Genomic DNA, 57,671 nt, shown 5'->3' with positions numbered 1-57,671 from the left:
CGGTCTGTTTTCGCCCTTTGTAAAGTTTGGCGTGTCACAGTTTACGGGATACTTAAAGGGAAAAATTGCATTTATGATTTTCGATAAGCACGCAAACCTAAAGCATAAATTTGGAAACAGACATTTTTTGTCAGAAGGATATTATGTAAGTACAGTAGGACTCAATGAGACAACCGTAAAAAGTATATCCAAGACCAAGAGAAGTACGATATCATGCAGGATAAATTGAGTGTGAAGGAATACGAGGCCCCCTTTAATGGGTAGCCGGTAGTACAAACTCCCTTTGAAGGACGACGAGTCAAGCGCGTAGTAGCTTGAACGTAAAGTGAAAGCCAGCGTCTTTAGGCGCTGGCCGGTAACAAAGGCTTATAGCCGTAGAGCAAACCACCCGTTAGGCGGGTGGTGCTGATTTTTTATATTTTTTAATTCACTGCACATTATCTATAATACACAAATTTTTATTTGAATTACAAAGAAAAGATAGATTTTATTTTTATATTTGTATGATACAATTTATCCAAATACTTATTATTTATCGAAAATTTAATCTGCTTATTTTACACTGCTTTGAAAAACAATAAAAATATATCGGCACGACTATGCGAAATATTTAAATACACTTAATTTGAAATATACGTTTCAAATTTTGTATACATTATGTTTACAAGGTTATATGGTTCCATATGGTAAATTTTTCGTTTTTCGCCGTTGCAGATACTTAACCGGATCCTTGAATTCTCATTTGCAAAACGCTCTGCGCCGTTATTTCCACACCGTTCGTATACTTACCTGCTGGCAAATCTTAATATTTTTGTCTTGAATCGCAAAAAAATTCTCCATGATAAATCAAAAAGTTTATGACGATATTATCAGTTTAAGAGCAGGAAAAATCAGGCAAGCACATTCGATACGGTGTCAAATATTTTTGATGCCGCTATTATACCGCTAATGCCATCCCCAACCGTGTATATCCTTATAAGCCGGTAATACTATACCCAACTGCAATTTATCCGGCGCCCTTTCGTACATATCACAATTCAAAAATTATAATACAAAAACCTGTGCTGCGTTGAAAAATACAATAAGCGATATGGCGTCAACGACAGTTGTAATAAGCGGACCAGCCATTATAGCCGGATCGAATTTTAATTTTTTTGCTATTATCGGCAAAATACATCCAACGCATTTAGCTATTATAACAGTTGCCATTAAACTCAAAGAAACCGCCATATTAACTTCCAAAGGCGTTTTCAACAACACAAGCCTTACAAAATTAACGCCTGCAAGTATAAAACCGCTTATTGCCCCTACCCTAAGTTCTTTCCATAAAACTTTGAATACATCGGCCATTTGTATTTCACCGATAGCCATTCCCCTTATTATGAGTGTCGACGACTGAGAACCGGCATTTCCGCCGGTATCCATCAGTATCGGAAAAAATGATGAAAGTATTATTGAGGATGCTAAAACGCTTTCATACCCGCTTATAATCGCACTTGATACTGTTCCCGAAATCATCAGTACAAGCAGCCATACAATCCTGTTTTTTGCCAATGTAAACACACTGGTTTTTAGGTATTCGTTTTCAGAAGGTATAAGAGCCGACATCTTTTCAATATCTTCTGTATTTTCCTGCTCAATTACATCAACTATATCGTCTACGGTAATTATTCCGACAAGCCTATCCTCATTATCTACAACAGGCAATGCAATAAGGTTGTATTTTTTAAATATATTTGCAGTATCTTCCTGATCGTCGAGAGTCCTAACGCTGATAACATCATCTTCCATAATATCTTTGATAAAAGTATCGTCACTCGATAAAATAATTGTGCGGAGTGAAACCATACCTACAAGAACTCTCTTTTCATTAACCACATAGCATGAATATATCGTTTCCTTGTCGACACCCGTACGTCTAAGCTGTTCCATTGCTTTTTTAACTGTAGTATCAAGATGGAACTGTACGAATTCTATTGTCATTATACTTCCGGCGCTGTCTTCCGGATAATTAAGGAAACTGTTTATAATAGCCCTTTTCTCTTCGTCAGTGTTTTTCAAAATTCTTGTAACGACATTTGCGGGAATTTCGCCAAGTAAATCTACAGTGTCATCCATACTCATATCATCTACTATACTTTTGACTTCCCTGTCTGTAATACTGTTTATTATATGAGCCTGCATATCAGAATCCATAAATGAGAAAACATCCGCCGCATTATCCTTTGTTAAAAGCCTGAAAACAAAGAGTCGTTTTTCAACTTCAACTTCTTCAAAAAACTCTGCAATATCAGCCGGATTGCTTTCATTCAGTTCGGTTTTAAGCTCTTTATATTTCTTTTTTTCAAGCAAATCAAGCCATTTTTCTAACATCAATTCCATTTCGTTCATATTTATCACCCCTTCTACTCCAGGCATAAAAAAGCCCGCGAAAAACCTCCGCAGGCATTTATGTGACATAAATATAAACATAAATTAAATCAGATATAAAACCCTTTATAAAAATATATTCCAAATTTTGTGGGCTCTGCTCCAAATTCTAATGCGGAAGTTTTCATCATTATACAGTTAAAACATAAAGGAACATTATCGCAACTACTTCCCGCTTCCATAAAGCCCACCTCCATAAGTTAAAATTATTAATATATTAAGTATAAAACTTATATTTTTAAACGTCAACCAAAAATTCAAATAAATATATATTTTTTGATATAACAAACTATTTTCAGCTTATAAAATAATTATTAGTCAATTTTTCTCTGTTTTTCTCAAAATATTACTGTTTTTCTAACGTTTATAAAATTGACGTATATTCTTAAATATAAACAGTTGTTATCAGCCGGAAATCCTGTTAGAATATTGAATTATAGATTATTGAAATAAGGATGGATTTTAACCATGGAAAAAAATTTGAAGCCTCATTACACACTCATCTTAATTTCGACCCTTAAAATGACTTTTATCCTTGCTTTATTTTATATTGCGGCCGTTGCAGTTTCTCCAAACAAATATTATTCAGCGCTTAATCTGCTGAAAATGTTTATCCCAGCCGCCGTGCTTATATACGCATATATGTTTTATTTTTGGAACAGCGTTTCAATATGCTTTAATAATGATAAGCTTATTTTCAATATGACGGCGGGCAGAAAAAATCATATAGAAGTTTTGTACAGCGAAATTACCCACATTAAAACAACACAAGGCATACTTGAAAAATTATTCGGGGTGTCCCGTATTTCCATTACAATAGGCGGCGATGAGAAAACATATGGGAGCAGCGCGATGGTGCTTGAAAACTATCTTGTATTTAAAAACGAAACAACAAAAGAAGTAATAAATATGATTAAGGCTAATGCCTGATCTAAAAAACGCCCATGTTATAAATCTCATTTAAAATATTCAAAATTATTACATTATGAATATTTTAAATTTAGATGAATAAAATATTACCAGTATTTTAAAATAAAATTACAAGGTGATAACATGGGCTTGAACAGAAAAACTCGCGCAAAATACATCCGTACAAAAAAAAATATATATAACAACTTTAAGCTTTTGGGGTTTTATACAATAGTCTTTTCAACAATGGGTTTGGCATTCAGCGTTACTGGAAAGAGTATAAACGCATATACAAAGCCTATGGCGGCTGTTGCATACGCACAAAAGGAAACTTCATTTATAAGAAATACTGACGAAATACTCAGCAAACAAAGTGAAAAAATAGCGGAAGTTTCAAACCGTTTTCAAAATCAGAAGCTAAAAATCGAAAAAACGCAGCAGCCGCAAATTACAGAAGCGGCCGCAAATTCAAATATACCGGAAGGCCTTCCGTTAAGCGGAACCGTTACGTCTGAATTCGGCGAAAGAAACGATCCGATTAACGGAGAAAAAAATATGCACAAAGGAATAGACCTTGCAGCCGATACCGGAACAAAAGTAACGGCAACTGCCGGAGGCATTGTAAAAAGCGCAAGATACAGCAATTCATACGGTTATATAGTAGAAATAGACCATGGCAACGGGTACTTAACTAAATATGCACATAACAGCAGTCTAACGGTTAAAACAGGCGATACTGTTGTAAAAGGCCAAACTGTGGCTTATTCCGGAAGTACAGGAAATTCCACAGGGCCTCATCTGCACTATGAAGTCTGTTATGAAGGCGTGCCTGTAAATCCCGTTTCTCCCTTGACAGCCATAAATAAATAATATAAAAAAGGCCTCTTAAAAATCAATAAGAAATTTAAGCGTGCCTTTTTTATTTCAAATTTATAATGCCAAACTGATAAATAACGCTTCGTTTACTTTTTTCATTATGGCCGTATCAAGATGGGAAACCTTCTCTCTAAGCCTTTTTTTATCTATAGTTCTTATCTGCTCCAACAATATAACGGAATCTTTTACCAATGTGTACTTAACTGCATCAATTTCTATGTGTGTCGGCAATTTTGCCTTATTAATCTGGCTGGTAATGGCCGCGCATATAACAGTTGGGCTGTATTTGTTGCCTATATCATTTTGTATAATCAAAACCGGCCTTACTCCGCCCTGCTCCGAACCGACAACAGGGCTTAAATCGGCATAAAATATATCTCCTCTTTTTACTATCACAATTTTCACACTCCACTAAACAAAATGTTAGTTAATTTTAAGTGTGATATACTGAACTACAGATTACAATATGTACTAAAAATTATCACACCTAAGGTTAGTAGTATTTTCCCCACAAACCTAAGGCATTATACAATAAAGTTTCCGATTATATTTTAGCTGTTAATGGCGTTAACTTCCTTAACAATTTTGCCGCCCTTAAAATATACCCTCGGCACCCTTTTATCAATCATACATACAACCTCATAATTAATTGTACCGATTATTTCAGCCACTTCGTCGGCTGTTATTTCTGCATTTCCCATTCTGCCTATCAAAACAATCTCGTCTTGAACTTCAACACCGTCAACATCCGTTATATCAACCATACACTGATCCATACATATCCTTCCTGTAATAGGAACTTTAACGCCGCCAACAACTGCAAACCCTTTATTGGATAACAGCCTGCTAAAGCCGTCAGCATATCCCACAGGCAGCGTTGCAATTTTCCGCCTTCCGTTTGCCGCATATGTTCTTCCGTAGCTGATTGTCGTTTTATCTTCAACCTCTTTTATAAATGATACCTGAGTTTTCAGGCTCATAGCCGGCATCAAAGGAAGATTTTCTTTTCTAACTTCATCCGACGGATAAAGCCCGTATAAAATAATACCCGGGCGCACCATATTAAAAAATAAATCGTCAAAGTCAATTATAGCCGCACTATTTGCACAATGCTTAACGGGTATATTAACCCCGCTTTCTTCCAGTGAGTTTATTATACAAACAAACTTATCCCTTTGGATTTTTGTAAATGATTTATCTTTTATATCGCTTACCGCAAAATGTGTAAAAATACCGTCAATTACCAGATTATCCATTTCAGCTATATCAATTATCTTTTTTACGGACTCAGGACAGGCCGGAAAACCCAACCGACCCATTCCCGTATCAATTTTAATATGTACTTTTGCCGTTTTGTTTTGTTTTTTTGCTTCGGCAGAAATAATTTGGGCTTCATGTATGCTTGAAACAGTTTGTATTATATCGTATTTAATAACTTCCGAAATATAATTTGCAGGTGTAAAACCAAGTATCAATATTTCGTCGTCTATGCCGTTTTTTCTTAAATGTACGGCTTCATCCAACATTGCAACTGCAAATATATCGACGCCGTTTTCTTTCAATACTTCGCTCACTTCAACAGCCCCATGACCGTAACCGTCGGCTTTAACCGTTCCGAGTATCCGCACTCCCGAAGGAACTTTTTCCCTTATTCTTTTAATATTAAAATCAACCGCATCTAAATTTATTTCTGCCACAGTTCGTTTGTAATACATTTTAACATCTCCATTTATTGCGGAACTTTAAACGTGCCGTCTTCAAATTCCACATTATATTCAAATTCGTTGTAAGTAACTATATATCTTTCTTTCCCTTCAATATCGTATATTATAAACTGCACAGGCTTCAAAGTTTCATTGTCAACCCAAAGCTTCTCAGTAGAAGTATACTTATAATTTCCAGGAATAACGGCTTCCAAAACAGTACATCTTCCTTCATCCATTTTAGCCGTTTCAACCGCAACGCCTTCGCTCTGCATGTAATTTTTAACAAACTGGCCCAAAAACAGTTCGTTGCGCGCCTGGTTCTCATCAACTTCAACAGCCATATTGCTGTTAAGCTTGCTGTTGTATTGATATACCTTTTTTCCGTCGTAAACAGTATAATTACCCGCCGCACTTTCCGGGGCGGTTATCTCCATGCGATACTCGCCGGTTGAATTATAGTACTGCACTGTACTGAACGTATTCTCGCCTTTGTTTGAAATCCTTGTCACATCCGCCGTACACTTATAGCTTTGCATTTGTGTAAGCTGGTCTTGTATTTTTTCCATTGCGCTTCTGCTGTCGCCGGCTTCTGAGCATCCGCACATAGCCACAGCGGCAAACAGACTGAATAAAAGCCCAAAACCTCTGATAAATTTCATTGTATAATCCCCTTTCGTTTTTATAATGTTATTATACGAAAAGGTCCATGCAGTCTATTACTTAAACTTTTCTGCCTTGTCTTTAATGAAATTCATAGCAAGCGGTATATATCTGGCAATATCTCCGGCGTCTACCCCGTACATACCAAGTTTTTCCGAGGCCAGATCTCCGCATGTACCGTGGATATAAGCCCCGGCGACAGCCGCCTTATACGGCTCTATCCCCTGAGCCATAAAGCCTCCTATAATTCCGGAAAGTACGTCGCCGCTTCCACCTTTAGCCAGCGAATTGTTGCCTGTCATGTTTATATAATAATCTCCCCATGGCGAAGCAATTACCGTCCTTGCGTCCTTCAACAAAACTACCGTATTATACTTTTCTGCGAATTTAAGCGCCTCGCCGACTGTATTATCAAGTATTTCGTTTATTCCAAGCCCCGTAAGGCGGCTGAACTCCATTGGATGAGGCGTAATAATCGGAATTTTTTTCATCTTTTTCAAAATACTTTTTGAATCTGCAATTCCGTTAAGCCCGTCGGCATCAATCAAAACATTGCATTCCGCCTCCAACAAAATTTTTTCTGTAAATTCAGAAACATCTTTTCCTTTGCCGATACCCGGACCAATAACAACGGAATCCGCCCTTCTTAAATCTTCGCTCACAACGTCAAAACTGTCTTTAAAAAATTTTCCGTCATATCCTGGAAGTATCCTTACAACAGCCTCCGGAACTAATATATGCATAACGTCCGCACATTTTTTAAGCGTACATGCATTGACAACGCCGCATCCGCTTTTGTAGGCAGCTTTGCAGCACAAAGCCCCCGCCCCTGTCATTTCTTCACTTCCGGCAATTACAAATAATTTGCCGTATGTCCCTTTATTGCTTCTTGCTTTCCTTTTTGGAATTAAACTCCATATATCTTTTGGCGCGGCAATATTTCCTTTTATTTCAATCATATTTTCAACATCATTTGGTATGGATATATTAGCCACTGTAATATTTCCGCAATACTCCGCTCCCGGATACAATATACAGCCAATCTTATGGTAGGCAAACGTTACCGTTTCATCTGCCTTTACGGCAACCGTATCAACATGTCCGTTATCCGCATCCACACCGCTCGGTATGTCAATACTGATAACCTTTTTGCCGCTGGAATTAATCATTTCAATAACTTTGCTTGCCGGAAAACGCGGTTTTCCCTTAAATCCCGTGCCAAATATGGCGTCTATAATTATATCGGTTTCATTAAAACATTTTTCAATACAATTAATATCCGTACAAATATCAATGCCGATTTTTTTAAGCGATTCAAAATTTACTTTTGCATCGTTTGTCAGTTTTTTCTCTTCTCCTATAAATATAACCGATATTTTTATGCCATAACAGTAAAGCATTCGGGCAACGGCAAAACCGTCTCCCCCGTTATTTCCGCTTCCGCATACGGCAACGGCTGTCCTTCCTTTTATCTCATTAAGAATTTCAATACATTTCAGGCTTACTGCTTTTGATGCGTTTTCCATCAAAACTATTCCCGGAATACCATACTTTTCAATAGCCATTTTATCTATGGCATGCATTTGCGTTCCGTCTGCAACTTTCATAATTCGCCGCCTTCCGCAACGGCATAAGCCATTGCATAATCTCGGCAGTGGCTTATACTGACCTTAATATTCATTATCTTCTTATCAAGAGCAATTTTAAGCGCCCCGCCGCTTAATATCACAAAAGGCGCTTCAAATTCATCTCTCAATACCTCAATTTCCTTTATGCCAAACCCTCGAAAACCTGTCCCCAATGCTTTTGATACGGCTTCCTTCGCAGCAAAATTACCCGCCACTGTTTCAAACCGCATTTTCCTTTTTCTAAACAGCGCCATTTCATCATCAGAAAAGCATTTATTAAGAAATGTTAAGTTTTCCGACGCTTCCCTGATACGCTTAATTTCAATAATATCGCATCCTGTACCTACAACCATTTAAGCACCCCTGAATACAGTTTTAACTTATTATACAACAAAACAAATATCTTTAAACAAAAATCGGCACTATTACAGGCACAAGCATAGTTATAACCATTCCTGATATAAAAGAAACTACCGCCGTTTTCCCGTTTGTATTCCTTGAAATAACGCCAAGCGTCGTATCCATGGACGTAGCCCCGGCTGTCGCAACGGCACAATAATAATTCAAATGTTTTGCGGCAAAAGGAATTGTTATGAAAGCCAGTACCTCCCTAAAAACATTTGACAGGAATGCAAGCGCTCCAAGAGCAGGATTTCCCGCCTCGCTTATAAGTATCCCCGAAAAGCTGTACCAACCCATACCCATAGTTACGGACAGGCTTTCTTTCATAGTTTCCGAAACAAAAAAGCTTAATAAAGCTCCGCCTATAAAACTCCCTATAATTTCACCGAGCGGAACAAGAAGGACTTTTACTCCCATACTTTTAATTTTAGGAAATATATCTTTATTCAACCCTAAATCTATACCGACATAAAATATGAGTATGTACAATATAACCGATGACAAACTGTTTATAACTTCTTTATGCTCTGAAGGTACAAACATACCGGCAAAAACCCCTATTACAAGCGCAATCACAATGCATATGCTCATTTTTTACTCCCCTTTTTTACGTTCTATTATAAAAGAAAACAGATAAACTGCCAAAACGCTGAAAAAAACAGCAAATGCAGAATAAACCAATGCTTTAGCCCCTATCGCCGGTATACTTTTGAGCACTTCTTTGTCCGAGCCTATCCCCATACCCATAACAAATATAAGCGCAAAAAGCGATATTGTTTGAATCCTTCCGTTTATCTTAATAATTTTGTCTGAGAGGTTCAACTTGTAACCGACCAAAAAACCCGCCGTTAAAAAAAGAACAATATAAAACATGTTTCCAACCCTTCCTATAAAATATTATAATAATCTTTTGAATTATACTACCATGGACGTTTATTTGCAATATATACCAAAAATAAAGCCCTTGCCGATAAACAGCAAGGGTTTTCAATAATCAATTATTTGGCTTCAGCAGGAATTTCAAAATCTGTAGCTTCATTAAAGTTTGAGCATGTCATAGACATTTTGAATTTTGTAAATGATATAGACGCTTCGGCATTGGCTGCTTCAGGAGCGGCCGCCATAATATTATCCATTAATTTCTGCATTACAGCCGTCATATCCATTTCATATTTAACAGGATAGTTTGTTTCAGCGTCAAGCCATACATATATAGGAACTTCGCCGAGATCTTCATATAAGCCTGATATTGTAGCTGAATCAAGCCCTAAGGAAGAAAGTGAGTCAAGAGAGCCTGAACTTTCAACAGCTTCTTTTAATTCATCTCCTGAGAGTTTTCCTTCAAGCTTAACAGCGGATACCCCGTCAATATCCTCTGTTCCGACTTCCGTATAAGCTGAAGGATCCCCAAGGTAGGACATCATAGCTTCTTTTGTATCATATGCGCCAAGCGCTTCCGCCGGGATTTCCTGTGACAGCCACTGTGTTCCGTCATTTACATACATTGTATAAACGTCGTCAACTACGTCTGCGTACATTTCCATTGATTGGCTTCCAAGCTCTCCCATATCCATCGTCATATTAATTTTCATTTTCAAAGGATCCATAAAATATGTAATATCCATATCTGTTACTGTTGAAACTGCCTGTTCTCCGGCAGACATATCCATTTCCATTTTCATATTTGAATCCATGCTTGTAACTTCCGCCATTTTTTCATTGGCCGCCTTAACCCTGTCTTCAGCAGTCATTCCTTCAGCATTTCCGCCCGCAGCGGAAGTATCGGAGCCAGTGCAGCCAAAAGCCGAAAATGCCATGATCGCCGAAACTGCAAGTATGCCGAGTGTTTTTTTAAATTTCATAATACAACCTCCGTTTTCATAAATTGATTATGTGGTACATTATAACATGATATTTGAAAATAGTATATTATATTTTTCTTAAATTTCTCAAAAATTTTATATAAATTCTTACTAAATTCCGTTTCTTTCAAAATAATCTATAAAATAAAGTTTTTCATCTGTTGTGACATTCCATCCAAACAACTTTAAATTAACTTTTCCGCTGTTGTCCGTATCAATCCCTTCGCTGTAAAGCATATTCTTTTGTGTATATTCGTTTTCAAATGATTTTGCACCGCTTAAAAACCCATTTGAATTGACAATCCTATGCGCAGGCACATCGCCGAGCAATCCCATTTTAAGCGCATATCCAACCTGCCTTGCATTTTGTGGCCTGCCGCAAAGCCGCGCTATCTGGCCGTATGAAGCGACGCGTCCATACGGAATATTAATGCATATAAATGAAGCCCTTTTATAAAAATCCATATGCCCTCCAAAATAATTCATTAAAGATTAACAGGCACTCGCCTTATCTCTCCATAACTCTCCATAAGTGCTACCCGTATTACCTTTTTGGGATTTCTACTTTCCCTAACTTAGCCTATCACTCCATAGCACTCCGTAAGTTTAGTATTACGATAGTATAAAGAAAAGCCTTAACCATTTGTTTGTGGTCAAGGCTTTCGTTTTTACTGTATTTCTTCTATTTCGCCAGTATCTTTGTTTACATGGTATTCTTTAAGAAGCATACCACTGAAAAGCAATTTAGCGTCATGTTCTTCTTTGTCAACATATTCATACACAGACACATCAAGCAAATTTCCCATGACAGAGATTTTAGTTGTTGTCTTGTAATTGAAGTTGACTATTGCATGGATTTCATCATCACTCTTGAAATACTCTTTGTAGTAGTCCAAAGCATAGTCCTGCATTTCAATGTTTTCTGCGATTGAGGCAATTCTCCAATTACCTGTCACATCATTAGGAACATTGGTAACCACAAAGGAAATATCATCTATTGCTGTGCTTTCGTTTTGCTTTTCCTCTGTCTGCTGTTCTGCTGAACTGATAGTGTCCTTTGCTCCGTCCTCAACGCTGTCTTTTGTTCCAGTATTCCCGAAGATAGCGGCCAGAATAACGACAACGATTACCCAAAACCACCACTTCTTGAAAATCGGCTTTTTGACTCCGTTTTTGGTTGCTTTATCTTTCATAATGCCATACCTCCAAGTTTTGGTTGATATTAGCATTATAGCAGAGTGTAACACAAAAGTACAGTATAATTTTAACTCACTATTGTGTCATAGTTTTATGTGCCTTGTCAATACTATAATGTAATTAAAATCAATGGAGGAATTGCATTATGGAGAAATTTATCGTAACACCTAAAGAAGATAAATCTGTCACCATGACGATACGCATAGATAGAGCCTTGCAAGAGGAATATAACGATTTAGCAGCAAAAACGAATCGTTCTCGTAATGAACTAATCAGCATGGCTTTGCAATATGCCCTTGACCACATGGAATTGAAAGATGAATGATGACTAAATGAGAGCCTTTGGATTTTGTCCTCTGGCTCTCAATTCTTTATGCGTTCAATCGTAAGAACTCATTTACCTTTGTTGCTACTTCCTCTTGCTGTTCCTCAAAGCTATGAGCATAGATGTTCATTGTAGTGGAACAGGTTGAATGTCCTAATGTCTTTGATATTTCAATGATGTTGACTTCCAGATAATTGAGCAGGGTAGCACATGAATGTCTCAACCCATGAAGCGGAATAATCGGTAATTCCTCTAATCCCTCGGCCTTTGCTTTATCTGGATTATTCTGCACCCATTCATTATAGCGGTGTAAATGCTTTGTGAAATACTGATAAGGTGTTGTATGCCCCATAAGTTTTCCGTCTGCTTGAATGAACAGATTACCGCCATCGCTCAAATCGCCTTGCCATGCAGTACCATGACTAAATCGTGTCTGTATGTACTCAAAGTGATACTGTTTCAAAAGTGGGATTACATCATCTGGGATAGATACCTTTCTGACAGATTTCTTTGTCTTAGGTTCTTTATAATCAAATCCGTTTTCCGTCATACCCACAGACTTTGAAATAGAGATTTTCTTTTCCTTAAAGTCAATGTCATTCCAGTGCAAAGCAAGTGTTTCGCCTTTTCTGAATCCACAGAACAATGAGAGAGTAAAGAACACTTTGTATTGTGTGGGCACAGTATAGGATTCTGTGTACTCATTCACATAGTATGGTTTGCCTGTATCATCAATACGCTGATGGCCTTTGTAGGTTACCTCGTATGACATATCCAGAGATTTCATAAACATCAATGCTTGCTTTGGAGTAAAGAACTTTAAGCCCTCATCCTCGTCTTTTCTCTTTGGCTTTTGTGCGTCTTGGCAAGGATTGTTCTCAATCATGCTGTAACGCTTGGCTGTCTTAAAAATCAGATTCAACACATTAGCAAATCTCTTTATTGTACCTGCGGAATAATCATCAACCAGAGTTCTATAAAAGGCTTCAATGTGTGGTGTTTTGATATGAGCAATTTTGTCTCCCTTAAAGTAGGGAATGATTCTGCTTTCCAAAACCTGTTTATATCCTGCATAGGTACCATAAGCAATGTTATCTTTAACACTCTCAAGCCATTTGTATGCAAAATCTTCAAATGACATTTTTTCTGCGTTGTAGTCGTAGCCATATTTCAGTTTATCTTCCATATCCATGGCATACTTCTTCGCTTCTCGTTCTTGTTGTTTGGGTGTTGCTGACTGATTGACTGAATATGTAAGATTCTTAACCAGTTTGTTTCCCTTTTTATCGTATCCTTGACAGATAACTATGCGATAAACAACTCTACCGCTTTTGTACTCAACTCTTTTAACAGATGCCATTCTTAACACCCTTTCTCAATTTGATTTTTATAACGATAGAAAGTAGGCTTCGTCATACCTAATTCTTTCATCAGTTCAAATGGTTTCTTTTCCCCTTGCTGTACTAAGCGATAGTGGGTAGCAAATTCTTCAAGGTCCATAACTCTTGGTCTGCCATAATCGTCCCATTCTCCACGAGCCTTTTTCTGCTCAATGCCTTCTCGTTGTCTTTTCTCTTTTTTCTCAATTTCAGCCTGTGCCATGCTTGCATACAACTCAATCATCATATTATTGATAGTCTCTAACATCATACGAGCCATTGAGTTTTCCATAGCTGACAGGTCAATCAATGTTGTGGGTAATTCTAACACCATAACACGAATACCGTTGTCCTTAAAGAATCGTAATTCCTTTAGCGTGGCTTCCTTGTTTCGTCCTAATCGGTCAAGCTCTGTGACGATCAGCACATCACCACTTTCAAGAATTTCATCTTTCAGCATTGTGTAGCGTGGTCGGTTGAAGTTCTTTCCTGTCTGTTGGTCTGTGTAGACCTTGCCCTTATACAGAGAAATTGCATTATCAGTACAATACTTGGTGAGTTCTGCAATTCCTCTGTCTAAGTGCTGGTCCTTTGTGCTTGTCCTGTGATAAGCAACATATTTCATTCCGACACCCCCTTATCGTATAAATCACAGTTGCCACCATCAATAACGGTAGAGGGCTTTTCTTCGTACATCTCACATTTAGAAACATTGCATGGCATATTCGTATCGTCATATTTATATAGGCAATCCGTACACACCAAATCTGCGTTTCTGATGAGTTCAAACTTTAGCTTGTCATTCTTAAACTTATCGTTCATCTGAACACCTCATTTCTTTGTCGAACACCTGTTCGTTTCTGATTTAATCATATCAGGTAAGTCTCAAAAAGTACACACTCTTCGTGAGAATAATCAAAAGTTTTTACGCATACTTTCTGATACTCATTTGAGGTTTCATTTGCATGGTTTCAAAAAGTATAAATTCTGATACCACATCAACAAGCGGCCATTGCTCGCTGTTTTGCTCTGTATCTTTTCATGGATTTACTGATTCGTGCGTTACGAGTGCCATAGCTTGAATTTTCCTTATTTGTCATAAGTTCCAGATTGTCAATGCAGTTATTTGCTTTGTTCTCGTCCTTATGATTGATTTGCATACCCTCTGGAATTGCCCCTTTATGTGCCATGTAAACTAACCTGTGAACTCTCATGTGCTTTTTGATACCCTCATCATTACACACATCAACTTGTTTATATCCTCTTTGTGTATATCCTTGCGGTAAAATCCTATCACGCTTTAGGCTGTAAACCTGTCCGTCAGTAGAAATAAGATATTTTGAAAATCCCTTTGCCTGTCCCCATTCGACATTGTTTTTATGCTGTGTTGCTGTCTCCGTCATTGCTCTCAACCTCCGTTTCGCCGGTATTGAGAAACTCAATGAATTTATCTACATTCACAAGAAACTTATTACCGGACTTTATATGCACGATTTTGTTCTGTTTGCACATCAACCAAAGTGCTTTATATGAAATACCAGATTCATCTGCAAGAGTCTGTAAAGGCACCATACGAGGGATGCGTACATCTGATACAATAAAGTTAAACTCCTGCTCTGGTAAAGTGTTCGTATTGTTTGCATTATTCTTCTTTGCCATTTTGTATTCTCCCTTTCGATTAGGGACACGAATACAAATTCATCTGAACTATTGTATTGTTGTCCATATTTTTGTGTTTGCTCCGTCTGGACAACTGGACTATTCTTTAGTGACCGATTTATTTTATTCTCAATTTTATGTTTATCCCCAGAGGTTCTCTGTTGACTTCTGGTGAACTTTTATCCTATACCATAGGAATACATTACCTTATGACTTCTGATTCAATCTGGATTATCCTGTGTTATTCTGGGATTATCCTTTATGCTGTCGCTTCGTTTGGACTCCATGCAGAAGGCTTCTTAAACGCATTGACCTGTTTTTCAATGTTTCTAAGATGAAAGCCCTGCATATACACAGAAGCAAGTCCCTGTTCAGCCTCTTTCAATTCAGATTCTTTCAATCTGTCAAAAGCCTGTTCAGCAGAAGATTTACTACCCTCAAAAGCACGCTCCCTAATCTTTGCAGATACCATATCAGCATAAGCGGGATATTTAAGCAGTTCCAGAACAGCCTTGCTACCGACAACACCAGAATTGATAGAATCCGTCAAAACCTTAGTAATACGGTTTGCATGGTTGCTGTTCATTACCTTAGGCATCTGAGACATAAGCTGAAGTGCTTTGCTCTGTACTGCCTGTGTATCGTCCTTTTCATTTGCATAGTCATAACCACGATTGCGGATTTCCTCAACCCTGTTATTCATACGGTCATACACAAAAGCATTTTCAGCAACCATATCGTGAAGTTTGCCCTGGAGCTTTTCATAGATTTCATTTACCATGTTCTTATCAACACGCTTATACACAGAAATAAAATCTCTTGTACTTGCAACCAGAATACGCACATCATCAATGGTCTTTGCTTTTCTGATCTGTTCAAGCAGTTTATTGTAGTTCTCAATGATAGTCAGTCCGTTGTTTGCAACAGTGTTGATTTTAGCCATTTTCTTCTTCCTCCCATTTTTCATTTTCGTCTGACACAATCACAAATCCTTGCTCTTTGTAAAATAGGTCATACGCACCTTGCGTTACCTCTGTGGTAACTGTTCCGTTTGTAATCTTAACCATAGTTATTCGTCCTCATTTTCATCTGGGGCATTGTTCCATTCATCTTCCCAGTCGTCTTCGTCCCAGTCCTCGTTTTCTTTACCGTATGGAACAATCCTAATCACAGTAGGAGCAGTATCTTCTGTACCGTCTAAAAGAAAAGCAGTATTTGCACCATAAGCCTTGTCAATGATGTACTTACAAGCATTGAATCGGTCCTTGTTGTATCTGTCACTGGCAATCTGAATTATGCTTTGCAGAGCTTCAACGGTAGAAGATTTAAGCAATCTTTGAAATTGCTCCTTTTGTGATTTCTGCTCTGCGGTTTGCTTAGGTCTGCCCTTTGGATTACCGCTTTGTCCTTTAGCATAAGGCATAGAAAATCACTCCTTCCTACATATCATAGATGTTCACGCTCCTTGTTGTAGGATTCCAGTTCTCTATGAATTTCTGTTTTACTTTATCCTGTGTGAGATGAGATAAAATCTCCTGTTTTTCCTGTATCTCTGCTTTGAGAGATTCAATCAGCATATTATAGGCTTGCTTGCCTGTGCTTGGTTTGTGCTTCAATGTAATATCTGCTGATATGCGTTCTACCTGCATTAGTGAACACCCCCTTATTGTAAATGTACTGTTATCTGTTTGTATCTCTGTCCCATATAATTATGGACAAGATTTGATTTTTGCAATTTGCTCAAATGCTTTGTGAAACACCTTTTACACCCCAATGAATAGTGGTTTATGCTCAATTTATGAGATTTTCAGTTTTTCAAGTTTGGGGTCGCAGGGTAACATCGAATGTTACTTTTCAGACCTGTTTTATCCTAAAGAGTTGTGCATGAGTTTGAGCGTTCTAAGCACATCTTCTGGAAAACCCATATTTTTCTCTCGATAAAATGAAACAATGCGTTTTGAACTATCAGGCTGTTTCTTAAATACATACCACTTCTTTAATGCCTTGCGTAATACCTCGGTATCTACAATGAGTTCCTTACACTTAATCAAGGTTTCGCTTACTTCCTTTCGTGGAGTAGAGCAAGTTAAACTTTCAAATATCTCTTGCACACAGGCATTCAGCATAGGGGTAATATTCTTTTTGCATATTTCATCAAATGTCACTTGATACTGGTCAATCAGCGTTTTGATTGCTTTTCTCGTAAGAATATCCTCTAATGATTTCTTGGTTGAATACATACGGTCAAGCATTCTGTCTAAGAATACCAATTCCACACGAATCAGATTTGACTCAACTTTAAGATTGCCTGCTTGTCTTTGCTGAAAGGTTTTGTCATACACCTTTAACACCCATTCATGGGGCTTGGTTGTTGTGATTCCTCGTTCTGGTTTCCTGTGTGTTTTTCCGTTTGGGTCGGTTTCCTTATAAACAGTAACCTTTGCAAATGACCTCTCAAACAATCTAATCACATCCTTTGGCTTACAATCCCCAACGCATTTTATCGTTAGATTGCATTCCATTTTTGTGACACTCATCATTGAAAGAAATTCATCCGAATACTTATCCTTTAAGTGCTTTTGCAGATATGACCTCATGTGCTCAATGACTTGGTTTCTTACCAATTCGATTTTGATACAATCAGATAGTTGAAATGGCTGCACATTGTTTGGCCTGATTGCATTAGGCAAATTCACATAAGCAGACAGTTTGCCACCCCAACAAGATATTTTCATTATGTCATTTCCAGATTCATTCGTGAGATTTTCCTCTGGAAGATTTATGCTCTCTAAGCCTTTTATTGTAAGTTGCAGTTGAAAATTCATTCCGTCTGCACCTTGTAGTTTCTTCGTTCCCATTTTCACACCTCACCCATTGCTTTCTTTATATCTTTAATCAGTGAAGCGGTTTCCTTAATGATTTCCTCAATTAAAGCAATGTAGCTTTCTGCATAATAGTTTCTTTCGTCATTCCTTGCTCCGTTCATATTCAATACCTCACATTCTTTGCTCACATATATTCATCAATGCAATTCACATCAATGCTGTTCAAGATTTCCCTTAACTTGATAAACTCTTCCTTAGAGAAAGTGATACCACGCAAAGGATATTGCAATCCGTCTCTGTCAGATACTCGCCACGCTCTAATATCAAACACAGGCTTTTTGTCGTTCCACTTTACAATCGACACTTCCTTTGAGAATCCACGAAAGCCCACCATGATAGTGTCAATATGTTCCTTTACTTCGTACTCGGTAACCTTACCAGCATTACACGCAAATTCATGCTTATTTGTTGTGTTATCCATTTTCCTTGTTCCTTTCATTTGCTATTTGATTTTGGGCAACAAAAAAGAGAAGCCAGTTAAACCTCGTCTAAAGGTAACTTTGCTTCTCTAAGCATTCAAAATATTAAATTAACTGGTCTTTTCCGACCTGTATATATTATACCACATTATTTTCTGAAAGTACATAGGTAAAATAAACTTTTTTTCCTTATTTTTCCGAATGTTTTCTTGAGGTCCTTTTTATATATAATCCCCAGATTAACCAGATTGACCCCAGATTGATTTTAATGGATTAACCTATATTTTATATATCCTATTCCTAAAAGTCAATTCTGGATTATCTGTGAACTTCTGATGATACCCCTTAAATAAACAGTAATACAATAGTATAAAGTTGTTATGGCTATCCACAAAATACAAAGAAAATTAAGGGCAAATAAACTGAAACTCATTTGTTCAGTTTTGCATTGTGTAGTATGAGCAGTAATTGTCATAAAAGCCTTTAACTGCAATACTTTGTTGACCTTTTCTACCTTGCAAAAAGTAAAACTCAATGCTATGCTTTTGCTATATTGCTTGTGATGTCAGTATTATGCTTGCTGAACAAATAAGCACAATCCATTAAAAATTTAACTTTAAGTCCGTAAAATAAAACCTTTTTATATTATAATCGCTCTATATATCAGATGCATCTAAAAAAGAAAAAAAGGAGGCTTTCCATTGACAACGGAAGAAACCGCGGAACTGGTTAAAAGCGTTCAGTCCGGAAACGAAAACGCTTTTGACATGTTGTTTTCCGCATATCAACTAAAAGCGGTGCGCACTGCCGCCCTTATAACAGGCGACGCTTCCTTAGCAGAAGATATTGTTCAGGAAGCCTTTGTCAAATGCCTTTTAAATATCAAATCATTAAAAACTCCTGAAAAATTCAAACCATGGTTTTTTCGGATGCTTACAAGATGCGCATGGCACGCATCAGACAAAAAAAAGCGTTTAATTCCTTCCGAGGAAATATTTGAAACTGCTGAAAGTACGCTTCCGCCTGTTTTTGACTGCTATCCTTCCGATAAAACCGCAGAATACGCTTCACTTTACAAAGCGATAGGCGCTCTTGGAAAAAAACAGCGCACAACAATAATTTTATACTATTTCAATGAATTTTCAATAAAAGAAATAGCCATTGCCACCTGTTCACTGGAGGCAACAGTGAAGTCAAGACTCTTTGCGGCTAAGGCTCAGCTTAGAAAAAGCCTGGAAAAGTGCAATCATAGTAAGGAGGAGTTAGCATATGAAAAATGAAAATCTTGATAGTGCCATAAAAAATGCATTGGAAGAAAAAGTTAAAAATATTCAGCCATCACCATTTATGATTGGCAAAATAAAAACTGCTGTTTCTGAAAAAAGAAGGGAGAAATCATATATGAAATTCTTACAAACAAAAAAATTAGCTGTAATCGGTATTTTATGTTTTGCAACTGTAACCTGTTTTGCAGCAGTTAAATTCAGCGGGGTTACGGGACACACTTCAATTAACATAAATAAAACGTCAGAAATTGATGAACATATAAGCGAACTCGGTTTCACCCCAAAATATGTCGAAGCCTTCGACAACGGGTTTGAATTTGAAAACGGCGGCACAGGCGAAACATACGGAAATGATGAAAACGGCGATCCTTCCGGCAACAAATACAAAACTTTAAGCCTCACATATAAAAATAAAGACGGCGACTGGGTGTCCCTCGGCATAGACGAAGGAAATCCATATGTTGATATGGGCGTCGAATATACGGAAGGATACTCCAGCCAGGTTTACAAATTTGTTCCTCCCGATTATACCCTTACCGAAGAGGACAAACAAGCTGAAGCCGACGGTTCACTTGTTATTTCATACGGTTCATCAGAAGTTGAAATTAATACAATGGAAAATTACATTTGGCAGGACGGAGGCCTTTACTACAGCTTAACCGCCTCGGACTGCAGCCTTGGCGAAAAAGAAATGGCCGAAATGGCACAACAGGTTAAAGAAAGCAAATAATTATAAAATAATCCATATCTTCTTTAACAAAAATTTCACCGCCAATTTGTTTAGTCAATAAAAAAACAGGCACATAAAAAGTTTTTATGTGCCTGTTTTTTTCATTGAAAAATTTCGCATATACTTTTTAATAAGTAAATGGCAAACTGTTTTCTTAATAAAAACATTATATTATCTGCATATAAATCACGAAATTCATATACAAGTTTAAGCTCTTTTTATTTTTCTAAATACCTTTTATAGCAAACATATCATATTCTAACGCCGCATCTCGCTTTTAACCGCTTTTGCCGCTTCGCTTCCGGCTATAGCGCCTTCATAAACCGCCTTTGCAATCTGCAACATACCTCCAGTGCAATCGCCGGCAGCATATACCAGTGGCACATTAGTTTCCATATGTTCGTTAACAGAAATCTTACTGCCGTTAAGCGCTACCCCAAGTTTCCTTGCAAGATCCCCGCTTCCGGCCACTCCGGCCGCTACGAACACACCGCAAACGTCAATTACCGAGCCGTCTTTAAAATGCACGCTTTCAACTTTTCCGTTGCCGTAAATTTCTTCAATCTCAAGCCTATTGACTTCTATGCCCTCCGGAACTTCAACTTCCATTTCTTTCCCGTCAGTCAGGATTGTAACGCTTTTTGCAACAGAAATAAGTTCAAGCGCCTCATGCACAGCATATTGTCCGTTACCTAACACCGCAAGGTTTTTACCGCGGAAAAAGAACCCGTCGCATACGGCACAGTAACTTACCCCCGAACCTTCAAATTCCTTTAGGCCTTTAACAGGAGGAGCCGTCCTTTGGCTTCCGGTTGCAATTACAATGCTCCTTGTTTCAAACTTACGTCCGGTTGTTGTAACTTCATACCCTGATTCCCGTCCAAAACCAATGCCTACAACCTCCTCCATCACAAAACCAACTCCAAGGGCTTTAGCTTGTTTAATTCCTTCATTAAATAGGAATTCGCCTGTTACGGGAGATGAAAAACCATAGTAGTTTTCTATTTTATGGGCCTTTTTTAGAGCAGTTTTACCAGTTCCAACAACAGTAACTTCTACGCCCGCCCTTGCAGCATATATAGCGGCCGAAATTCCGGCCGGCCCGCAGCCTATAACAGTTATGCCAACCATACGCACTACCCCCTTTTTACATTATATTACTTCCGTTTTAACAATATAATTCATTAAAATCAAAAACTAAGTTAATTAACCACCTGTAACCATTGCATTGTATACAATCTGTACGCCGTAAACTATGCAAAATATCATTATCATCCACCATATTGCCGTTTTAGGTTCTTTTTCATCCTTGTTAACACGCTCTTTTTTATATTTTTCTTTTTTGCCGCTTGCTATGTCAATTTTATAATTTTGCAAATCCCTGAAATCATTATCGTTCAAGCAAATCACCATCCTTATCATTTAACTATATTGTATTAAAAACCGCTAAAAAAGTCAAATGAACATACTTTTAAACAAATAATGCATAAAACGGCTTGCTTTAGTAGAAGAAAACGTATATATTTGATATAATCAGCATATAGGCAAATATTTATTCAATCAAAACGAGGTGTATACTATGCTTACAGGCAAAACAGTTGCAGTAGGAGTAACAGGCGGAATTGCCGCATACAAAATGGCAAACTGCGTAAGCATGCTGAAAAAGCTTAACGCAGACGTACATGTTATCATGACAAAAAACGCCGTCAATTTTATTAACCCTATTACATTTGAAACATTGACAGGCAATAAATGTCTTGTAGATACATTCGATAGAAATTTCCAATTTCACGTAGCCCATGTATCGTTGGGGAAAAAAGCCGACGTTATGCTTATAGCTCCGGCAAGCGCAGATGTTATAGGAAAACTTGCAAACGGTATAGCTGACGATATGCTTACAACAAGCGCCCTAGCCATGAGATGCAGGATTATAGTTGCCCCTGCTATGAATACGGCTATGTACAACAACCCGATAGTGCAAGACAATATTAAAAAGCTGAAACAATATAATTTTGAAATTATAAAGCCCGACAGCGGCTATCTTGCCTGCGGCGATACCGGCGACGGCAAAATGCCTTCAGAAGAAATATTGGTCGACTATATTAAACGCGAAATTATGTATCCGAAGGATATGAAAGGCCTTAAAGTTATAGTAAGCGCCGGCCCCACACAGGAAGCCATAGATCCGGTACGGTACATAAGCAATCATTCCACCGGGAAAATGGGATATGAAATAGCTTCCGCCGCCGCATACAGAGGAGCGGACGTGACCCTTGTAAGCGGCAGAACAAACCTGAAGGCGCCGGACTATATTAAAGTTATAAATGTTACAAGCGCCGTTGAAATGTTTGAGGCGTTTAAAGAAAAATACGCCGAAAACGATATAATAATCAAATCAGCCGCTGTTGCGGATTACCGGCCTAAAAATGCCGCCAGTGAAAAAATCAAGAAAAAAGACACAGATATGACTCTTGAGCTTGAAAGGAACCCCGATATAATAAAATATATAGGTGAAAACAGGAGAAACGGCCAGTTTATATGCGGTTTTTCAATGGAAACCGAAAATATGCTTGAAAACTCAAGACAAAAGCTCTTAAAGAAAAACATAGACATGATTGTTGCAAATAACCTTAAACAGTCAGGAGCAGGATTCGGAGGAAATACAAACGTAGTTACTATAATAACTAAAGACAGCGAAAAACAGCTTGAATTAATGAGCAAAGCTGAAGTTGCCAACTGCCTGCTGAATGAAATACTTGAAAGGATTAAATAAAAATAACAATAAATTTAAGGAGGAGTACAATATGCCAGATCAAAACCTTTCACAAAAACTTTATGACACAGCATATAAATATGAGGAGAATAACGGCGGATGCTGTCAATGCGTACTGGGTTCCGTCAAAACCAACATCGGAAATATAAGCGACAATTTATTTCAGGCTGCCACAGCAATGGCCGGCGGCGTCGCCGCTTCCGGCAACACTTGCGGAGCATGCACAGGAGCTATACTTGCGTTAGGCGCTTTTAAAGGCCGCGATTGGAATAATTTTTCAACAACGGAGGGAAACGACGTCAAAAATGAAATGACAATGGTTTCCAGGAAAATACTTGAAAAGTTTGAAAAAGAATTCGGTTCCTTCAAATGTTCGGAAATACAGGAAAAGCTTTACGGCAAAAGCTATAAAATGTATGTGCCTGAGGAAAAGGCCGCTTTCCTTGAAGCCGGCGGCCACGGACCAAACGGATGCACCCGCGTTGTTGCAACAGCCGCAAAATGGGTAGGTGAAATACTCGAAGAAGAAGGTCTTTTGAAATAGTGTTCCTACATATAATTAAAAATTATAATTTTATCTAAAAATCAATATTCGTTTTAAATATTATTTTCCAGCCGCAAATAGAAAGTAAATATACATACAAATACATCTTTTGCTAAGCCAAGCTTATAACAATATGATTCCTTAACAAAAACCCCTTTAAATATATAAATTTAAAGGAGTTTTTCTATTTTATAAGTTTATAAGCATATGTATGGTTGCATAAATTTAATCACATGTTATGTAATAATCAGCAACAATTCCATTTTCAAAGACAATTACAAGCCATTCGCTGTCTATACTAATCAGCCCCCTTTCAGGCCCAAGCCAGTAAACCATATTGTTATCCTCTTTGAAATATGCATCTTGCGTTTCGTCGCCAAGCAATGATATAATTTCTTTTTTGGTCATTCCATGCAAATCATATTTTTCAAGCATATCGTCAACCATATCAACTCTTATATCGCTGTTAAGCCACTTCTCAACCGTAAAAGTATGTTTATATTCATGCAGTACAAAAACCACTGCTGCCGCTGCAATTATAAAAAACACTTTAATTTTTTTAATGTTTTTCACCCTCTTATTCATATCTAAGAGCTGTTATAGGATCTGCCTTTGCGGCTTTACTTGCAGGATACAAACCAAAGAATATGCCTACAACGGCAGAAAATCCAACGGCCATTAACACAACGCCCGGATTAACGACAACGCCAATCCCAACAACCATACCGCCGACGGCTACAACGCCAACGCCGAGGGCAGTGCCAATAATGCCGCCCGCCGCAGATATTAAGGCGCTTTCCACAAGAAACTGAAGCATTATATCCTCCGTACGCGCCCCAAGAGCTTTTCTTATGCCTATTTCCCTTGTTCTTTCGGTTACAGACACAAGCATTATATTCATAATCCCTATGCCGCCTACAACAAGCGAAATAGCGGCAATAGCGCCGACTATCATGGAAAGTGTTCCCATCATGCTGTCCATCATTCCCATTTCCTCTTGGGCAGTATGATACACAACATTTTCAATAGGTACATTCTTGGCCTTTGATATATACCTAGTAAGCTTCTCTTTAAAAACATCAGCCGAAATATTATCGGAATACATAGTATAAACCTGCCAGTACAGGGAATCTCCTTGTGAAAAAATTGTTGTTTCCGGCACATATGTTGTTGCGCGTGCACTCCCGCCGCCGCTCATAAGTTTCATAAGAGCGGAATCTGTGTTTTCGTAAATCCCTGTGACAGTTAAATCATAAACTTCATTATTTATTGTTGTTCTTAACGTTTTGCCAACGGCATTTTCTGTGCCAAACATTTCTTTAGCCGTATCTTTTTCTATTATGATATATGGCCGGGCATTTATTATGTCAAGGTTGCTGAACATTTTTCCGTAAATAATTTTAAGATCTTTATATGACGACGGATTCTCCGCCAAACCATAAATATATGCATCAATGTTTTTTCTTCCAGATGTCAGCTTTGTTGAAGCGCCATCGCAAGCGCTTATATATTCAATATCATCACCGAACACTTCTTTTATATCTTTAATATCATCCAAACTAAAATTCATGCTGTCTGTATAATATCCATCCGGGCTCATAATATATGTATAACCGAGGTTTGTTCCGATATTTTTATATTCATCGGCTATAACGCTTCTCATTGTCTGTCCCATAGACACAATGGCAATGACTGAACTTATGCCTATAATCATTCCGAGCATAGTCAGGAAAGAACGCATTTTATTTGCCCTTATAGCAGAAAACGCCAGTTTTATATTTTCAAAAATAAGCATTATTATACGTCCCTCCTTTTGTCATCGATTATCTGCCCATCCCTGAAACGTATAACCCTTTTTGTAAACTCGGCTATATCGTCCTCGTGCGTAACAACAATTACAGTAACTCCTTCTTTATTAAGCTGTGTAAAAAGCTCCATTATTTCGACAGAACTTGCCGTGTCTAGGTTTCCCGTAGGTTCGTCCGCCAAAAGTATAGACGGCTTGTTTGCAAGGGCTCTTGCAATAGCAATCCTTTGTTTCTGCCCGCCTGAAATTTCATTCGGCATATGGTTTATCCTTGCCCCAAGGCCAACCTTTTCCAAAAGTTCCACAGCTCTTTTTCGCCTTTCACTGCTGCCAACTTTTGCATATATCATGGGAAGTTCAACATTTTTAATTGCCGTAGTACGCGGGATCAGATTAAAAGACTGAAAAACAAACCCTATCTTTTTATTCCTGATATACGAAAGCTGACGCTGCGACTGCTTTGATATATCAATGCCGTCAAGTTCATAGAGGCCTCCGCTCGGCTTATCGAGACAGCCGAGTATATTCATTAAAGTCGATTTTCCCGATCCCGACTGTCCCATTATAGCGACATACTCCCCTTCTTCTATAGTTAAATTTATATCTTTAAGGGCATGGACCTGAATTGCGCCGGTATCATAATATTTTTCCAGATGCGATATTTTAATTATCTCATTCACTTACGATCACACTCATTCCGTCTGTTAAGTCTGGAGTTGGGCTAAGTACGATCCTGTCGTTTTCCTGAACCTTATCGCTGATGATCTCAATATCAAGCACAGACTCAACTCCCAGTTCAACCGGCACCTTTTCCAGCGTATTATCTTCTTTTATTTTTATAACTGCATATGTACCGTCATTATTGTCAAATATTGCCTCAATCGGAACCACAATCGCGCCTTCCGATTTTGCAACCTGAACTTTTGCCGTTGCGTTAATACCGGCTATTAGGCCGCTTTCATTACCATCAACATCAATTTGTATAGGTATAAATCTTTCGCTTGTTCCGCTTTTTTCTTCCCCTGTAGGAGAAATCCTTGAAACCGAACCTTTTACAGTTTTATCTCCGAGTATGTCCGCTCCGATTGTTACATTTTGCCCAACGGCTATTTTCCCTATATCGTACTCGCTTACATCCACATCCATTTTAAGAACGTCTATATTTTCTATAGTAAACATAGGCACGTTGTCTGTATTTCCGACCTCGTCTGCGAATCGGCCTACTTTAGCATTAACCCTTGTAACTGTGCCGTCAATAGAACTCTTAATTTTGCAGTCCTCTAAATCCTGCATTTTTCTTTCAAGTTCCTTCTCTGCAATTTCAATACTTTTAGCTGTTGAAGCGGCGGTTGTGTTTACGCCTGAATTTTTTAAATCGTCAAGCTGCGCCTGTGTTGCGACAACCTTTCCGTTTTCTACAGTAAATGCGTCCACAGCCCGTTGAGCCTGGCTCAGTTTTGTTTCGGCCGCTTCAAAGTTTGCCTTTGTTTCGCCGCCGCCTTCGTAAAGGCTTTTGATCCTGTCATATTCTTTTTGCGCTTCTTCAAGTGTTTCCAATGCGCCTTCATATTCTCTTTGCGAATCTTCCAAAGTTTTGTTCAGCTTTATTTCCGCATTATTATAATCGTCGCTTATTTTCGCATTGGTTTCATTATACTGAATTCTTAAAAGTTCAAGATTATCCCTCAATTTTTCTATTTCCTCTTCAAGGTCTTTGGGGTCAAGCTCCGCTATTACCTGCCCGGCTTTTACCCTGTCGCCCTCTTTTACATATATAGACGTTATCTCATAATGCAGCCTGGAAACAACGTCTATACTTTCCGTTCCTTCCAAAGGGGCTTTAAGCGTTAAAAGTTCTTCAATATCCTTTTTCTGTGCAGTCCCCGCTAAGACCTGCACGCCTGTTTCCTTGTTTGAATTCATGCCTGCAAACGCCTTTATACCGACGGCGGCAACGGCTAACAAAGCTACTGCAATAACAATTTTTTTCTTTTTCACTTTTATCGCACCTCGTTTTTTATAAATGTTTTTTTATGATATTTGTATTATAAAATACAATTCTTACAAAAAAGTTGATATTCTTCTTACAAATTGCCTTTTTTTAATTAATAATTTTAAAAATAAGAAAACTGCCGCTCGTATTCTCATGCTTTGCCGCTCTTTTCTGCAATAAAAAAACATATATGCGTAAACGGATTAAATTTATACCGTTCACACATATATGTCTGAAATCAGCCTTTTATTTATCTAAGCCTTCAACCTTTGCATTGTATGAATATTCAGGAGTCGGGAATGTGCCTTCAGCCACTTCCTTATGATATTCATTAAATGCCTCAAGCATCTGAGGGCCAAGATTTGCATACTTCTTGGCAAATTTTGGAACCCACTCGTTATATCCGAGCATATCGTGCATAACAAGCGCCTGGGCTTCACATTCTTTTCCTGCTCCAATTCCAATAATAGGGATATTAATGTTATCTCTTATGTATTTTGTTACGGAAACAGGAACGCCTTCCACCATAACCATAAATGCCCCGGCTGCTTCTATAGCTTTCGCATCTTCAAGAAGCGATTCCACAGCTTCCATGCTCTTGCCCTGTACTTTGAAACCGCCCATCATACTCGAAGTCTGCGGAGTAAGGCCAATATGCCCGCATACAGGTATACCGGCTTCAACAATGCCCTTTATAACTGCCGCAGACCTTTTGCCGCCTTCAAGCTTTATAGCATCGCAGCCTATCTCCATAAATAAACGGTTTGCGCTTGCAACGCCCTGTTCAACCGACACATTATAAGAACCGAAAGGCATGTCGCCGATAATAAAAGTAGTCGGAGCCCCTCTTCTAACCGTTTTGCCGTGATGTATAATATCATCAACCGTAACTCCCACAGTTCCATCATAACCAAGCATAGTCATTCCCATTGAGTCGCCGATTAAAATCATTTCAATATCGCTTTTTTCAACAATAGTTGCCGATGTATAGTCATAGCATGTAATAAGCGTTATTTTTCGTCCGTTTGTTTTTGTTTCCATAATTTCCGGCACTGTAATTTTTCTCATTATCGAATTCCCCTTTCTCTTTGAACGCGGCTTTTTAAAAGCTTGACAGCAAAAGCCATGTAATATTTACAGGTAAATTATAACAGGATTGTTGTCCGCTGTCAATAAGTTGTCCAACATTATTTAATTCTTTCCCCATGGTTTCGACGCATGCACCATATGAAGACGCATGGCGTTCCTTGCACCCTCAGCGTCGCGGTTTTCCATAAAATCCATAATAAGCCGATGATCCTTTAAAGTATTGATCCTTATATATTCATCGTGCTGAGTTTTTACCACGCCAAGGTACACCGCTTGAAGAAGAACCGGTATAAGCCTGTTCATAAAAGAATTATGGGTTGCCTTTGCAATAGCTTTGTGAAATTCTATTTCTTCATCAACCCTATCTTCATCATCCCGTATTTTTTGTTCTAGTTTTTCACCAAGAGCCAATATATTTTTAATCTCACTTTCAGTTGCCCTCAGCGTAGCATAATATGCCGACTCGGGCTCTATTACCATTCTCATCTCAAAAACTTCCTGAACGCTTGAAGTTTCAGTTGTTAAAGCAGAAAATGCGTCGCCCTTCCTCTTTCCGAAATCATTCCTTACAAAAGTGCCTTTCCCACGTTTTATTTCAAGCACATTTCTTGTAACGAGTATCCTGTTGGCCTCCCTCAATGTCGAACGATTTATATTCAGCTCTTTTGAAAAATCATTTTCATTCGGAAGCTTGTCCCCCGGTTTAAAGCGGTTTTCAACGGCTATCATTGAATATATATCGTCTGCAATCATTTCCGATAAAGTTTTTGACAAATATACCACCTCTAATTATACTTATGAACTATGTTTAATTAGATAGTATCACATTTGTGCGATTATCTGCAAATTATTTTTACATTTCATTGCTGCCGTTCCCATTTTCAATTCCCAACGGAAAACCAAGCGTAAATGTTGTTCCTTCATTTTCACTGCTTTTAACTTTAATTGTGCCGCCGTCCTTTTCGATTATGGCTTTAACTATTGAAAGCCCCAATCCTGCCCCGCTAATTTTCCTGTTCCTTGATTTATCGACACGGTACAGAGGTTCAAATATGTTTTCAATCTCTTTTTCAGGTATTCCTATCCCTGTATCCTCTATAGTTATAAAAACTTTGCCTTCTTCCGTATAGCAGCTTAAAATCACTTTTCCGTTATTTCTGTTATATTTAACTGCATTCTCCGCAACATTAAAAACTGCTCTGTATATCAGTCTCCTGTTTCCGTAAAAACTTATTTCATACGGCTCATTCCGGGTTATAATTGATACATTCTTACTTTTAGTTTTATATAAAAGTTCGGTTCTTATTTCATTGAAAAGTTCACATATATTAATAGCGTCTTTTGCGCTTTCATCATTTACATCTGTTAAACGAAGCAGATCATCCACAAGATTAATCAGCCTGTCCACGGCTTTTCCGGTAGTTTCTATCGTTTCCCTGTAATCTTCGTTCGTCGGGTTTTCGTCTATATTAAGCACCTGAATGGCAGCTTTTATCGTTGCAAGCGGCGTTTTAAGCTCGTGCGCCGCGTTGACGGAAAACTGTTTCTGTTTAGCAAACGACTCGTCAAGCCTGTCCATCATATTATTAAAAGAAACTGCCAAACTTCCTACTTCGTCATTTGCATATATATCATTTATCCTCATTGACATGTTGGATTGATTTATCCCGCTTATTGTTTTGCTTAACGACGTTATGGGCTTTAACGCCCTGCCGATAACAAAATATGACGCCGCCGTCCCTAAAACTATAATGACGGCCATGTAAATAAAGCTGTTAAGTTTAAACCTTTGTTTTTCAATAGCAATCGTTATAGGTTTCATTTCAACAAAAGGCTGGCTTTGCCCGTCATTTTCCGGTGATACAAAGTCTGTTCCCGTTATTGAAACAGATCTTTCAACATCCGTTTCTGCCTCTTCGCTGAAACTATCAGCCGCCTCCGACGTATCAAAGCTGATAACGGCGGAATCCGCCATCAGCGCCCATGTGCCGTTGGCATTATATATTGAAGTTACGGTTAAAATAATTGAAACAGCCGCAATTACAGCGGCCGTTATTAAAGTAAGCCTAAGTTTCAAAGACAAATTTTTAAACACTTTTATCCTCCGGATCCTTTATAATATAACCTTGCCCTCTGATATTTTTAATCAAATCTGATGATGCCGACGCTTCATTAAGCTTCTTTTTTAACGAATATATATGGAACTTAAAAGCATTTGAAAAAAGATCTGCGTCGCTTTCCCAAACATGCTCAATTATTTTTTCCGCACTTAGGATTCTGTTTTTATTCAACATCAAATATTCCAAAATAGAATATTCTTTCTTAGTAAGCTTTATCTGATTTCCGGATATTTCAACAGTCTTTTTTGCCATGTCTAGGCATATTTCCCCACATTTTAATACATTTTCTTTTAAAACAAAATCCCGTCGTAAAAGTGAACGTACACGGGCCGAAAGTTCCATAAAATCAAACGGCTTAACCAAATAGTCGTTTGCTCCGCTGTCAAGACCCAAAACCCGTTCCTCTACAGAACTTCTTGCTGACAATATAAGAACTTTTGTTTTATTGTCATTTTCTCTGATCCTGCTTAAAACATCGATCCCATCAATAACCGGGAGATTTAAGTCAAGTATTATCAAATCATATTCGTTAGTTTCATAATAAAAACATGCTTCTTCCCCATCAAAAGCAGTATCAACCGCATATCCGAGTTTTCTCAAACCTTTTGAAACTACGTTTGAAAGCAATGTTTCATCTTCAACAAGAAGTATTTTCATTAGTTGACCCCCGTAGACATTTTAAAACTCCGGCCTTTCGGCCGGAGCATATAAATCATTCTGCTTTTTCTATAACCTGCATCTTGCTGTATTCGGCAGAGCCGCCTTCAAGTTCGTTAATATCAACTATCTTTGCCATAGCTTTAACGCTTCCGCCTTCCGCCGCTCCGTCCTCTTTTAATTCAAACTGGACTTCATAATCGCCGTTTTCCAACGGGATTAAATTAATAAAGCTTATTTTATCAGCATCAATAACTCCGTCCTTCGTTGCTATCGTAATAACTGCCGCTTCTGTTGTTTCAGCCGCTATGTTGGCCATATCCGTTTCTTTGTCGGCTGCAAACGCAACTCCTGTAAATGATGATAAAACTGCCGCTCCTGTTAAAATTCCCGCTAATAATTTTTTCATATTAAATTCCTCCATGTAATAATGATTTTATTTTTAAACCTGACGTCTTAGGTTATGGTCAAATTATAAAAAAACATAAGTTAGATTACAGTTAGATTTTTAAAATATGAAAAAATTTTTGTCCGTTAAAAAACGCATACTATATATGTTTTTAAAGATTTAAAATGCGGCATATTCCAAATAATCCGTTTAAATTACAAATTCTTAGGCATGTGCTTTTAAGCGCGACCTTTCGCCTGAAGCATGAAATAAATATATTTTCTTCATCCTGCAAACGCCAAAGCTCCAGGCGACAATGGATTAAATTTGCTTATAACCATTAACTGGCCGTTATAAAAAGTATACACATCCCCTGTATACTTATCAACCCAAAAGTCATATACAACCGGTATCACATAATATCTGTCGTTTTCCCTGGATACCTCCAAGCCTTCTATAATGTCATACCAATAATCACCGTCTTTATTGTCCCCCCTTTTATCCGGCGTATATTCTCCATACCTGTTTTCATATGCGGTAATAAGCTGCTGTTTTACAATTTTAACGCTCTGATCGCTTGTTATCGGATTCAAGCTTTCACTATATCCGCTCACCATAATATGACGTATCCTTGGTATTATATAAGTTGTTTCTAAATATTTTCCGTCGGAATATTCAATATTAACTCCCAACGCTTCCGAGATAAATCTCACCGGTACATATGTAAAATCTTCAAAAATAACAGGCGGTTCGTCCATCAAAACTTCCCTGTCGTTAATTTTTGCATGTTTATTTCCTATTTCCATTACAATAGTATCATTTCCGTTGCTTATTGATATTCTATTTGTTTCTAAATCCCATTTAACAACCGAATCAAAATATTCCGATATGATTCTTACAGGAACAAGCGTAGTTCCATGCCTGAATAGAACTTTTGCATCTTTAATCAAAGAGCCGTTAATAAATAAAGCGGTATAATTATCGTCTATAGCTTCTTCCGATCCATCTGCAAACTTAATATATCCGGTTTTTGTAGCGCTGTCGACAGCGGGCAGTATATTAATTCCGTCTGCATTTGTACTTCCAATACTTTCAGCCCCGAAAACATTCTGTATAAGCAGTATACTTGCCGCCAAAAATATTACCAATACCTTTTTCATATAAATACACTCCCTTCAAATTTATTATTTATGATAAGTTTATAACAGTACATTTCCAAAATCAATAATCTGTTGCAGACTAAATATAACAATATATAAATAAAAGCGGCAGTACAATATAATCATGCCGCTTAAATACATCATTCATTATGTTGTTGCTTAACCGTATTGTGTCAATACCTGTCCGCCGGAAGTCTGAACTGACTTACCAAATCTTTAAGTACCTGCGCTTGCGAAGAAAGTTCCTCGCTTGCGGCAGCCGATTCCTCGCTTGTTGCAGAATTTGTCTGAACAACAGAGGATATTTGATCCAGCCCAATAGTTATCTGCGAAATAGCTGTTACTTCATTTTCCACGTCATAAGCAACTTTTTCCATGTCGCCTACCGCCATACCTGCAAGTTCCGTTGTTTTATCGAGAGAATCCGTAACTTCGCTTACAATAGAATTGCCGTTTCTGACAGCTTTAATAGAATCCTCAATCAGTTCTTTTGTCGCCTTAGCCGCTTCGTCGGATTTTGCCGCCAAATTGCGCACTTCATCGGCAACCACCGCAAAACCTTTTCCGGCGCTTCCTGCCCGTGCCGCCTCGACAGCGGCATTAAGCGCTAATATATTTGTCTGGAAAGCAATTTCCTCAATCGTCGCTATTATTTTGCTTATTTTTTTAGAAGATTCCGTAATTTCAGCCATTGCCGCCGTCATTTGAGCCATCTGCTTATTGCTTGCGTCAATCTGTTTCCCGGCCATCTCTGCATGCTCCCGTGACTCATTAGAAATAACGGCAGTTTCTTTAGCACTGTTCGAAATTTCATTTGCAGTTGCGGCCAGTTCTTCCACTGAGCTTGCCTGTTCCGTGGCCCCCTGCGCAAGGGCCTGCGCCCCATCAGACACCTGAGACGCTCCTGCCGCAATCTGTTCGGCGCTTGCGTTTATTTGCAGTAATGTGTCGCTTAATCTATCCCTTATCTGCCTAAACGATTCCAAAATAGCAGTGAAATCACCAATATAAACGTCTGCTGCTTTAGAAGTTATTACAAAATTTCCGGATCCCATTTCCCCAAGCAGAAAACTTATATCCTTAATCATTATGCTGAGCGAACTAACAATAGTATTAGTGGAAGATACAAGCTCACCGACTTCATCATTACGTTTAAAATCAGGAACAGGCGTGTCTAAATCGCCTTCGGAAAGAAGCCTTAGCCTCTTTGCACATGCCTCAATAGGTTTTCCAATCCCAACGGCAATACGCAAAGCTATAAAAAACGCAACAACAGCCGCGGCTATCATTAACAAAATAGTTACAATAATACCTGCAATAGTTTCGTCGGTAAAATCAGAAACAGGCGCGTTTATTGCAATGCTCCAGCCGTTTGTGTCAGGAACAGGGGCATAAGCAGTAAATTTACTAACGCCGCCGTATCTATATTGGCTGAATCCCGACACCCCGGAAATCATCAAAGTTTCAATCTCTGCAAGCGGCTCCAAAGAAGAATCAGATTCCGCATCACGAATCGTATTTTCTTTATTTCGTACATTTTCAATATTTTGATGCGCAATCGTATTTCCATCAGAATCAAGCATATATGCAGAGCCGCCTTCACTGACCTGCAATGAGCTTACAATGTCATTTAAAAATGTTTCTTTCGGCACAAAATAAACGACGCCTGAAACACGGCCTCCCATTTCGCCGTTTTCCCAAACAGGCGCGGCTACGATTATTGTTAATTCCCCTGTTACGGAAGATACAAGGGGCTCCGATACGTATACATCCCCGTTCAATGCTGCCGTAAAATATTCTCTATCGCTGTAATTTTCTCCGTCTATCAGACTAATCCCTTTTGTGTTCAGCAAGTTATATCTTTGAAAACCATATTTATCCAATTTTTCCTGCAAAATATCTTTTTTCTCTTTTAACGATGTGTCGGAACTGGATAATCTTTCAATATTTCCGGTTTCGCCGGCAATGTTCTTATATGCTTTTAATTCATATGAAACACGGTCCGCGGCAACCTCCGCCATTTCTTTCATACTTGCCTCAAGAGCCGATTGCGTGCCCAAATAACTCAGCGCGCATGCAGAGCCGCCGACTATAGCCAAGGATATTATCACTGTTAAAATCATGGAAACAAGAATTTTTGATTTTATGCTTTTCATATGTAAATACCTCCGTTTTGCAAACCCTTTTATCCATTTTTATCAACTACTCTTTGTGTTCACAATTTTTTACTGAATTACAGCCGCAAAAATAGATTTAAAATCAAGCCTAAATTTTCAGCCGCATAAACATACAAAAAACAACAGCCCCCTTTGCCGAATTTTAATTAAATAACTTAAAAAATATATTGAATTACCCCCTTAATAAAAAATTCAACTAAAATTTCAAAATATCATACCCGTAATATAACCGGCATAATTCACTGAACAGCTGATATATTTAACAATGTGCCATTCATATTATTTTTAAAGCTTGAATATTTTTCAGCCCGTTTTGCATTAAGTTTACAAGAGCATATACGCTCCATAAGGTAAATTTTTCTGCTCTTTTGCACGGCAAATAATTGACTGAACTCTTGATTTCCACATTGGGTAACGTTACGTGCCGCGATTCTCATACGGTTCGTAAACTTTCCTATGGTCAAGCCTGAATATTTGCACTTTGAACAGCAAAAAATTCCTCCATGCGGAGTCAAAAAGTTGAGAATGTCGTCAGCAATTTAAGCACAAGGAAAAAGTATGCAAGGCGCAACCAAAGCTGCGTCAAATACTTTTGACGCAGCTGTTATGCCGATAATGCGGTTCTCAACCGTGTATGCCCTTATCATATATTGATAGCTTTTTTGCAAAACTATGATCTTTTTAATTTGTTAAAAGCAAATTATTAATTAACTTATATATTAAAATTATACTACAGTATATATGAAAAACGCAATATCTTCTATTAAACGAAATAAAATTACAAAACTATACATTTACTGATAAAAAACTTTAATAAAAATGATTTAATTTTCTTAATCCCGCTTATATTATCGCAAAATAAAACTATGTTCGTAAAAAAGCGCCGCAAAACAGCAGCGCAAAATGTTCTTTTAATTAAAATCTGCTTCAATCATTGCATTATCGTCCAGTTAAATATAAATTATTTCCGAACAAGCATGTGTTTTTTATGCGTTTCTTAAATAAGTTCATTCAGCGGTTTAAATTTTTTAACCATTAAAAACATCAATACATTAAATGGCCGAACCGGCGTTTATATCAGGAAAATTTTAGAATTCCCATATAAATAAACACAGTTCGACCGTTTCGTCGTGCAAAAACAGATTAAATTAATGATTAGCGAGCCAATTTACAGCAACATTAGCATATATCGCCGAACACATCGAAAGACATTCGTCGTTAAACTTCGCTTTTGGGTTATGCTGCCGCGGAAGATCGTCCCTGCCGTCAACCGCCGCTCCCATTCCAAAATATACTGCCGGAACAATGTCCGAAATAAAAGCAAAATCCTCAGAACCCATTATATTAAATTCAGGTACGGCGCTTATATCAGGCAGTATTTCATGTATGGAATTAAGCGCTTCATCTATAAATTCAGGACTGCATTTTACACTCGGCACATAGCTTAAAACTTCAATTTCCGCTTTTGTCCTGTAAGTTTCGGCAACTGATTTAACAACTTCGTTAATACGCTTTATTATATAATCGGCCGTATTTTTATCAAAAAATCTCATTGTTCCCTGTAATTCGGCATATTCAGGTATAATGTTGGCCGCATGGCCGGCTTCAAACTTTCCTATCGTAATAGCCACCGGATTAAGAGGCGACGACTCCCTTGATACAATTTCCTGGAGAGCGAGATGAATATGAACTCCCGTATTTATCGGATCAATACATTTTTCAGGCTCGGAACCATGTCCGCCGCGGCCCGTAAGCTTTATTTTAAATCCGTATACGCCCGCCATAGGATTACTGCCATAAATAATTCTGCCGTAAGGCACCGCCGAAAATACATGCATTGCAAACGCCGCATCTACCTTGGGATTTTCCATAACGCCGCATCCGATTGCCGCTTTTGCCCCGCTGAATGTTTCTTCTCCCGCCTGAAAAAGAAGTTTGACAACGCCTTTCAGCTCATTTTCATGCTCCTTCAGAATTTTGGCGGCGCCCAACAGAGTTGCCGCATGCATATCATGTCCGCAGGCATGCATACATCCGTTTTCGGAGGCAAACTCCAGCCCCGTTTCTTCGGCTATAGGAAGTCCGTCAATATCGCTCCTTAGCATGAAACAACGTTCCCCTTTTCCTAACAGGCATACTATACACGAACCGCCTGCAATTACTTCATATTTTATTCCCATTTCATCAAGCGCTTTTTTTATAAAATCAACCGTATTCGGCAGATTGAGGCCGATTTCAGGCATAGTATGAAGTTTTCTTCGCCAAGAAATAATTTCTTCTTTAATTTTCATAGCCTCGTTTAAAAAATCAGTTTTCAATATGACTATCCCCTTTACAATATATTTGAATCCTAATTACGCTTCCGAATTATTTTCTGCCTGCAACCCATGAAAACCCAAAGCCGTAATTTTTATCAACTTCCCTGTGGCCGGGAAAATATTTTTCTTCCTTAGTAACAGTTAAACCGTTTCCATTATCTTTGAACGACGCTATAACACAAAATCTGTCCTTTGTGTTTTTACTGGAAACGTCAACCTCTATGTCGCTTTCCCCTTCTTGTTTTATTGTTACGACGGCGTTTGTTTTTCCCCAATTAGGCACACCCTCGTATATGTATGCGAAAACAACTGCAAATTCAATCGTTTCAGGCTTGTAAAAGTACATATTTTCGCCTTTTGCGGCGTTTCCGCTCCTGTCGTCGCCGTCAAGAAAAATAAACGGCAGGAAATCCTTTGAACCGAAACTGTTTCCCAGAGCCTGTATAACGCCTTTCATGCCGTTTTTAAGCTTAAACATACACGCCAAATCAAGATCGACAGAACTTTTAACTCCGAGAAAACCTTTTGTTATGTTGTCCCAGTTAAGATTAACATGTATGGCTTTATTGCCGCCGTCTTTTTTAAGGCTTATTTTATGAGAATCCCCGCTTTTTTTAAGGCTTACTTTTCCCTTTTTCGGCTCGGCGTTTTGTTCCTGTTTTTGTTCCGCGGCGTTTATAGGAACCGTATTGATTTCTTCCGCAGAAGAGTTCCCGGCTCCTGAATCCGGCTTAACTTCTTCGCCGCCGAAATGCGAAAGCAGCGCGCTTAATCCTCCGTTAAAGCCGCTTGCCACCATAGACATACGCCATACATTATCCTTATTATAAATCTCGCATAATATAACCGCTTTTTCATGGCTGAAATCAGAACCGCTAAATTCATACGCTTCAATATCCGCCCCGTTTTGCTTAAGTTTCATTGTTCCAATCGAAATACCGCTCATATCCGCACTTCCGTCGGCAGTTATTGAGAAAACGAGTTTGTTAATTGACGAAGGGAGTTTATTCCTGTCCACAAAAAAAGTTGTTTTTTCACTTGACGCCTGCATTGTTATAGCATTTTCCGGCGATGACGGCTGATTATAAAATACAAAATACCTGTCGTCGGAAAGTTTACCGTCCGAATCAACGCCGAAACATGTTATATCCGTTTCGGCGTTGACAATTTTCGCCGTAATTTCAAGGCTGAACGCCCCGTCGGAAATATAATCGCCTAATTTGATTTTTTGCCCTTTTTTAAGCACAAACATCCTTCCTTTCTCAAATATATTGTACTGTCTGTCAACTTTTTACATAATTATATCTTTTTACAGGCGCTATTTCAACTTATATTCGTATTAACATTTAATTTATAAAGTTAAGTTTTATGAAATCAGTTACTTATTTTTGCATTAAGAACAATAAATTTGTCAAATTTAAGTTTAGTTATACAAAAAATAAATTTGCTTCACTAATATTTTGCATCTGTATTTCTGAATTAAAGAAAATAATGTCTACGACGCATAGGGATATACGTTTTCGCAGTTAGAATCCTAAATAAGGGACTATCCAAGCAAAAATTATATAAATAATCAAAATTGTGCCTTAAAAAAATATCAAATAAAACAGGCCGGGCAAAATTTCTTAAATATAAATCAGGCCTGCAAATTTTTTTACAGGCTTATAAAATAAACCGCAAAACTAAAAGCCCATGAGTTCTCCACTCAAGGGCTTTTAGTTTTCTTTCAGTGACATAATTACGCTGTCTAAAATGTCCAGCGCCTGCTTCCTTTTGGAAACATCAAGTGCGTTAAGTTTCCTTATAATATCATTGCTTTTGGCTTCATAACCAACCGTTAGGCTGTCTTGAAGCATATCGTCGGCGGATGCGTTCAATGTGTTGAGGATTTTTATGAATGTTTCCAGTTTAGGCACTTTGTCGCCGCGTTCTATATTCGATAAATATTTCGTACTTATGCCTATCATTTCAGAGCATTTCTCGATATTCCATCCGCATCTTGCCCTATGTGCCCTTAGTTTCTTCCCTAAACTTTTGCTGTCCAAAGATATAACCACCTATCTCAAGATAGTTTCTAAAGATAGAATACCAACTATATAAAATTGTTTAAATGCTCTAATCGGGGAAAAATCCCCAATTAATAGGTTTATTCACAAAAACCATGTGTTAATATAAAAACTATACAAATCAACATATTAGTGGCTGACTTAAATCCTTCGTCTTAATACAGCGCAATTTATTAATACTTTTTTATATTCCAATGCAAATTTACGGCCATTATATATCACAAATTATGTTTTTATTAAATTTATAACACATATTGATATATTTCTCTATCTGTGATATTATATCATAAATCATGTTGTATTTATAGGGAGGGTCTGTTATGAAAAAATTGTTGAAATTATCGTTCACGGCAATAGCATTTACTCTTATTATTTCAATGTCAGCGTTTGCACACAGCGGAAGGACCGATGCAAACGGCGGCCACAGAGATAATAAAAATGTAAGCGGCCTCGGCTACTACCACTATCATCACGGTTATTCGGCACACCTGCACCCAAACGGAATATGCCCGTATGCGTCGCCTGCTTCACAGCCAACAGAGCCGTCTGTTACTAAAAACGTCGAAAAAACATCTTTAAGCGATATAAAAGCATATTTAAACGGAAATTTTATACCTTCATTTAATTATAACGGCGCTACATATATTGTTGCGGAAAGTCTTGACAAATACGGTTTTGATATTGACTGGGACGAAAATTCAAGGGAGCTGAGCATAAAACGCAATATTGAAAAAAGCATTGAACCGTCGTTGTCGGAAAATCCAACCGAAACATACGAAATTCAAAATACAGATATAACCGCTTATTTATATGACGAAGCAACAGGAGAATTTGCAGAAATACTGTCATATAACATAGGCGGCCAAACGATAATACAGCTTTCCTCAATAGGCAATACATCTTGGGACAGTTCTGCAAGAACAATATCGGTGTCGATTTAAACTGAAAATCTCTGTCAAAGCCTTAAACCGAATCTGTTTAATCCGCAGCAATAATACTTCAGATTTTTATTTAAAAAAAGCCAATATCCTTTTGAACGGATATTGGCTTTTTAAGTCTGTTCTTTTTCGCATAACAAGTTTTATACTTAAAATTCCCGCAACTTAAAATATGAAATTTGTACTGTTTAATTTTATTTGAAAATACTTTAAATATACAAAAAGGCTGCAAACCGTTAACAGCATGCAGCCTTTCTTTATACAATCGGGGTGACAAGATTTGAACTTGCGACCTCATGAACCCCATTCATGCGCGCTACCAAGCTACGCCACACCCCGATACTTCAAACATTTTACAATAATAATTCGGATTTGTCAATAAAAATAAACCGCTGCACGCATTATTAATCAGATTTTTTATCTAATACAATATCTTTTTAATATTGTTCCACATCCGTTAGGTTTATACAAAACGATAAAATTCAATCCCGTTTTTCATTTCCGAATATAATTTATACGGCATTGGTTTACCTCTATAAATTAAAGAACAGCCCGAAATTAAATTCGGGCTTTTATAATATGGTGAAACAACATGACTATATTCAATTTGTCTGAACTAAGCATACCGCTTATTTTTCTTTTAATTTTGCAGGCTTCAATATTCTAACTTCTTATGATTAATATGTAAACAGCTGAACCCAAGCCCTGTTGCTGTAGGCAACGCCTATATTTTTAAAGTTTGCGTTCATTATATTTTTTCTGTGGCCTTCGGAATTCATCCATGCCGTAACAACTTCTTCAGGCGTCCTCTGTCCGCTTGCAATATTTTCGCCCGCGCCCCTGTATGATACGCCTGCCTGGTCAAGAGCCGTGAAACATGACGTCCCGTTTGGACGGGTATGTGAAAATGTCGTTTTTATTTCTTCCGCTCTTACAGCAGCGGCGGCAGAAATTTTGCTGTCCATTGTAAGCGGGCTTAATCCTTCTTTTGCCCTTTCAATATTTACAAGCTCAACAACCCTCTGGGCATAGCTTGAAGATGAAGTGTCCTGATTATTGCCTGAGCCCGGTTTCTGCGTATTTCCATTGTTGTCTGTATCCGGTTTCTGCGTATTTCCATTGTTGTCTGTATCCGGTTTCTGCGTATTTCCATTGTTGTCTGTATCCGGTTTCTGCGTATTTCCGCCGTTGTCTGTATCCGGTTTCTGCGTATTTCCGTTATTGTCTGTTCCCGGTTTCTGCGTATTTCCGTTATTGTCCGTATCCGGTTTCTGCGTATTTCCGTTATTGTCCGTATCCGGTCTCTGCGTATTTCCGCCGTTGCCTGAGCCCGGCTTCTGCGTACCGCTTGTTATACATTTTTTAATAAGATATTCAAGCAAATCCGCTTTATTTTCAAAATTGCATAAACCTTTTTCCGTAACAGCCGTTAAATAATTTAATTTTGTATTATTAAATACATTTGTTTTAACCGGAGCTGCAAATGTGGGTACTGTTAAAGATAATGTTGTAACTGCCGTTATTAATGCCATGTTAAGTTTTTTCATTTTAATTGTCCTCCTCTTATCAGCCGCTTTTCCATGGAATGCATATATTAAATATTTGTGATTTATTTGTTACATCTTTATTACACAATCATAATAACATATGAATTTCCAATGTTAAAGCTGTAAATAATGGAAAACTGTTGCAGAACTGGCTGAAATGCTGTAAAACAGGGTATTTCAGCCTATAACATTTTTCTTTTTTTCAGTATCATCAAAACGGTAAAACAAATAAGCAGAGTTATAAAACATATAATATAAAAGCCGTAAGGCGTTTGTGAAAGAGGCATCCAGTTCTCGCTTACGTTCATGCCGTATATCCCCGATATTATAGTCGGAATAGCCATAACAAGGGTTATGGAAGTTAAAAATTTCATTGCGTTATTAAGCCTGTTGTTAATAATGGTTGAAACTAAATCCCTTGTGCCGTGGATAATATCTTTATATATATTCGTCATCTCCATAGCCTGCCTGTTTTCCACAATAACATCGTCAAGGAGTTCCCTGTCTTCGGGATACTGCTTTATTCTTTCATACCTTGTAAGTCTGTCAAGAACAATCCTGTTTGCGCTTAAAGACGTTGCAAAATATACAAGGTTAGTTTCAAGTTCATGCAGGTTGATAAGATCCTCGTCTTCCGTAGTCGTACTGCCTATCCTTTTTTCTATCTCGCTCCTTTTTTTATCTATAACCCTGAGGTACGCCTGATACAGGTTAGTTGTCCTCAGCAGTATCTGATATACAAACCGAAGTTTCTTTTTAGTGCTGAACCCTTTAACGGAAAATTTATAAAACCCGTTTAGTATGTCCGTATTATGAGCGCATACTGTTATAATTGCGTTATTAACAAGCAGTATACCCAATGGTATTGTCGTATATGCCGACTGTTCATTTCTGACTTCAACCGAGGGTATATCCACTATTATAACCGTGTAGCCGTCCTCAAGCTGCACCCTGGAGCTTTCCTCATCGTCCAAAGCCGCCTTTAAATCGCTTATATTTACGTTATAGTATCCCGATACTTCCAAAAGTTCCTCCATATTAGGAGCAGTAAGGCTGACCCAAACATCTGTTTCAAAATTTTCAAGTTCATATATTATACCGTTATCTGTTTTGAACACTCTTTTCATAAACTCACCACTTATATTCCTTGCCTCAAGGCAAAAACAGTAACCCTTTCAATATTTTATCCGCCAAAAATATCAATACATGCAAAACAGATTAATCATTTTATTAGCTGTGTTTACAATGTGTTTCAAAATCTTACCGCCAAAATTTTCAGACCGTATCCGCCCCAAACATAAATAACGCCAATAAGCCAATACGGTCATATAGAAAATAAAACTGTAATTTCGGCAAAACTATTACAGCCATATTGCGTTTCAGTAAATTATCCAACAAAATCAGCGCAATACCCCATCTAGCACTGTATCGCAATTACAACTGTTTTAAATATAAAATCCTAATTGATTTTCGATTATCTTCTAAAACCAAAGTATTCACTGAAATTATATTTTATATTTACAGTAAATTTTTTCGGCCGCTTTAATCCCGTCAATTGCAGACGATACAATCCCGCCGGCGTACCCTGCCCCTTCACCGACAGGATAAAGGCCTTTAGCCCAAAGGCTTTCAAAAGTTTCATTTTCGCGTTCAATCCTTACAGGAGAAGAACTCCTGCTTTCAACGGCAGTAACAAGAGCGCCGACGTCGTCAAATCCTTTAAGCTTTTTTGCCATGCCTGCAATTCCTTCTTTTAATGCCGAACACATAAACTTTGGTAAAACATCATTTAGATTGCACATGGTAATCCCCGGCCTATATGTATGCCGGACAAAACTATCGTTTTCTTCATACTTATTCCCTAAAAACTCTCCAAGCCTTTGTGCCGGAGCGTTATATCTGCCTCCGCCGGCTATGAAAGCTTTTTTTTCTATTTCCCTTTGGAGATACATGCCTGCAAGCGGATGTCCGCTTCCGAAATCCTCCGGGCCTATCTGCACAAGAACCGCACTGTTGGCATTTTCTCCGCCCCTGTTGTAATTGCTCATGCCGTTAACACATACCATTCCTTCCTCGCTTGCAGCCGCAACTACATATCCGCCCGGGCACATACAAAAAGTATATACCCCACGGCCGTCTGAAGAACGGCTTGTAAGCTTGTATTCAGCCGGGCCAAGATTGCCAGTTCCCGCAAAATTTCCAAACTGCGCCTTATCTATACTGTTTTGGCTGTGTTCAATCCTTACTCCCATCGCAAAAGGTTTTTGAGACAAAACGGCGTTATTTCTATAAAGCATCTCAAATGTATCCCTTGCGCTGTGGCCTATGGCCAATATAAGATCGCGGCAATATATTCTTTCAGAATTATTAACTTCCACATACATTACTTTCCCGTTTTCAACCGCTATATCTGTCGCCTTTGAAAAAAAACGCACCTCGCCGCCGCAAGCTATGATTTTTTCACGCATATTTTTAACAACATTCCTAAGCAAATCGGTTCCTATGTGCGGATTATGCGCGTATAAAATTTCCGGCGGAGCCCCGTTTTCAACAAACGCCTTAAACACTCTTCCCGCCCTTTTGTCTTTTCCTCTTGAAGTCAGTTTACCGTCGGAAAACGTTCCGGCTCCTCCCTCTCCGAACTGTACGTTTGATTCGGTCGAGAGTATTCCTTCATTCCAAAATTTTTCAACGTCTTTTACCCTTTGATCGACGTCGGCGCCCCTTTCCAGCACAATCGGCTTAAATCCCATCTCTGCAAGCGTCATTGCCGCAAATATCCCGGCCGGTCCGAAACCGACCACAACCGGCCTTGTTTCGCATTTTATATTGCCGTACCGCTCGGTATTTTCTTCTTCAAATTTTAAAACATCTTTATTTTTAATATTTTTAAGTATTTTATTTTCATTAAGCATGTCAAAACATGCAGTATAAATAAAAAATATATTCCCTTTGTTTCTTGCATCAAGAGATTCTTTTAGTATAAACCATTTTTTTACATTTTTTTTATCTATGCGGAGCTTCCTGCATGCCTTATCCAGAATTTCCGTTTTATCGTCGTCTGGACTCAGTCTAATATTACGGACTTCTATCATAACAAAATACTCTCTTTCTAAAAATTATATATAAAGTTCTTCTTTAAATACATTAGTATAAATATATATGTAAACAGGAAAAGCCTGTTGTCCATAAAAAACTTAATCCATTTTTCTTCCCTGTTAAACGGGGCATACTTTTTAATTCCGCTTTCAACCGAACTGTTTTCAAACACTTTGCGGATCAGCCTCTTTTTTTCCCTTAATGACAACCCTTTGTCCGAACATATGTCGTATAATACCGCCTCAACAGCCGAATACACCCTAAATGAGTATTCCAATTCGCTGTTTAGTTCAATACCTTCCTTCTCAAATAATTTAAGCCTGTACTCCGCAAGTTCATAAAACGGCGTAATATCGGTGTCAATACTTTCGGGAGGATAAACATACAAATCATATATACATGCGCGGCTCTGGGAAACAGATTTGCAAACCGCCAAATAATTGTATATAAATTCCTCATGCCCGTTTGAATCATACTCCGGAAATTTAATATAATTTTTTTCCAAAATTTCTTTTTTAAAAAGTTTTCCGCATATCATGTTAATATTCTTGTAATTATCAGAGTAAATATTTTTATAATATTCGAAAAAACCGGCTGTATTTCCATAATATTCTTCAGGCAAAAAAATCAGTTCTTTTTTTCTGACAGTATCTATAATTTTAGCGCCAAAAACAATAATATCGGCTCTTGTTTCTTTCTGCTTCAAATATAAAGACTTAATGTAATCGTTATAATAAAATCCCTCGCATAATGCAAATATAACAAACACTCCTGCGGCTTCCTTTATTCCCTTGTTTAAAGCCGAATATATGTTCCTTTCGGTACAGTCTATAATTTTTACATTATTATATTTTTTCTCAAACTGTGCGCAAATTAGCCTGCTGTCGTCTACGCTGCCATAATCGACAATTATAAGTTCAAAACTGTCAAAATCCTGATTTACAGCAGATTTGACAGCTCTAAAAATATACTTTTGGCTGTTGCAAACAGGCATTATTATACTCACTTCCACAATATTTCCTCCAACTGCATTTTTATACAATCCGTTTTTTTCGGCATCCGCTTATGCAGAATATAACCGAAAGTACAGCCGCAAACTGTTCAGCCTATATCGGCCGCGACAGCCATATTCCCGCAACGCCTAAATCCACAGATAAAACATAAGCAAGCGCAACCCTTAAAAGCAGATCGGAAAACGTCGATGCCATAAACCGGAGCGTCGCTCCCTCACCAATCAGCACACTGTTACCATAAGTTTAACCGATATAATAAAATAAAACGGCTAAACGCTCTGCAAAAATTCAATTCCTGTTTTTAATACAACATTACTATTATAGCTCGTAAAAATATAAATCATATTTTCAGCGAAAAATAAAAACGCTGTAAAAAACGTAACTTCTGCAATTAAAGCTAATACAACGCCTGCGCCGTAGCCTTTCTTTACCCTTTCCATTTTTCCGTCGCCTATATTATTGGCCGAAAACGGTAAAATGCCATTGGCAAAGGCAAAAAAAGTAATAGTGAATGCGTTAAGACCGACAGCAGCAGAATATCCTGCGAAACCCATGAGCCAAACCATTTTAAATATGTTGCCAATCGAAACAAAACTCTGCCGCAATGTGCATGGCACGGCTATATAAGTATGCGCCCCGGCATTTTTAGTGAAAAAATTTTATGTTTACCGTTAATTTTAACTTTTTTTGTTGCAGCATATAATTTCAAAAAACGCCGGCGTATCGGCTATGTCCCTCGCAATAAAAGCATCCCGGTCAATACCTATATTAAATTCAGCCGCAAATATATAAGACCAACGCAATATTGATGTCAAAATACCCAATAAGATAAAATAAAGGCGTTATAGAATCGCCCCAAAGAATTAAAACCATTATGCCGGTTCCTTCGGTTAACTCTTTCATCTGCCGTCACCATTTGTATGCAAACTCATCATTGATTTCTTTCTTCAAAAATTTAACAATCTCTTCCCCTTCGTAAAATGAAGATGCAATAACTGCCTTTGAATATGCCGTTTCTCTCGAAACATCACACAATACGTCGGCTCCGGCTTCCAACAAAGCTTTTGTTGAACTGTATATTTCCCCGCCGTTTAAAAGTTTGCTGTTAAACGGCGTAATTACAAACGGTATTCCTTTTTGCCTGCATTTCTCAGCCAAATAAATGGCAGAATTTATATTATTCCCACATTTTACGGCGGCTGTAGACGAATGATATAAGTAGTGCAAAACGCACTTTTTGCCTTCAAGTGAAAAAGACGAATAATCAATTCCGGGATATGGCTCTATAACTAAAACAGTGTTTTCGGCAAGAAGTCCCTTATAAATAATCATTTCATTTTCAAAACATTTATTTTTAATATCATGCCAATTATCTGCCGGAATCATATTTCTGCTGAAAAAATCTTCACAGCAGTTTCTGCACTGCAAAAGTTCGGCCCCTTTGTGGATATATACAATACCGTCGCTGTTTCTGTAAACAGCGTATACATTTGGGGAAATACCTTTCATAATAAGCTCCACAGCGCATTTAAAATTCTCATTTCCATTTGCTCTGCAATCATAAAGGGGATATTGGCTGGAAACAAGTATCAAAGGTATAATCCCTTTGCCCGCGAGCATAATTGAAAGCATTGAGGCAGTATAAGCAAGCGTATCCGTTCCATGCGCGGCAATTATTCCCTTATATTCGCTGAAATCAACATCTGAAAGCAATTTAAGAATACCATTCCACGAGTTTATATCCATATTTTCACTTAAAATGTCAAAAGGTGAAATAATATCAAATTCAAATTCTGAGCAATCGTAACCTGTATTTTTTAAATTTTCAATTAATAATGGAAACGCCCTTTTACAGTCGCTTTTTTTAACGCCGCCAATATCGGCAAAAGAGCATATTGTACCTCCCGTTAAAACAAGCAGTATTTTTTCCATATTTACACCCCAATAAATATTATAAATTAAGCGCTCTTTATAGTAAACAAAATAATTCCAAAAAAACTAAAAAACGGCATAGTATAAAAAACTGATTTTACTTTTACTATACCGTTATCCGTACTTAGATCATGCAGCTAACAATTCTTTCCAAAAGCAAAATAAATTTTTCTTTTGCAGTATTTGAAGTTTCAATCACTTCTTCATGATTCAGTGATTTTTGGGCAATGCCGGCCGCCATATTTGTTATGCATGAAATTCCCAACGTTTTTATTCCGCAGTGGTTTGCAACAATTACTTCGGCAGCAGTACTCATTCCGACAGCATCGCCGCCTAAAGCCCTTACCATTCTGATTTCCGCCGGAGTTTCATAACTTGGGCCTGTCATTGCAAAATATACCCCTTCTTTAATATTAACGCCTATCTCTGAAGCGCATTTTTTTGCCAGTTCAATCATATGTTTGTTATAGCCTTCGCTCATATCCGGAAACCTTACGCCAAACGTGTCCAAATTTTTACCAATAAGCGGATTTGTACCCATAAAATTTATATGATCCGTTATAAGCATCAGATCCCCCGGCTTAAAATCTAAATTAACGCCTCCAGCAGCATTAGTTACAATTAGTTTATCAACTCCAAGCAAGGACATAACCCTAACGGGAGCAGTTACTTCTTCCATATTGTATCCCTCATAAAAATGAAAGCGCCCCTGCATACATATTAAATCTTTCGTAATTACAAACCGTCCTTTATGCCCTTCTACAGTCGATATTGGAAAATCAGGGATGTCTTTATAATCACAGTATTCAGCCCCTTCAAGTCTGTCTCCGAAATCTCCGAGACCAGACCCCAGTATAATCCCTAACTTTGGCCTGAACTTTGTTTTGCTTTTAATATATTCGGCAGCAGTATTCAATTTATTTGCTGTATCCATATAAAATCACTTCCTAAAAATTTATTATAATTAATTTTAACATATTTTTATTTTTATATAAATATATTTACCAAATTTCAACTTCAAATTTACTTATAATTCATTTACTTATGACATTTATGTGGTATAATTAAACATATATCATATAAATTAATAATATAAGGGGGAATTTACTATGGCAAAAAAAATCTTATTACTTTGCGGAGACTTCACTGAGGATTATGAAACAATGGTTCCTTTCCAGTGCCTTTCAATGCTTGGTTATCAAGTTGACGCTGTATGCCCTGACAAAAAAGCAGGAGACACAGTGGCAACAGCCGTACACGACTTCTTGGGAGAACAGACTTATACCGAGTTTAAAGGCCATAACTTTGCTTTAACCGCTGATTTTGACAACGTTAAAACCGAAGATTATGTCGGCCTGTTTATTACCGGAGGACGTGCCCCCGAATACATAAGGCTGTATCCTCGTGTTATCGAAATCGTAAAAGAATTCTTTGCATCAAACAAGCCTGTTGCGGCTATATGCCATGGAATACTTGTCTTGACTGCCGCAGGCGTTCTTAAAGGTTATAAAGCGACATGCTACCCTGCATGCAGCCCCGACATAGGCCTTGCCGGAGGCGAATACATCGAAGTTCCTGCAACAGACGCCGTTGTTGACAAAAATCTTGTCACATCCCCTGCATGGCCCGGAAATACAGCTATATGCGCCGAATTTGCAAAACTTCTCGGTGCAAAAATAGAGATTTAATAATTCCGATACCATTTCTTATGATATATCAAAACCAGTATTAACCAATTAAGATGCCGCCGCATATAATGTTATAAAATTTAATTAATTTGCAAACGCCGGCCTTAGGCCGGGTTGCGCGGGCGACACCAGACGTCAAAACTGCGGGACAACCGTTTTAATGTTCCGCAGTTTTTTATCCCGTAAATACATTTGGAGGATATGCGGGGCGCTTATATTGGAGGTATTGTAAATGTGTATTAAAGAATTGGCATTACATACTGATGAATATTTAAAAGGACAACGCATTTGTGCATCGGGTAAAAATATACATGAAACAAAACAGGTTGCAATACGCGTATCAGTCATCAGCATCATTGTAAATATACTTCTTTCACTGTTTAAACTTGCCGCCGGAATTATATCTCATTCCGCCGCAATGATATCCGACGCTGTTCATTCGGCTTCAGATGTTTTCAGTACATTTATTGTTATAATCGGCATATACGTTTCGGGAAAAAAATCGGACAAAGAACATCAATATGGCCATGAAAGGCTTGAATGTGTGGCGTCTGTAATACTTTCCGTAATACTATTTGTTACCGGAATAGGCATAGGGCTGAGCGGCGCTGAAAAAATTATTTCCGGAGCAAACGGAAAAATACAGCTTGCAATACCTGGCGCTCTTGCCCTTTCGGCAGCAGTCTTATCCGTAGTTATTAAAGAATGGATGTATTGGTACACAATAGGGGCAGCCAAAAAAATTAATTCCGTTTCTTTAATGGCCGACGCATGGCATCATCGTTCGGACTCCCTTTCTTCTATAGGGGCATTCATAGGCATACTAGGCTCGCGTCTGGGATATCCGATATTGGATCCGACAGCAAGCATAATTATATGTCTTTTTATTGCTAAAGCGTCATACGATATATTTATTGATGCAGTAAATAAAATGATTGATAAGGCATGCGACGATAAAACCATTGAAAAAATGCGCCGTATAATAGAAAATCAAAACGGCGTTATACAAATTGATGAAATGCGGACCCGTCTTTTCGGAGCAAAAATGTATGTTGATATAGAAATACAGGCCGACGGGAATCTCACACTTAAAGAGGCGCATGAGATTGCCGAAGCAGTACATGACGCTATTGAAAGTGAGTTTATCAATGTAAAACATTGTATGGTTCACGTCAATCCAGCTGTATAATACTGTAATATTATTTATAGCGCGAATACAGTCTTATAAATTTATAACTGTATTTTTTACAAATCGTTTGAAATATAAAAAGTCCTCCGTAATTTACGAAGGACTTTTACAGTTTTCTCATAAAGACAATAAGATAAACTTATCGCACCTCATTGGAATTTTTAAAAACAAAGCCAATTTTAACGCAATCAATGCCAATAACCATCGTATATTCATCCGTTTTATAAATCAATGGATTTCCGCCTTTTCTTACAATGTTTCGGACAACCGCGGAATTTAATTTTCCTCTTTCCCTTTCCCAATAATTAAGGAAATAAAAATCGCCTTCACTTTTTATGCTCCACTTTAAATCCTGCATAAATTTAATAAAATAATCTTCTTCACATTTAAAATATTTAAAAAGGCCAATTTTTTTGGCTTCATAATCTTCAACAGGGTTTTTGCTAACCACGGCTTCCTTTTCCATAAACGATTTCCTCCCAAATGATTGTTAACAATATGGTACAATCTTTATCATTGGTTTGTCAACCTGTTTATGTGTTTTTTAAGATAAATTCCTGTATAAGATTTGTCATTTTTCATAACTTCTTCGGGAATTCCGGCAGCTACAACAGTTCCGCCGCCGTCGCCGCCTTCGGGCCCAAGATCTATAATGTAATCCGCCGTTTTTATAACGTCGAGATTATGTTCGATTACAATAACCGTATTCCCGCCTTCGGCAAGCCTTTGAAGTATTTCTATAAGTTTATGAACATCCGCCGTGTGTAGTCCCGTAGTCGGTTCGTCAAGTATATACATAGTACGCCCAGTGCTCCTTCTGCTTAACTCTGTAGCCAGCTTAACCCTTTGGGCTTCACCGCCTGAAAGAGTTGTAGAGGACTGCCCGAGACGTACATATCCGAGCCCGACATCATTTAAAGTTTCCAGTTTGTTTTTTAACTTCGGAAGGTTTTCAAAAAACGCAAGCGCTTCTTCAACCGTCATGTCGAGAACGTCGGAAATTGTTTTGCCTTTGTACTTAACTTCAAGAGTTTCCCTATTATACCGCTTTCCGTGGCATACTTCACACGGTACAAATATATCGGGCAGAAAATGCATTTCAATTTTAATTATGCCGTCGCCACTGCATGCTTCGCATCTTCCTCCCTTTACATTAAAACTGAAACGCCCCTTTTTATACCCGCGCATTTTCGCTTCGGTAGTTTGCGCAAATACATCGCGTATTAAATCAAACAATCCTGTGTATGTCGCCGGATTACTTCTCGGAGTTCGTCCAATCGGCGATTGATCAATATCTATAACCTTATCAAGTTTATCAATTCCTATAAATTCGCGAAACTCCGCCGGTTTACATTTAGCCCTGTTCAATTCCCGGGCTAAATTTTTATAAAGTATTTCGTTAACAAGCGACGACTTTCCGGAACCGCTTACACCCGTTACGCATGTAAAAATCCCAAGGGGTATATCAACGTCAATATTTCTGAGGTTGTTTGCCGCCGCGCCTCTGATTTTAAGCACATTGTCACTGTTAAACGGCCTTCTTTCCTTAGGAACGGGAATAATTTTTTTTCCGCTTAAATACTGCCCGGTTACAGAGTCCTCACATTTCATAATATCGTCTACAGTTCCCGAAAATATAACACGGCCGCCTTTTTCTCCGGCCTGAGGCCCTATGTCAACAATATAATCGCTTTCAAGCATAGTGTCCTCATCATGTTCAACTACAATAAGCGAGTTGCCTATATCCCTCAGATTTTTGAGCGTGCCTATTAATTTGTCATTATCCCTTTGATGAAGCCCTATGCTCGGTTCGTCAAGTATATATACGACTCCCACAAGCCCTGAGCCGATTTGAGTGGCAAGCCTTATACGTTGGGCTTCTCCGCCAGACAAAGTCCCGGCCGAGCGCGAAAGCGTAAGATACTCTAACCCAACGTCGGCCAAAAAACCTACCCTTGCATTTATTTCCTTGAGTATCGGTTCAGATACCATTCTATCCCTTTCGCCTAAATTAAGAGAACTGAAAAAATTCTGAAGTTCCTTTACGGAAAGCCGCGTAACCTGTGATATATTCCTCTCTTTAACAGTTACGGCAAGTATTTCGGGTTTAAGCCTGTCCCCATGGCAAATTGGACATTCTATATTTGTCATAAAATCTTCATATTCCTGCCACATAACTTCCGACGTTTCGTTATACCTTCTTTGCAGATTATTAATAATGCCTTCAAAGTTATAGTCATAACTGCCGCCGCCATATGCATTTTTATAGTTAATTTTAATTTTTTCACCCTTTGTGCCATAAAATATTATATCTTTTGCTTCTTCCGGGAGTTTCTCAAAAGGCATGTCCATATCAAACCCATACTTCTGAGAGAGAGCCTCGAAAAGTACGGCGCTCATGCTGTCGGAAGAAGAAATAGAGTTGTATCCCGGCGCACATATCGCCCCTTGCCGAATACTCAACTTTTTATTAGGCACAATCAAATCCGGATCAAATTTCATCTGTACGCCAAGTCCTGTGCAGTGAGGGCAAGCCCCACTGGGGTTATTAAAAGAAAAACTTCTCGGTTCAATTTCTCCGATATTTATGCCGCAGTCCGGGCAGGCAAAATTTTGGCTGAAAAGCAAATCTTCATCATTGTCGGTGCAGTTAACTATCAGCAGCCCGCCAGACAAAGCCATAACGGTTTCTATCGATTCCGTAAGCCTTTTTTGTATGCCTTCTTTTATAACAAGCCTGTCTACAACAATTTCGATATTATGTTTATTGTTCTTTTCAAGTTTTACTTCCTCGCTTAATTCATATAAAATTCCGTCTATCCTTGCGCGTACATAACCGCTTTTTTTTGCATCTTCCAAAAGCTTAGCATGTTCGCCTTTCCGTCCCCTTACAACTGGCGCAAGAAGCTGAATTTTTGTTCTTTCTTCAAGTGAAAGTATTTTATCGACAATTTGATCGATTGTCTGCTTCCTTATTTCTTTGCCGCATTTTGGGCAATGCGGAACTCCTACCCTTGCAAAGAGAAGGCGGAGATAATCATATATTTCAGTGACAGTACCTACTGTTGAGCGCGGGTTATGGCTTGTTGTTTTCTGATCTATTGATATTGCCGGCGAAAGACCGTCTATCGATTCCACATCCGGTTTTTCCATCTGTCCCAAAAACTGTCTTGCATAAGACGATAGGCTCTCCACATAACGCCTTTGTCCCTCGGCATATATCGTATCAAAAGCAAGAGATGATTTTCCCGAACCGCTTACGCCTGTAAACACAACAAGTTTGTCCCTCGGTATTTCAAGATTAATATTTTTTAAATTATGCGCTTTTGCCCCTCTTATTGTAATTTTATCTTTGCTCATACGTTTCCCTCTGTCAATTCAAAAGTTTTTTAACTTCGATTATTTTATCTCTTAATGAAGCGGCTTTTTCAAACTGTAAATCCCTTGCCGCATCTTTCATTTCCTTATCCATTTTCTTTAAGAGCTTTTTAAGTTCATCTTCGCTCATACTTTCAGGGTCCTTTTCAAACCCGAATTTGCTCTTTTCATTAACGGCTTCCGTGGCCTGTATTATGTCATACACCTTTTTTTGTATAGTCTGCGGAGTAATACCGTGCATTTCGTTATATTCCTGCTGTATCCTCCGCCTTCTTTCCGTCTCATCAATGGCTTTTCTCATTGAATCCGTCACAACGTCGGCATACATAATTACACGTCCTTCGCTGTTTCTGGCCGCGCGCCCTATCGTTTGTATTAAAGAAGTTTCAGACCGCAAAAATCCTTCCTTATCTGCATCAAGTATCGCCACAAGCGCAACCTCCGGAATATCCAATCCCTCCCTCAAAAGGTTGATGCCGACAAGCACATCAAAAACATTCATCCTTAAATCCCTGATTATTTCCAACCGCTCAATTGTATCAATATCGGAATGAAGGTATCTTACGCGTACTCCGGCCTCCCTCATGTAGTCGGTAAGCCTTTCCGCCATTTTTTTTGTAAGAGTTGTAATAAGGACTTTATGTCCTTCGGAAACGGTTTTGTTCGTTTCTGAAAGGAGATCGTCAATCTGCCCTTCTACGGGCCTTAAAGTAATTTCAGGATCTAAAAGCCCGGTAGGCCTTATTATTTGCTCTGCAAACTGCTCAGAATGTTCAGCCTCATATTTTGAAGGCGTAGCCGAAACAAAAAGCATCTGATTTATTTTTTCCTCAAATTCAGTAAATTTGAGAGGCCTGTTGTCAAGCGCCGAAGGCAGCCTGAACCCAAACTCGACAAGCGTCGTTTTCCTTGATTTGTCGCCTTCATACATCCCCCTTATCTGAGGAACAGAAACATGCGATTCATCCGCAATTATAAGAAAATCATCCGGAAAGAAATCGATCAGGGTATTCGGCGTACTTCCAGCTTCGCGCAACGACAGATGCCTGGAATAATTTTCAATACCTGAACAAAATCCAATTTCCCGCATCATTTCAATATCGTAGTTTGTCCTTTGTTCAAGTCTTTGCGCTTCAAGAAGCTTGTCCTGGCTTCTGAGTTCTTTAAGCCTTTGGGCAAGTTCTTCCTCTATTCTTTTAATTGCAATTTCCATTTTATCGGGAGGAGTAATATAATGCGACGCCGGAAAAATGCTGATATGGTTCCTTACGCCCAAAATTTCCCCCGTAACAACGTCAATTTCAGTTATCCTGTCGATTTCATCGCCGAAAAATTCTACGCGTATTGCGCTTTCACTGCTTGTCACGGGAAAAATTTCAAGCACATCGCCCCGTACCCTGAAAGTTCCGCGCTGAAAATCCATATCGTTTCTGTCATACTGTATCTCAATTAAACGGCGCATAACATCGTCGCGGTCTTTTTCCATGCCGGGCCTTAATGAAATCATCATTTTCTTATAATCGTCAGGATCTCCCAATCCGTAAATGCATGATACGCTTGCTACAATTAAAACGTCCCGGCGTTCAATCAATGCCGATGTTGCCGAATACCTCAGCTTATCAATTTCATCATTAATTGAGGAATCTTTTTCAATATAAGTATCCGTACTCGGTACATATGCCTCTGGCTGATAGTAGTCATAGTAGCTGACAAAGTATTCCACCGCATTATTCGGAAAAAATTCTTTAAATTCGCTGTAAAGCTGAGCGGCCAAAGTTTTATTATGCGCAATAACAAGCGTCGGTTTTTGCAGTTTTTCTATAATATTAGCCATTGTAAATGTTTTTCCACTGCCTGTTACGCCCACAAGCGTTTGGAATTTTTTCCCGTCCAAAAAACCTTCTGCAAGTTTTTCTATAGCCTGCGGCTGATCTCCGGTCGGTTTATATTTTGAAACAACTTTAAATTCAGGCATACTGCACCTCCAAACAGAACTGTTGTTCTATTATATCATATAATTCTGCATTTTTATATAAAAACATTCCCATTTTAATGAAAAATTCATTTTTTGTTCGAGCGGCTTAACTTAATAATGAAATAATATACTTAATGCCATATTTTGTCATAATATAAGATATCAATATAAACTATGCCACTTTTAAACGCAAAAGACAATAGCTAAATTAAAATTGCCTTAACTAAGTTAAAAACTGATTTTTAAATAAATTATGTAAAAATATTATAAAAGCGGCCATGTAATTATTGGCCGCTTTGTCTGCAATTAGTAAGCTCTATTTATTTTCTCCACATTCATAAGGTGCTAATTCCAAGCGGATAAAAAATCCTTTGTCATGTTCGCATACAGGGCATTTTGTAGGAACTTCTTTTCCTTTATAAATATAACCGCAATTTAAACACATCCATGCACATTCAACATCTGAAACAAAAAGCTTATTCTGTTCCAAGAGATCCGCAAACTTACCAAATCTGTCCCCATGCACTTTTTCTATTTCGGCAATTTTATGGAATGAACTTGCAATTTTCGGAAACCCTTCTTCAAGAGCCTTATCTCCAAAACTCTTATAAACATCGTCATATTCTTCATACTCATTATGCTGTGCATATCTCAGGATTTGAATAATCGAATCAGATATATCAACAGGATATCCGCCGTCAATTTGGATCGTTTCCCCGGCCATTTCTTTTAAATGGTTATAAAAAATCTCCGCATGTTCTTTTTCCTGATTTGCCGTAAATGTAAAAATAGCCTCAATAACATGAAGGTTCTGTGATTTAGCCTGCGACGCGCCGAATGTATAACGATTTCTTGCCTGGCTTTCACCTGCAAAAGCTTTCATTAAGTTAGTCTTTGTTTCACTCATTTTAAAATCAACTGCCATAAATTATACCTCCTGAAAATATTTATCAGTAATATTATGTACCTTAAAAATATTTTTAATACGGGTCATAATTAAAACAGCCGATAAATATAATAAATAAAAAGCACATAGGATTTTAACCCATGTGCCGTAATATTTAAACTTATTATCTTAACACCCTTCTTGCAGTAACATATTTAGTGTTATAGTAAGGCTCTGAAAGGCTGTTTATTGTAACGCCCCACTGTTTTCCGCTTGAAGAATGTATTATATTTCCATCGCCCATATAGATTCCGACATGCGAAATGTATCCTTGGTTTGTAGCGTTTGTTGTATCAAAAAATACAAGATCTCCTGCCTGAAGGTTGGCCCTGTCAACATAAACGCCGTTTGAAGCCATAGAAGCCGAGCTTCTGTTAAGGCTTATCCCAAAATTTTTCATAACGGCGTAAACAAATCCCGAGCAGTCAACGCCTGAATTAAGGTTCGTTCCAGCCCATGAATACGGCGTGCCGAGGAACTGTTTTGCATATGCTACAATCGAATCGCCCTTTGACGACGCG

The 57,671-nt window shown here is 38.1% G+C and carries 62 protein-coding genes, 1 tRNA gene and 2 pseudogenes (1 of these 65 only partly in view); 11 read left to right on the top strand and 54 right to left on the bottom strand.

Annotated elements, in window-relative coordinates; translation table 11 throughout:
• Nucleotides 1-31: 31 nt before the first annotated feature.
• Nucleotides 32-264: pseudogene (locus NE664_11005) on the top strand (transposase).
• A gap of 780 nt (nt 265-1,044) precedes the next feature.
• Here NE664_11005 and mgtE read toward each other — a convergent pair.
• Both mgtE and NE664_10995 read right to left on the bottom strand, forming a co-directional pair.
• Nucleotides 1,045-2,382 (bottom strand): magnesium transporter, encoded by a 1,338-nt coding sequence (mgtE, locus tag NE664_11000; GenBank protein ID MCQ4727170.1) that lies wholly within the window; start codon nt 2,380-2,382, stop codon nt 1,045-1,047.
• A gap of 98 nt (nt 2,383-2,480) precedes the next feature.
• A complete protein-coding gene (locus NE664_10995; GenBank protein ID MCQ4727169.1) occupies nt 2,481-2,612 on the bottom strand; it encodes a hypothetical protein in 132 nt (43 codons plus the stop codon).
• Nucleotides 2,613-2,898: 286 nt separating this feature from the next.
• On the opposite strand from NE664_10995, the gene NE664_10990 reads away from it, so the two are divergent.
• Both NE664_10990 and NE664_10985 read left to right on the top strand, forming a co-directional pair.
• Nucleotides 2,899-3,360 carry a PH domain-containing protein gene (locus tag NE664_10990; GenBank protein ID MCQ4727168.1) on the top strand — a complete coding sequence of 154 codons (462 nt, stop codon included), beginning with the start codon at nt 2,899-2,901 and terminating at the stop codon, nt 3,358-3,360.
• A gap of 129 nt (nt 3,361-3,489) precedes the next feature.
• On the top strand, nt 3,490-4,209 hold the full coding sequence (locus NE664_10985; GenBank protein MCQ4727167.1) for a M23 family metallopeptidase: 720 nt from the start codon (nt 3,490-3,492) through the stop codon (nt 4,207-4,209).
• 60 nt (nt 4,210-4,269) lie between these two features.
• Here NE664_10985 and NE664_10980 read toward each other — a convergent pair whose 3' ends face one another.
• The 10 genes from NE664_10980 to NE664_10935 all read right to left on the bottom strand — a co-directional run bounded on the left by NE664_10980 (nt 4,270) and on the right by NE664_10935 (nt 11,702).
• A complete protein-coding gene (locus NE664_10980; protein ID MCQ4727166.1) occupies nt 4,270-4,611 on the bottom strand; it encodes a type II toxin-antitoxin system PemK/MazF family toxin in 342 nt (113 codons plus the stop codon).
• A 155-nt stretch (nt 4,612-4,766) separates the two neighbouring features.
• On the bottom strand, nt 4,767-5,930 hold the full coding sequence (alr, locus tag NE664_10975; GenBank protein ID MCQ4727165.1) for an alanine racemase: 1,164 nt from the start codon (nt 5,928-5,930) through the stop codon (nt 4,767-4,769).
• Nucleotides 5,931-5,944: 14 nt separating this feature from the next.
• Nucleotides 5,945-6,580 carry a hypothetical protein gene (locus NE664_10970; GenBank protein MCQ4727164.1) on the bottom strand — a complete coding sequence of 212 codons (636 nt, stop codon included), beginning with the start codon at nt 6,578-6,580 and terminating at the stop codon, nt 5,945-5,947.
• Nucleotides 6,581-6,637: 57 nt separating this feature from the next.
• Nucleotides 6,638-8,188, bottom strand: a complete 1,551-nt coding sequence (locus NE664_10965) for an NAD(P)H-hydrate dehydratase (protein ID MCQ4727163.1) — start codon at nt 8,186-8,188, stop codon at nt 6,638-6,640.
• On the bottom strand, nt 8,185-8,562 hold the full coding sequence (acpS, locus tag NE664_10960) for a holo-ACP synthase (GenBank protein MCQ4727162.1): 378 nt from the start codon (nt 8,560-8,562) through the stop codon (nt 8,185-8,187). Before acpS ends, NE664_10965 begins: the two co-directional genes overlap by 4 nt.
• A gap of 52 nt (nt 8,563-8,614) precedes the next feature.
• Nucleotides 8,615-9,202 (bottom strand): lysine exporter LysO family protein, encoded by a 588-nt coding sequence (locus NE664_10955; protein MCQ4727161.1) that lies wholly within the window; start codon nt 9,200-9,202, stop codon nt 8,615-8,617.
• A gap of 3 nt (nt 9,203-9,205) precedes the next feature.
• The gene (locus NE664_10950; protein ID MCQ4727160.1) at nt 9,206-9,484 is read right to left on the bottom strand and encodes a lysine exporter LysO family protein; all 279 of its coding nucleotides are present in this window, start codon (nt 9,482-9,484) and stop codon (nt 9,206-9,208) included.
• A gap of 125 nt (nt 9,485-9,609) precedes the next feature.
• On the bottom strand, nt 9,610-10,473 hold the full coding sequence (locus tag NE664_10945; GenBank protein ID MCQ4727159.1) for a hypothetical protein: 864 nt from the start codon (nt 10,471-10,473) through the stop codon (nt 9,610-9,612).
• Nucleotides 10,474-10,584: 111 nt separating this feature from the next.
• Nucleotides 10,585-10,938 (bottom strand): MGMT family protein, encoded by a 354-nt coding sequence (locus tag NE664_10940; protein ID MCQ4727158.1) that lies wholly within the window; start codon nt 10,936-10,938, stop codon nt 10,585-10,587.
• Nucleotides 10,939-11,141: 203 nt separating this feature from the next.
• A complete protein-coding gene (locus NE664_10935) occupies nt 11,142-11,702 on the bottom strand; it encodes a hypothetical protein (protein ID MCQ4727157.1) in 561 nt (186 codons plus the stop codon).
• Nucleotides 11,703-11,815: 113 nt separating this feature from the next.
• Between NE664_10935 and NE664_10930 the strand changes: the two genes are divergently transcribed.
• Nucleotides 11,816-11,995, top strand: a complete 180-nt coding sequence (locus NE664_10930; protein MCQ4727156.1) for a CopG family transcriptional regulator — start codon at nt 11,816-11,818, stop codon at nt 11,993-11,995.
• Nucleotides 11,996-12,041: 46 nt separating this feature from the next.
• Here NE664_10930 and NE664_10925 read toward each other — a convergent pair whose 3' ends face one another.
• From NE664_10925 to NE664_10870, 12 genes are all read right to left on the bottom strand, one after another.
• The gene (locus NE664_10925; GenBank protein MCQ4727155.1) at nt 12,042-13,355 is read right to left on the bottom strand and encodes a site-specific integrase; all 1,314 of its coding nucleotides are present in this window, start codon (nt 13,353-13,355) and stop codon (nt 12,042-12,044) included.
• Between the two features lie 2 nt (nt 13,356-13,357).
• Nucleotides 13,358-13,999: a recombinase family protein gene (locus NE664_10920; protein MCQ4727154.1), complete on the bottom strand. Its 642-nt coding sequence runs from the start codon at nt 13,997-13,999 to the stop codon at nt 13,358-13,360.
• On the bottom strand, nt 13,996-14,196 hold the full coding sequence (locus NE664_10915; protein MCQ4727153.1) for a hypothetical protein: 201 nt from the start codon (nt 14,194-14,196) through the stop codon (nt 13,996-13,998). Before NE664_10915 ends, NE664_10920 begins: the two co-directional genes overlap by 4 nt.
• Nucleotides 14,197-14,372: 176 nt before the next feature.
• Entirely contained in the window at nt 14,373-14,777 is a 405-nt protein-coding gene (locus NE664_10910; protein MCQ4727152.1) for an HNH endonuclease, read from the bottom strand.
• Nucleotides 14,752-15,033, bottom strand: coding sequence for a hypothetical protein (locus tag NE664_10905; protein MCQ4727151.1), 282 nt, complete (start codon nt 15,031-15,033; stop codon nt 14,752-14,754). The genes NE664_10910 and NE664_10905 overlap by 26 nt, the downstream gene beginning before the upstream one ends.
• A 259-nt stretch (nt 15,034-15,292) precedes the next feature.
• Nucleotides 15,293-15,976 carry a hypothetical protein gene (locus tag NE664_10900; protein ID MCQ4727150.1) on the bottom strand — a complete coding sequence of 228 codons (684 nt, stop codon included), beginning with the start codon at nt 15,974-15,976 and terminating at the stop codon, nt 15,293-15,295.
• Complete coding sequence (locus NE664_10895; protein ID MCQ4727149.1) at nt 15,969-16,100, bottom strand: hypothetical protein; 132 nt, start codon at nt 16,098-16,100, stop codon at nt 15,969-15,971. Before NE664_10895 ends, NE664_10900 begins: the two co-directional genes overlap by 8 nt.
• A gap of 2 nt (nt 16,101-16,102) precedes the next feature.
• Nucleotides 16,103-16,456 (bottom strand): DUF5681 domain-containing protein, encoded by a 354-nt coding sequence (locus NE664_10890; protein ID MCQ4727148.1) that lies wholly within the window; start codon nt 16,454-16,456, stop codon nt 16,103-16,105.
• Nucleotides 16,457-16,472: 16 nt separating this feature from the next.
• Complete coding sequence (locus NE664_10885) at nt 16,473-16,682, bottom strand: hypothetical protein (protein ID MCQ4727147.1); 210 nt, start codon at nt 16,680-16,682, stop codon at nt 16,473-16,475.
• A 216-nt stretch (nt 16,683-16,898) separates the two neighbouring features.
• Nucleotides 16,899-17,891 carry a hypothetical protein gene (locus tag NE664_10880; protein MCQ4727146.1) on the bottom strand — a complete coding sequence of 331 codons (993 nt, stop codon included), beginning with the start codon at nt 17,889-17,891 and terminating at the stop codon, nt 16,899-16,901.
• Between the two features lie 2 nt (nt 17,892-17,893).
• Nucleotides 17,894-18,019, bottom strand: a complete 126-nt coding sequence (locus NE664_10875; protein MCQ4727145.1) for a hypothetical protein — start codon at nt 18,017-18,019, stop codon at nt 17,894-17,896.
• Nucleotides 18,020-18,042: 23 nt separating this feature from the next.
• On the bottom strand, nt 18,043-18,339 hold the full coding sequence (locus tag NE664_10870) for a PC4/YdbC family ssDNA-binding protein (protein MCQ4727144.1): 297 nt from the start codon (nt 18,337-18,339) through the stop codon (nt 18,043-18,045).
• Nucleotides 18,340-19,038: 699 nt separating this feature from the next.
• Between NE664_10870 and NE664_10865 the strand changes: the two genes are divergently transcribed.
• Together NE664_10865 and NE664_10860 are read left to right on the top strand one after the other, a co-directional pair.
• Entirely contained in the window at nt 19,039-19,617 is a 579-nt protein-coding gene (locus tag NE664_10865; protein ID MCQ4727143.1) for an RNA polymerase sigma factor, read from the top strand.
• Nucleotides 19,607-20,353, top strand: a complete 747-nt coding sequence (locus NE664_10860) for a hypothetical protein (GenBank protein MCQ4727142.1) — start codon at nt 19,607-19,609, stop codon at nt 20,351-20,353. Before NE664_10865 ends, NE664_10860 begins: the two co-directional genes overlap by 11 nt.
• 258 nt (nt 20,354-20,611) lie before the next feature.
• On the opposite strand, the gene NE664_10855 is transcribed toward NE664_10860, so the two are convergent.
• Nucleotides 20,612-21,484, bottom strand: coding sequence for an NAD(P)/FAD-dependent oxidoreductase (locus tag NE664_10855; GenBank protein ID MCQ4727141.1), 873 nt, complete (start codon nt 21,482-21,484; stop codon nt 20,612-20,614).
• A 75-nt stretch (nt 21,485-21,559) separates the two neighbouring features.
• A complete protein-coding gene (locus tag NE664_10850) occupies nt 21,560-21,754 on the bottom strand; it encodes a hypothetical protein (GenBank protein ID MCQ4727140.1) in 195 nt (64 codons plus the stop codon).
• A gap of 178 nt (nt 21,755-21,932) precedes the next feature.
• Between NE664_10850 and coaBC the strand changes: the two genes are divergently transcribed.
• Nucleotides 21,933-23,126 (top strand): bifunctional phosphopantothenoylcysteine decarboxylase/phosphopantothenate--cysteine ligase CoaBC, encoded by a 1,194-nt coding sequence (gene coaBC / locus NE664_10845; GenBank protein ID MCQ4727139.1) that lies wholly within the window; start codon nt 21,933-21,935, stop codon nt 23,124-23,126.
• Nucleotides 23,127-23,157: 31 nt separating this feature from the next.
• The gene (locus NE664_10840; GenBank protein ID MCQ4727138.1) at nt 23,158-23,670 is read left to right on the top strand and encodes a C-GCAxxG-C-C family protein; all 513 of its coding nucleotides are present in this window, start codon (nt 23,158-23,160) and stop codon (nt 23,668-23,670) included.
• Nucleotides 23,671-23,895: 225 nt separating this feature from the next.
• On the opposite strand, the gene NE664_10835 is transcribed toward NE664_10840, so the two are convergent.
• From NE664_10835 to NE664_10770, 14 genes are all read right to left on the bottom strand, one after another.
• Entirely contained in the window at nt 23,896-24,243 is a 348-nt protein-coding gene (locus NE664_10835; protein ID MCQ4727137.1) for a hypothetical protein, read from the bottom strand.
• 4 nt (nt 24,244-24,247) lie between these two features.
• Nucleotides 24,248-25,465 (bottom strand): ABC transporter permease, encoded by a 1,218-nt coding sequence (locus tag NE664_10830; GenBank protein ID MCQ4727136.1) that lies wholly within the window; start codon nt 25,463-25,465, stop codon nt 24,248-24,250.
• A 2-nt stretch (nt 25,466-25,467) separates the two neighbouring features.
• A complete protein-coding gene (locus NE664_10825; protein MCQ4727135.1) occupies nt 25,468-26,139 on the bottom strand; it encodes an ABC transporter ATP-binding protein in 672 nt (223 codons plus the stop codon).
• Nucleotides 26,140-26,149: 10 nt separating this feature from the next.
• A complete protein-coding gene (locus NE664_10820) occupies nt 26,150-27,475 on the bottom strand; it encodes an efflux RND transporter periplasmic adaptor subunit (protein ID MCQ4727134.1) in 1,326 nt (441 codons plus the stop codon).
• Between the two features lie 241 nt (nt 27,476-27,716).
• On the bottom strand, nt 27,717-28,538 hold the full coding sequence (panB, locus tag NE664_10815; protein MCQ4727133.1) for a 3-methyl-2-oxobutanoate hydroxymethyltransferase: 822 nt from the start codon (nt 28,536-28,538) through the stop codon (nt 27,717-27,719).
• 123 nt (nt 28,539-28,661) lie between these two features.
• Entirely contained in the window at nt 28,662-29,342 is a 681-nt protein-coding gene (locus NE664_10810; GenBank protein MCQ4727132.1) for a FadR family transcriptional regulator, read from the bottom strand.
• 70 nt (nt 29,343-29,412) lie between these two features.
• Nucleotides 29,413-30,654 carry a HAMP domain-containing histidine kinase gene (locus tag NE664_10805; protein MCQ4727131.1) on the bottom strand — a complete coding sequence of 414 codons (1,242 nt, stop codon included), beginning with the start codon at nt 30,652-30,654 and terminating at the stop codon, nt 29,413-29,415.
• Nucleotides 30,647-31,336: a response regulator transcription factor gene (locus tag NE664_10800; protein ID MCQ4727130.1), complete on the bottom strand. Its 690-nt coding sequence runs from the start codon at nt 31,334-31,336 to the stop codon at nt 30,647-30,649. The genes NE664_10805 and NE664_10800 overlap by 8 nt, the downstream gene beginning before the upstream one ends.
• 55 nt (nt 31,337-31,391) lie before the next feature.
• Complete coding sequence (locus tag NE664_10795; GenBank protein ID MCQ4727129.1) at nt 31,392-31,745, bottom strand: hypothetical protein; 354 nt, start codon at nt 31,743-31,745, stop codon at nt 31,392-31,394.
• Between the two features lie 263 nt (nt 31,746-32,008).
• Nucleotides 32,009-32,884 (bottom strand): copper amine oxidase N-terminal domain-containing protein, encoded by an 876-nt coding sequence (locus NE664_10790; protein ID MCQ4727128.1) that lies wholly within the window; start codon nt 32,882-32,884, stop codon nt 32,009-32,011.
• Between the two features lie 173 nt (nt 32,885-33,057).
• Nucleotides 33,058-35,040, bottom strand: coding sequence for a methyl-accepting chemotaxis protein (locus NE664_10785; protein ID MCQ4727127.1), 1,983 nt, complete (start codon nt 35,038-35,040; stop codon nt 33,058-33,060).
• 1,169 nt (nt 35,041-36,209) lie between these two features.
• Entirely contained in the window at nt 36,210-37,379 is a 1,170-nt protein-coding gene (locus NE664_10780) for a M20 family metallopeptidase (GenBank protein ID MCQ4727126.1), read from the bottom strand.
• A gap of 49 nt (nt 37,380-37,428) precedes the next feature.
• Nucleotides 37,429-38,625 (bottom strand): TerD family protein, encoded by a 1,197-nt coding sequence (locus tag NE664_10775; protein ID MCQ4727125.1) that lies wholly within the window; start codon nt 38,623-38,625, stop codon nt 37,429-37,431.
• Between the two features lie 469 nt (nt 38,626-39,094).
• On the bottom strand, nt 39,095-39,424 hold the full coding sequence (locus tag NE664_10770; GenBank protein ID MCQ4727124.1) for a helix-turn-helix domain-containing protein: 330 nt from the start codon (nt 39,422-39,424) through the stop codon (nt 39,095-39,097).
• A 341-nt stretch (nt 39,425-39,765) separates the two neighbouring features.
• Here NE664_10770 and NE664_10765 point away from each other — a divergent pair, with 341 nt between their 5' ends.
• The gene (locus NE664_10765; protein ID MCQ4727123.1) at nt 39,766-40,386 is read left to right on the top strand and encodes a YHYH domain-containing protein; all 621 of its coding nucleotides are present in this window, start codon (nt 39,766-39,768) and stop codon (nt 40,384-40,386) included.
• Nucleotides 40,387-40,648: 262 nt separating this feature from the next.
• On the opposite strand, the gene NE664_10760 is transcribed toward NE664_10765, so the two are convergent.
• The 9 genes and pseudogenes from NE664_10760 to NE664_10720 all read right to left on the bottom strand — a co-directional run bounded on the left by NE664_10760 (nt 40,649) and on the right by NE664_10720 (nt 48,908).
• Nucleotides 40,649-40,722, bottom strand: a tRNA-Pro gene (locus tag NE664_10760).
• A 338-nt stretch (nt 40,723-41,060) separates the two neighbouring features.
• Nucleotides 41,061-41,384, bottom strand: coding sequence for a CAP domain-containing protein (locus tag NE664_10755; protein MCQ4727122.1), 324 nt, complete (start codon nt 41,382-41,384; stop codon nt 41,061-41,063).
• 81 nt (nt 41,385-41,465) lie between these two features.
• Nucleotides 41,466-41,720 (bottom strand): annotated as a pseudogene (locus NE664_10750) (hypothetical protein).
• Between the two features lie 392 nt (nt 41,721-42,112).
• Nucleotides 42,113-43,057, bottom strand: a complete 945-nt coding sequence (locus NE664_10745) for a magnesium transporter CorA family protein (GenBank protein ID MCQ4727121.1) — start codon at nt 43,055-43,057, stop codon at nt 42,113-42,115.
• A 378-nt stretch (nt 43,058-43,435) separates the two neighbouring features.
• Entirely contained in the window at nt 43,436-45,025 is a 1,590-nt protein-coding gene (locus NE664_10740) for a hypothetical protein (GenBank protein MCQ4727120.1), read from the bottom strand.
• Nucleotides 45,026-45,042: 17 nt separating this feature from the next.
• Nucleotides 45,043-46,041: a glycosyltransferase gene (locus NE664_10735; protein MCQ4727119.1), complete on the bottom strand. Its 999-nt coding sequence runs from the start codon at nt 46,039-46,041 to the stop codon at nt 45,043-45,045.
• A 270-nt stretch (nt 46,042-46,311) separates the two neighbouring features.
• Nucleotides 46,312-46,596 carry an MATE family efflux transporter gene (locus NE664_10730; protein ID MCQ4727118.1) on the bottom strand — a complete coding sequence of 95 codons (285 nt, stop codon included), beginning with the start codon at nt 46,594-46,596 and terminating at the stop codon, nt 46,312-46,314.
• Nucleotides 46,597-46,951: 355 nt separating this feature from the next.
• Entirely contained in the window at nt 46,952-47,974 is a 1,023-nt protein-coding gene (locus tag NE664_10725; GenBank protein MCQ4727117.1) for an asparaginase domain-containing protein, read from the bottom strand.
• 124 nt (nt 47,975-48,098) lie between these two features.
• Nucleotides 48,099-48,908: a purine-nucleoside phosphorylase gene (locus tag NE664_10720; GenBank protein MCQ4727116.1), complete on the bottom strand. Its 810-nt coding sequence runs from the start codon at nt 48,906-48,908 to the stop codon at nt 48,099-48,101.
• Between the two features lie 175 nt (nt 48,909-49,083).
• On the opposite strand from NE664_10720, the gene NE664_10715 reads away from it, so the two are divergent.
• Complete coding sequence (locus NE664_10715; protein ID MCQ4727115.1) at nt 49,084-49,662, top strand: DJ-1/PfpI family protein; 579 nt, start codon at nt 49,084-49,086, stop codon at nt 49,660-49,662.
• A gap of 307 nt (nt 49,663-49,969) precedes the next feature.
• A complete protein-coding gene (locus NE664_10710; GenBank protein MCQ4727114.1) occupies nt 49,970-50,851 on the top strand; it encodes a cation diffusion facilitator family transporter in 882 nt (293 codons plus the stop codon).
• 139 nt (nt 50,852-50,990) lie between these two features.
• Here NE664_10710 and NE664_10705 read toward each other — a convergent pair whose 3' ends face one another.
• The 5 genes from NE664_10705 to NE664_10685 all read right to left on the bottom strand — a co-directional run.
• Nucleotides 50,991-51,317, bottom strand: coding sequence for a hypothetical protein (locus NE664_10705; GenBank protein ID MCQ4727113.1), 327 nt, complete (start codon nt 51,315-51,317; stop codon nt 50,991-50,993).
• Nucleotides 51,318-51,364: 47 nt separating this feature from the next.
• Complete coding sequence (uvrA, locus tag NE664_10700; protein ID MCQ4727112.1) at nt 51,365-54,211, bottom strand: excinuclease ABC subunit UvrA; 2,847 nt, start codon at nt 54,209-54,211, stop codon at nt 51,365-51,367.
• A 13-nt stretch (nt 54,212-54,224) separates the two neighbouring features.
• Complete coding sequence (uvrB, locus tag NE664_10695; GenBank protein ID MCQ4727111.1) at nt 54,225-56,204, bottom strand: excinuclease ABC subunit UvrB; 1,980 nt, start codon at nt 56,202-56,204, stop codon at nt 54,225-54,227.
• A gap of 316 nt (nt 56,205-56,520) precedes the next feature.
• Entirely contained in the window at nt 56,521-57,129 is a 609-nt protein-coding gene (locus NE664_10690) for a rubrerythrin family protein (protein ID MCQ4727110.1), read from the bottom strand.
• 145 nt (nt 57,130-57,274) lie between these two features.
• Nucleotides 57,275-57,671, bottom strand: the final stretch of a protein-coding gene (locus NE664_10685; GenBank protein MCQ4727109.1) for an SH3 domain-containing protein. It continues 716 nt past the right edge of the window; only the last 397 of its 1,113 coding nucleotides appear in the window; the start codon falls outside the window, past its right edge — the gene reads right to left on this strand; its stop codon occupies nt 57,275-57,277.

Origin of the sequence: Anaerotignum faecicola (genome assembly GCA_024460105.1) — a bacterium.
Taxonomy (GTDB): domain Bacteria; phylum Bacillota; class Clostridia; order Lachnospirales; family Anaerotignaceae; genus JANFXS01.
This window is presented reverse-complemented; position numbering and strand designations above follow the sequence as displayed.

Excerpts from the sequence above, each read along its gene's own strand:
- NE664_10720 (MCQ4727116.1), bottom strand. The coding sequence starts at position 48,908 with ATGGATACAGCAAATAAATTGAATACTGCTGCCGAATATATTAAAAGC.
- NE664_10905 (MCQ4727151.1), bottom strand. The coding sequence starts at position 15,033 with ATGGCAAAGAAGAATAATGCAAACAATACGAACACTTTACCAGAGCAG.
- alr (MCQ4727165.1), bottom strand. The coding sequence starts at position 5,930 with ATGTATTACAAACGAACTGTGGCAGAAATAAATTTAGATGCGGTTGAT.
- coaBC (MCQ4727139.1), top strand. The coding sequence starts at position 21,933 with ATGCTTACAGGCAAAACAGTTGCAGTAGGAGTAACAGGCGGAATTGCC.
- panB (MCQ4727133.1), bottom strand. The coding sequence starts at position 28,538 with ATGAGAAAAATTACAGTGCCGGAAATTATGGAAACAAAAACAAACGGA.
- NE664_10890 (MCQ4727148.1), bottom strand. The coding sequence starts at position 16,456 with ATGCCTTATGCTAAAGGACAAAGCGGTAATCCAAAGGGCAGACCTAAG.
- NE664_10990 (MCQ4727168.1), top strand. The coding sequence starts at position 2,899 with ATGGAAAAAAATTTGAAGCCTCATTACACACTCATCTTAATTTCGACC.
- NE664_10900 (MCQ4727150.1), bottom strand. The coding sequence starts at position 15,976 with ATGGCTAAAATCAACACTGTTGCAAACAACGGACTGACTATCATTGAG.
- NE664_10940 (MCQ4727158.1), bottom strand. The coding sequence starts at position 10,938 with ATGGATTTTTATAAAAGGGCTTCATTTATATGCATTAATATTCCGTAT.
- uvrB (MCQ4727111.1), bottom strand. The coding sequence starts at position 56,204 with ATGCCTGAATTTAAAGTTGTTTCAAAATATAAACCGACCGGAGATCAG.
- NE664_10885 (MCQ4727147.1), bottom strand. The coding sequence starts at position 16,682 with ATGCAGGTAGAACGCATATCAGCAGATATTACATTGAAGCACAAACCA.
- NE664_10730 (MCQ4727118.1), bottom strand. The coding sequence starts at position 46,596 with ATGGGTTTCGCAGGATATTCTGCTGCTGTCGGTCTTAACGCATTCACT.
- NE664_10830 (MCQ4727136.1), bottom strand. The coding sequence starts at position 25,465 with ATGCTTATTTTTGAAAATATAAAACTGGCGTTTTCTGCTATAAGGGCA.
- NE664_10935 (MCQ4727157.1), bottom strand. The coding sequence starts at position 11,702 with ATGCTAATATCAACCAAAACTTGGAGGTATGGCATTATGAAAGATAAA.
- NE664_10855 (MCQ4727141.1), bottom strand. The coding sequence starts at position 21,484 with ATGGTTGGCATAACTGTTATAGGCTGCGGGCCGGCCGGAATTTCGGCC.
- NE664_10930 (MCQ4727156.1), top strand. The coding sequence starts at position 11,816 with ATGGAGAAATTTATCGTAACACCTAAAGAAGATAAATCTGTCACCATG.
- NE664_10870 (MCQ4727144.1), bottom strand. The coding sequence starts at position 18,339 with ATGGATAACACAACAAATAAGCATGAATTTGCGTGTAATGCTGGTAAG.
- NE664_10925 (MCQ4727155.1), bottom strand. The coding sequence starts at position 13,355 with ATGGCATCTGTTAAAAGAGTTGAGTACAAAAGCGGTAGAGTTGTTTAT.
- NE664_10970 (MCQ4727164.1), bottom strand. The coding sequence starts at position 6,580 with ATGAAATTTATCAGAGGTTTTGGGCTTTTATTCAGTCTGTTTGCCGCT.
- NE664_10965 (MCQ4727163.1), bottom strand. The coding sequence starts at position 8,188 with ATGAAAGTTGCAGACGGAACGCAAATGCATGCCATAGATAAAATGGCT.
- NE664_10790 (MCQ4727128.1), bottom strand. The coding sequence starts at position 32,884 with ATGAAAAAGGTATTGGTAATATTTTTGGCGGCAAGTATACTGCTTATA.
- NE664_10910 (MCQ4727152.1), bottom strand. The coding sequence starts at position 14,777 with ATGACGGAGACAGCAACACAGCATAAAAACAATGTCGAATGGGGACAG.
- NE664_10880 (MCQ4727146.1), bottom strand. The coding sequence starts at position 17,891 with ATGGGAACGAAGAAACTACAAGGTGCAGACGGAATGAATTTTCAACTG.
- NE664_10725 (MCQ4727117.1), bottom strand. The coding sequence starts at position 47,974 with ATGGAAAAAATACTGCTTGTTTTAACGGGAGGTACAATATGCTCTTTT.
- NE664_10740 (MCQ4727120.1), bottom strand. The coding sequence starts at position 45,025 with ATGATAGAAGTCCGTAATATTAGACTGAGTCCAGACGACGATAAAACG.
- acpS (MCQ4727162.1), bottom strand. The coding sequence starts at position 8,562 with ATGGTTGTAGGTACAGGATGCGATATTATTGAAATTAAGCGTATCAGG.
- NE664_10860 (MCQ4727142.1), top strand. The coding sequence starts at position 19,607 with ATGAAAAATGAAAATCTTGATAGTGCCATAAAAAATGCATTGGAAGAA.
- NE664_10995 (MCQ4727169.1), bottom strand. The coding sequence starts at position 2,612 with ATGGAAGCGGGAAGTAGTTGCGATAATGTTCCTTTATGTTTTAACTGT.
- uvrA (MCQ4727112.1), bottom strand. The coding sequence starts at position 54,211 with ATGAGCAAAGATAAAATTACAATAAGAGGGGCAAAAGCGCATAATTTA.
- NE664_10875 (MCQ4727145.1), bottom strand. The coding sequence starts at position 18,019 with ATGAACGGAGCAAGGAATGACGAAAGAAACTATTATGCAGAAAGCTAC.
- NE664_10915 (MCQ4727153.1), bottom strand. The coding sequence starts at position 14,196 with ATGAACGATAAGTTTAAGAATGACAAGCTAAAGTTTGAACTCATCAGA.
- NE664_10945 (MCQ4727159.1), bottom strand. The coding sequence starts at position 10,473 with ATGAAATTTAAAAAAACACTCGGCATACTTGCAGTTTCGGCGATCATG.
- NE664_10795 (MCQ4727129.1), bottom strand. The coding sequence starts at position 31,745 with ATGAAAAAATTATTAGCGGGAATTTTAACAGGAGCGGCAGTTTTATCA.
- NE664_10950 (MCQ4727160.1), bottom strand. The coding sequence starts at position 9,484 with ATGTTTTATATTGTTCTTTTTTTAACGGCGGGTTTTTTGGTCGGTTAC.
- NE664_10895 (MCQ4727149.1), bottom strand. The coding sequence starts at position 16,100 with ATGGTTAAGATTACAAACGGAACAGTTACCACAGAGGTAACGCAAGGT.
- NE664_10745 (MCQ4727121.1), bottom strand. The coding sequence starts at position 43,057 with ATGAAAAGAGTGTTCAAAACAGATAACGGTATAATATATGAACTTGAA.
- NE664_10955 (MCQ4727161.1), bottom strand. The coding sequence starts at position 9,202 with ATGAGCATATGCATTGTGATTGCGCTTGTAATAGGGGTTTTTGCCGGT.
- NE664_10785 (MCQ4727127.1), bottom strand. The coding sequence starts at position 35,040 with ATGAAAAGCATAAAATCAAAAATTCTTGTTTCCATGATTTTAACAGTG.
- NE664_10800 (MCQ4727130.1), bottom strand. The coding sequence starts at position 31,336 with ATGAAAATACTTCTTGTTGAAGATGAAACATTGCTTTCAAACGTAGTT.
- NE664_10715 (MCQ4727115.1), top strand. The coding sequence starts at position 49,084 with ATGGCAAAAAAAATCTTATTACTTTGCGGAGACTTCACTGAGGATTAT.
- NE664_10920 (MCQ4727154.1), bottom strand. The coding sequence starts at position 13,999 with ATGAAATATGTTGCTTATCACAGGACAAGCACAAAGGACCAGCACTTA.
- mgtE (MCQ4727170.1), bottom strand. The coding sequence starts at position 2,382 with ATGGAATTGATGTTAGAAAAATGGCTTGATTTGCTTGAAAAAAAGAAA.
- NE664_10690 (MCQ4727110.1), bottom strand. The coding sequence starts at position 57,129 with ATGGCAGTTGATTTTAAAATGAGTGAAACAAAGACTAACTTAATGAAA.
- NE664_10765 (MCQ4727123.1), top strand. The coding sequence starts at position 39,766 with ATGAAAAAATTGTTGAAATTATCGTTCACGGCAATAGCATTTACTCTT.
- NE664_10840 (MCQ4727138.1), top strand. The coding sequence starts at position 23,158 with ATGCCAGATCAAAACCTTTCACAAAAACTTTATGACACAGCATATAAA.
- NE664_10705 (MCQ4727113.1), bottom strand. The coding sequence starts at position 51,317 with ATGGAAAAGGAAGCCGTGGTTAGCAAAAACCCTGTTGAAGATTATGAA.